The sequence below is a fragment of the Thermococcus sp. genome, assembly GCF_015523185.1.
Classification (GTDB): Archaea; Methanobacteriota_B; Thermococci; order Thermococcales; family Thermococcaceae; genus Thermococcus.
Map to the genome: position 1 here is coordinate 1 of NZ_WAKV01000077.1, position 41,969 is coordinate 41,969.

Sequence of the window (41,969 nt, forward strand, 5' to 3'; positions counted from 1 at the left end):
ATTCGAACCTCTGAGTTTTGTTAGACCCACCAAAGATTTATTAAGGGCCTCGAGAATGCCCTATGGAATTAGGAAAACCTAACGGTGATGAACATGATTGTGCCTTTAATCTCACTCCGTCCGGGCGAGAGGGGAATTGTTGTTGACCTGCGAGGTGGCCCAAACTTCAGGAGCAAACTCTATGCCATGGGCATGGCACCCGGCGCCATCGTCAGGGTCCTTGAGAACTATCCCAGGGGCCCGGTCATAGTTGAGGCTGGCGGGACGAGGCTCGCCCTCGGGAAGGGAATGGCAACAAGAGTCTTTGTAAGAAAGCTCTGAGGTGACGGACATGGCAATGAAGGTCGTTGCCCTTGCCGGAAACCCCAACGTCGGCAAAACAACCATATTCAACGCCCTAACGGGGATGAGACAGCACGTGGGCAACTGGCCAGGCGTTACAGTTGAAAAGAAGGAGGGCGTCTTTGAACATAAGGGCGAGAGGTTTCTGGTCGTTGATTTGCCCGGCACTTACTCTCTCACAGCTCACTCTGTTGATGAGCTTGTCGCAAGGAACTTTCTCCTCAACGGCAACCCGGACGTTGTGGTCAACGTCGTTGATGCCACCTCACTCCTGAGAAACCTCTACCTCACGATGGAAATCTTTGAGATGGGGCTCAAGAACGTAATCATAGCCCTCAACAAGCTCGACCTTGCTGAGAAGAAGGGAATACGGATAGACCCAGTAAAGATGTCAAAGGCTCTGGGTGTTCCTGTCGTCCCGCTGAGCGCCAAGGAAGGAACCGGTATTGAGGAGCTCAAGGATAAAATCTGGGAGATGGCTAGGGGAAAGATAAAAACCAACCCCGTTCTTCCCCGCTACGACCCGGAAGTAGAGAGGGAAATAGAGCACATCTCGAAGTGTCTTTCCAACACGAAGCTCGCCTCAAGGTACCCACTCCGCTGGCTGGCTATTAAGCTCCTCCAGCGCGACGATGATGTTATGAAGCTCGTTTTAAGACACCTCGGCGAGGATAAGCTGAAGGAGATAATGACCCATATCAGCGAAGCTGAGGAACGCTACGGAAGGGCCATGGACCTGATTATAGCCGGCCAGAAGTACGAGTTCATAGACGGCCTGACCCACGAGTTCATGAGCTATGGCAAACCGCAGGAAACCCTTACAGACCAGCTCGACAGAATCCTTGTGCATCCCGTCTACGGCTTCATCGCGATGGCCTTCGTCTTCTACCTGGTCTTCAAGTTCGTCTTCGCCTTTGGAATGCCTCTGCAGGGAATTCTTAACGAGGCCTTTACCAAATTTGGCGAGTGGATTACACCTCATATCGCCAACAAAGCACTCAGGGGGTTAATCGTTGATGGAGTTATAGGTGGCGTCGGTTCTGTCTTGAGCTTTTTCCCACTGGTGTTCTTCCTTTTCCTCGCGCTCTCGTTCCTCGAGGATTTGGGCTATATGGCGAGGGTCGCCGTGCTCATGGAGGGAATCCTCAGGAAGTTCGGTCTGCCAGGGAAAGCGATAATACCCCTAATCCTCGGCCTCGGATGTAACGTTCCGGCGGTGATGGCCTCAAGAACCCTCGACAACGAGAAGGACAGACTGGTCGCGATGTTCGTCAACCCATTCATCCCCTGTTCCGCGCGTTTGAGTGTCATCAGCTTCCTTGTTGGAACTTTCTTTGGGGGAAATGCTCTCGTTGCCGTCGCCATTTACGTCCTGGCCTTCGCTGTTGCCCTGCTCTCGGCGAAGCTTGTAAGCCGGTTTGTTTCTGGCGAGGAGAGTCCCTTCGTGATTGAGCTCCCCGAGTTCCTCCTCCCGAGCTGGAAGAGTTTGCTCCTCCACTCCTGGGAGAGGAGCAAGGAGTTCGTCCAGAAGGCAGGAACTATTATACTAGCCGGTTCCATAGCAATTTGGTACCTCAGCAACTACCCGTTCTCCATCGGAACCGGAAAAAGCTACGCCGAGAGACTCGGCCATCTGGTCGCCCCATATCTGCATCTCATGGGCCTCGACTGGAAGGCGGGTGTGAGCCTAATCTTCGGAATAATCGCCAAAGAAAACGTTATCTCAACATACAGCATACTTTATGGCGGTTTGAGCGGGGAAGCACTCAGAAAGGCTATGATGAATTCAATGAGCCCACTACAGGGCTTCGTTCTGGCAGTTGTCACGACACTTTACATACCGTGCATATCGACTATAGCAACGATAAGGGCCGAGAGCAACTGGAAGTGGGCGCTCGCGGTGACTATCTACATGATAGCCGTTGCATCGCTCATTGGAATTCTCCTCTGGCACCTTGGAAGTGCACTGAGGTTGTGAAGATGGGAAAGATAGAGGAAGTCCTAAGACTTATCGGCGAGGGTAAGCGCTTTCCCGAGGAGATTGCAAGGGAACTGGGGACGACGAAGGAAGAAGTCGAGGGCATACTAGAACTCCTGAAGGCCCTTGGATACATAGAGGAAGTCGAGAAGGGGCCGTCCTGTGAGGCCTGCCCTCTAAAGAAAATCTGCCACGGTAAGTGCATCGTCCCAGAGGTCAAAGTATTAAAACCAAAGTTTGGGCTGGACAGAAATGAGCAATCATGAATGCTTCTTTTCATTCCTTTCCCAGACAGATTCATGAAGCAGGAGGGGTCGAGTTCTTTTTATAACAACGCGAAGATGGGACTTTTGCTGGCTAAGACAGGGAATTCCGGATATTAAGTACGCCATTAGTTCGGGTAGTCACCGGCGGTTAAACGTTTCACTTTCAGTAATATATTTTATGGCCGTAAAATATATAAGAACCCCCGTAGTAGGCTTAAACGGTGAGTACCATGAAAGCAGTAATTCTAGCGGGAGGATTTGGGACAAGGTTAAGGCCACTCTCATCAACGAGGCCAAAGCCTATGATTCCAGTCCTCGGAAAGCCCAACCTCCAGTACATCCTAGAGGCCCTAGAAAAAGTCCCAGAGATAGACGAGGTCATTCTCTCCGTTCACTATATGAGGGGTGAGATAAGAGAGTTCATAGACGAAAAGATGTCCGACTATCCAAAGGACATCAGGTTCGTCAACGACCCCATGCCCCTCGAGACGGGAGGAGCACTTAAGAACGTCGAGGACTATGTCAGCGATGACTTTCTCGTTATCTACGGAGATGTCTTCACAAACTTTGGCTACAGGGAGCTAATAAAGGCTCACGAGGAGAATGAAGGATTGATAACCGTTGCAGTAACAAAGGTCTACGACCCAGAGCGTTTTGGAGTTATCGAAGTCGAGGAGAACGGAAAGGTTCTCCACTTTGAGGAGAAGCCTAAGAGGCCGAAAAGTAACCTCGTCGATGCTGGAATATACATGGTGAACAAAAAGGTTCTAGGGGAGATTCCGAAGGGCAAGGAGGTCTACTTCGAGCGCGAGATTCTTCCAAAGTTCGTCGAGCGCGGTGAGGTCTTTGCATACAGAATGCCAAAGGGAACGTACTGGGTTGACCTAGGAACTCCCGAGGACTTCTTCTACGCCCACCAAATAGCACTTGACGAAATGGCTAGGGAGAACGGCTACTTCCACATAGCTGAGAGCGCTGAAGTTCCTGAAGACGTGGAAATCCAAGGGCCGGTTTACATTGACAAGGGTGTTAAGATTGGCCGGGGCGTTAAGATAAAGGCCTACTCTTACATAGGGCCAAACACGGTAGTAGAAGACAGGGCCTACATCAAGCGCTCAGTCCTCATCGGGAGCGACATAATCAGGGAGAGGGCCGAGTTAAAGGACACGATACTCGGCGAGGGAGTTGTGGTCGGCAGAGATGTCATTATAAAGGAGAACGCCGTTATAGGTGACTACGCCAAAATCTACGACGGACTCGTGATATACGGTGCAAAGGTTCTGCCTTGGAAGAAGATTGAGGAATACGAGGCCTACATCAAGATTAAGCTCGACCCGACGAAGGTCAGGCCGGGACAGTACCCAGACCGCTGTCCGCTTGGCCTTCCGGAGTGTATCTACAAGAAGTTCAAGGCAATAGCCGGTGAAAAACCGCCGTGTGACGAGTGCATCGAAAACCAGTGGCTCTTCTGAGTCTTTCGCTTCCTTACTTTTTCCGGCTCGTGACCCAAAGGAAACAGGGGCAACACCGTTTTAATTTTCCTGAAGTCTTATTGCGACTTGATTTCACTTCCCCAAGCTCGATAAAGGATGCTATGTTTCAATTCTTTCTTATAATCCTTTCCCCAAAGTGGCTTTAAGACTCCCACCAAAAGCCCCGAACTCGAACAATAACAGCCAATCCAAAGCCCGCATATTCAATGCACAAAACCATACAAAAGACTTCCAGAAGCAGGAACAAGCTTTAAACCGAGTTCTCCCTGATTATAAACCGGCTTGCGGAAAAGGATAGTTTTCCACAGGATTTCAAAACATTGGGTTGTTTTGTGGGCTATTCTAATATTTTAAAAAATTTTCGTTTTATTCTACCAGAAAGTTATAAATTTTACACCACCCAAAATGCATTCAAGCCCATCTCCAAGTTTTTTGGAGTTTAACTTTTTTGTTGTCCCGTTTCACTGGGGCCCTCTAGCGTGGTGGCATCCCCATAAGTTTTATATCAAACCATGCATATTTTCTCTCCAACTTAATAACTCACCGTAATGTTTAAAACCCGCAGGCCTTATAAGCGCAGGGAACAACGGCATTCGGTGGTTGAAATGGTGCGCTACATGGTTACTTCCGCTCTTCCCTACGCAAACGGACCGATTCACGCGGGGCACCTTGCTGGAGCTTACCTCCCAGCGGACATCTTCGTGCGCTATCTCAGGCTGAAGGGCGAGGAAGTGCTGTACATATGTGGAACTGATGAGCACGGAACCCCAATAACGTTCCGAGCGCTGAAAGAGGGGAGAAGTCCAAGGGAAATCGTTGACGAGTTCCACGAGCACATCAAGACGACATTTGAAAGGGCAAAGATAAGCTTTGATTTCTTTGGAAGGACTGAACTACCAGTCCACTACAGGCTTAGCCAGGAGTTCTTTTTAAAGGCACTTGAAAACGGCCACCTCATAAAGAAGGTGACCAAACAGGCCTACTGTGAGCATGACAAGATGTTTTTGCCCGATAGGTATGTCATCGGAACCTGCCCCTACTGTGGTGCCGAAAACCAGCGTGGCGACCAGTGTGAGGTCTGTGGAAGGCCCTTAACGCCCGAAATCCTCATAAATCCACGCTGTAACATCTGCGGAAACCCGATAACCTTCAAGGACTCGGCCCACTATTACATCAAAATGAAGGACTTCGAGGAGAGGTTGAGGAAGTGGGTCGAGGGCCAGCACTGGAAGCCCAACGTCAAGAACACAGTCCTTGGATGGATTAACGAGGGGCTTGAGGAGAGGGCAATAACCAGGGACTTGGACTGGGGGATTCCCGTTCCGCTTGATGATGAGGACGTCAAGGGGAAGGTCCTTTACGTCTGGTTTGAAGCGCCTATAGGTTACATCTCCATAACAATCGAGGCCCTTAAGAGGGCCGGAAAAGACGATGAATGGAAGAAGTTCTGGCTTAACCTAGATGGTGAGACGAAGGTTGTACATTTCATCGGCAAGGACAACATACCCTTCCACGCGATATTCTGGCCGGCCTTCCTGATGGCCTACGGCAAATATAGAGACGGGGAAGTTGAGGCGGAGTGGCTCCTTCCCTACGACATTCCAGCGAACGAATACCTCAACCTGGAAGGCAAGAAGTTCTCAACGAGCAGGAACTGGGCTATATGGGTTCATGAGTTTCTCAATGTGTGGCCAGCTGATTACCTCCGCTACTACCTAACTGCCATAATGCCCGAAACGAGGGACAGTGACTTCTCCTTTGAGGACTTCAAGATAAAAATTAATGAGGAACTCGTGAACAACCTCGGGAACTTCGTGCACAGGGCTATGACGTTCGTGAACAGGTATTTCGACGGCGTCGTTCCCGAGAGGGGTGAGCTGAACGAGCTGGATAAGCAGGCCTTTGAGGAAATCGAGAAGGCCTTCAAGGAAGCCGGAGAGCTCATAATGAGCTATCGCTTCAAGGACGCTCTAAAGAGGGTCATGGAGCTGGCCATTTTCGGAAACCGCTACTTCGACCACCAGAGGCCGTGGAAGACCGCCAAGACAGACCGCGAGAGAACGGCCACAACGGTTAACGTCTCCCTTCAGATAGTCAAGGCCCTTGGAATCCTCATTGAACCGTTCCTGCCCGATGCGAGCGAGAAGATATGGCACCTCCTCAACCTTGAGGAAAGGAGGAAATGGGAATTCACAGAGGTTCCAGCTGGCCATCGTGTCAGGAAAGCCTTTCCAATGTTCAGAAAGGTAACCGACGACGAGATAATCTACTTCATCCTGAACTACATAGCCCGTGGCAACCCCGAGAGCGCCAAACTGCTCCTCGAGAAGTACTACAGGCGCGATGATGTGGTGACGGTCGCATACGAGCGCTTCAAGAACGAAGAGGAGGCGAGGGCAATACTTAAGAGCATTTACGGTGAGGAAATCGAGGAATCAGGAAAGAAAAATAAGGAAAAGGAGGCGAAGAAAATGGGCTATGTAAGCTTTGATGACTTCGCGAAGCTCGACCTTCGCGTTGGAAAAATAATCGAGGTCAAGGACCACCCGAACGCCGACAGGCTCTACGTGGTCAAGGTTGACATCGGAGACGAGGTAAGAACCCTGGTTGCCGGATTGAAGAAGTACTATAAGCCGGAGGAGCTCCTCAACAAGACGGTTGTTATAATAGCAAATCTCGAGCCGAAGAAGCTCCGCGGTGTGGAAAGCCAGGGAATGCTCCTCGCGGCTGACGATGGGAAAAACGTTGCCCTGCTAATGCCCGACAAGGAGGTTAAGCTGGGGGCAAGAATCAGGTAAAGATTAGCTCAACCCAGTTCTCCTTTCCCCTTTTATAGACCCTCACGAGTCCCTTCTCTTCGAGGCGTTTGAACATCCTCCAGGCGGTCGTTTTTGGAATCCCCAGAGCCCTCCTAACGTCCGCCTGTCTCGCCTTTCCACCGTGGTCGTAGACGTAGAGAAGTGCGTTTATTTCATCGTCTGTAAGTCCAAGGTTCTCAAGCTTTGCAAGCAACTCCTCCCTTGATACTGGAAGGTTTGTTTTCTGGCTTTTACTCCTTTTCTTGAACAGGAAAGCGCCAACGGAAATCCCTACAACTGCCAGGACTCCAAAGAGGGGGGCATAGTTTTTCCCACTTGCGGGCTGTGAAGTGTTCGAGATGGTAACGGGGGTTTTGGAAGGAGTTTGGGGAGTCGAGGTCAAAGTCGGTGCCGTTGTGCTATTCGTTTGAGTACTTGGGGTAGTCTTGGTCTGAGAGGGGCTTGGCAACTGGGATGTAGATGAAGTTGAGGTCTTTTCTGGGGTTGTAGTAGGAGGTGGGAGTATGTAGGAGACGCTCTGATTTCCGGGGGGCATAGTTATGGAGTCAGAAGTTATCGTCAGCGGGACGGCACTCAGAGCGACCACTATCGCCCCAGGTGGGAGCTTTACAGTTACGGGATAGGGAAAGTTGTAGCTTAAATTCCAGATTTCGCCAGTCTTCGTCGTGAGCGATGCCGTGAAGTAGGTTACGTTGAACTGTGTAGTTGAGTTGAGGAGATAGACGGTTAATGCACTCCCGTTCTTCTCAAAGAGGAGGGGCTTATCATTCTGGTCAAAGACAGACAGCCCTGTAACGTTTGAACTTAAAAGTGGCACGTTTACGACCACCGAATAATTCGGCGGGACAATAACCTCGGTTACCTTAACATATCCGTCAGGGTACACACTAACCGCAACCTTCTCAATGTTCTGTGCCATTACCAAGGGTAGAGTGATGAGTAGGAGTATCACCACAGGAAATTTTTTCACGAATCTCCCTCCCGGGTTATCTCTTTTCTCCCGGCTCTTTTTCAGGAGGTTTTTTGGATGTTGTGTTCGAGGAACTTTCTATGGAGCTTCCCGGGAACGAGGGATGTCCGGGAATTGTGTGGGTGATTTCTCTGAGCTTTCCTTTCCTTTCCATTTCTCTTAATACCCTTGGAACTTCTTTCAAAAGCTTCAGGATTTCATCGGAATTTCCACTTTTTAGAGCTCGGTCCAACTCTGCCCTTAGGAGGAGGAGTTCTGTGGAGTTCGTTTTTTCTATTAATCGGTCGAGTCTTCGAAGTTGTATCTCACCGAAGAACTCTGCCTTTGTTCTCACGGTATTCTGGACGACGTTATTCAGGACATTTTCCAATTTTTCACGGGAGGTATGGAGGAGGGCAATTCTATGGGCTAAATCCTCTGTGTCGTTCTCTCCAAGGGCAGTCCTTACCGCGTTGTAAGCAAAAAGCGTCTGGTTGTAAGCCAGCTCGAGCTCCTTCAGATTTTCTCCTGTAATGTCTCCTGACTCGATTAGTCTTTTTGCGTATTCGAGGGCACTCTGAGCTATTGAAAGCTCGACTCTGGCGTTTGAAAGCAGGCTCCCAGTGTATTCTTTTTGCTGAGGCTGTTGGCATTTGGCCAGCGCAGAGTAGTAAAGCTCCATGGCCTTTAGGGTTTCCTTTATGCTTTCGTTGTAGCTTCCCGCCTTGTAGAGCTCCCAGGCCTTCATCCTAACCGCATCGGCATCGGTGGAATTGCACCCTATCTCTTTGGTGTAGTTTGCCAGCCTGTCAAGTGTTAAAAGCAGGCCTCTGGCCTTGGTAGACGCTGAAATACTCCCGGGACTAACCCCATCGGAGTGGGGTATTAACGAAAGGAGGAGCATACCTGCAATCACGAGTGAAATCTCTCTCACAGCTTATCACCGTTGTATTTTACAACTTCACATATACATTAGGGAAGCGGTGGAACAAAACTCTCGAAACGTTTCTCCAAGTTTCTTTCAATTTCTACTTACTTTGGTGTTGAGAGAAGATAATATAACGTTTTCCCTAACCCCTTAACTCAACCCAGTTCTCTTTCCTTCCCCTGATGATTTTCACGAGTCCCTTCTCTTCGAGGCGTTTGAACATCCTCCAGGCGGTCGTTTTTGGAATCCCCAGCGCGTCTCGTATTTCCGCCTGACTCGCCCTGCCTCCGTGTTCAACCAGGTATTTCAGCGCGAGCTTTTCTTCCTCCTTTAGCCCGTCGCTTTTGAGAACCTCTCTGAGGAAACGGGAGCCCTCAAAAGTGCCTCCGTTGTCGGACCGGTTTTTACCCCTCCACCAGGTGATGATTCCTCCAGCTCCAAGAACGACCCCTCCAAGGCCCAATACAAGTTTAAGTGGACTTTCTTGTCTGTTTTGAACCTGGGGAGGGTTCTCGATGATGTAGGAGACGCTCTGATTTCCGGGGGGCATAGTTATGGACGTTCCACTTATCCTGAGTGGGATGTCACTTAAATCAACAATCATGGAATTTTCTGGGAGGACAACCTCAAATGGAACCCCGGAGGAAAAGTTCAGCGTCCAGACGATTCCATTCTTCGAAGTTAAGTCGGGTGTATAGTAGGAAACCCTGACGAGCTCCGTGCTTCCGGGATATATTAACAGCGTTCCGTTAATTGTCTGGAAATCAATGGGGTTTCCCTCTGAGTCTTCAACAATAACGTCCTGGGCGTGCTCCGGAATAGAAACTATGATTGGAACCGTGCGATTATCGGGTATAATCGAGAGCTCCACTTTAACGTAACCGTCCTCGTAAACGATTAGTTTAACCGTCTCTTGGGCGAGAACGGGGGAAGCAAAGAGGAACACGATGAAAACCACTGCCATGCATTGGAGCCGTTTCATTCCTCCACCTCCAAAATGAAAGGGTTAGGAGTGAGCCTTTATGAAGGCCTCCACCTCTTTGAGGAGGGTAAGCACACTATCAAAGTGTTCTTTGGCCTTCTCTGGGTGTCCTGTGCGAAGCAGACGAATTCCAAGTTTGTACTCGTTCATGGCCGCTTTTAGTTGAACCTCCGCCTTCGAAACATCCACACCTTCTCGCTTGAGTTTCATTAACTCCCTGCCGTCTTGGATAAGCTTCCCGTGGAGTTCCCTGAGCGCTTCAACGTTGTTGCTCCACCAGGAGTGGCCTCTCACCTTAACTTTTTCCCTCCCCAAGACTCTCTGGAAGTTCCTGATAACGTTCCTCTTCTCGATTATTAAGTTGAGTGCCTCGTCCCACCTGCCCTCGTCTGCGAGGGCCCTGACACGGGTGTAGAGCTCAAGGAACGCGCTGTACGTCTGGTTCAGCTTGGGGTTCGGGTTTTCACTCAGGGTTCTGTTGGCGAGCTCAATTGCCCGTTTGCCCCTCTCAAGGAAGCGCTCCACGATTTTCTCAGAGTTCTGGTGGAGCATCTCGGTTCTAAGCTCCCTAAGGGCCTCGTCGAGCCGGGCCTTCTTTTCGAGAGCAACCTTGTAGTCCTCCCTGGCCTTCGTCAGGTTCCCAGAGCGAATGTCCTCCATCACAAGCTTGAACGCATCGAGGGTTTCGTTGTAGAGCCTGCTTGCGCTGGTAACGTTTAGACCCCGCTCCTCCGCAACGGAGATAAGCCTACCTGCGTAGCGGAGGTAAGCCCTCGCTCTCTCCACCTGAGCCCTGAGATGGATGTTTGGACCAATCGCAGGAGTCTTGACATCCATCTCGGAGAGGACGAGCTTGTAGTAGTGCATTGCCATGAGCGCATCAATCATCGAGGCATTGTAGTTACCCTCTTTGAACTCGCTGAGGGCTTTACTGTAGTGCTCCTCTGCCAGCTGGTAATATGTCGAGTCCGTCATGTTCTCAGGAACCCCGGTCTCTACGACCTCGGCCAGCTTTTTGAGGTTGTTTATGAGCTTCTCGGCTACGGCCTTCTCCTGCGGAATCTCGTCTGTGGTCGAACTCGAACCGCTCGCGAGGGCAAAGGGCACGATGCTTCCGAAGAGCAGGGCCACCAATACTACCACGGCCCACTGCTTCACGGCCATCACCGCCACCCACTACTCCCCAGGACTATTTTAGGGTCGTGGTGAAACGCGCGTTTCAAATCGTTCCTTTCTCCTCAAGCTCCTTTGCAAGGAGTGCGACGGTCAGAATACCCTCCAAAATGCTCCCAAAGTTTGGAGTCTCACCAAACTGGGCGAAAAGGGTTCCATAGTTGGGATGCCAAGCATCGACCTGCTTCCTGTCTCTGGCAGTTATAATATAAACCACCCACCCCCTTTCCTCTAGCCAGTCAACGAGCTTCCAGGCATCGGCCATGTTTTCAACTTCGAAACCAAACTTCTCCCGAACTTTCCCGATGAGTTCCTCCATGGAATCACCTCAACCCGCTGATTATCATTCTGATTGCCAGCAAAAGCATGACCACAGCAAAGGCAGTCTTTAGGTTCCTTGCCTTAATCCTTTCGGCGAGTCTCGCACCTATCTGTGCCCCCACAATCAGTCCCGGCACGAGGAGGAGAAGCCAGTGAATGTCCACGTTGCCGAGGTAATAGTGCTTGAGTGCACTGCTCGTTGAAGTGAACACTATCGCAAAGCTTGACGTGGCCACCGCATAGTGCATCGGCATTCCAAGCCAGACAAGGAACGGAACGTTTATGATTCCTCCCCCAACTCCAAGGAGGCCACTCGCTATCCCTGAGAAGAATCCGCCAATTGGAACAAGCCTGTAGTCTATTTTAATCTCACTGGGCCTGGTCTCATTCAGTTCAACGGTTTCCTTTCGGTAAGTCCGGTAAGCTACGAAGAGGAGCGTTACGCCGAAAATGACCTTCAGCTCTCTCGGGGTAACGTACGTCGTCATGACTGCGCCCAGGTATGCCCCAACTATGGCAGGAATCGAGAGCAGAACGCCTGTTTTGTAGTGTATAAGCCCCCTTCTTGAGTAAGCTATAGTGGAGCTCAGTGCCGTGAACACGACCGCCGCACTTGAGGTTCCAACGGCCCGATGAATCCCCACGCCCACAATGTTTAAAACCGGAACTAACACGAAGCCTCCGCCGAGACCGAAGAGGGCAGAGACTATTCCAACCGTGACCCCAACGGCAAAGTAAAGGGCGTAGTTATTCATGGTAGATAGTTTCTCCCCGTTTTTATAAAACTGACGAAAGCCTTTTACTGAATAAGAAACCAGATTCATGGAAGCAAAGGCCATATCCTACTGGTTCATCTTCAGTCTAGGGTTTACACTTACACAGCCGGGAGCTGTAGCCTTTGCACACTGGGACGCTCCCTACGCTTTTACAAAGACCTTTCAGTGTGGCTGAGCTGTTCAGGGGTGTTTCTCGTTCTTGTAACCCTTTATGGCCTAATTCAGTGAAAAGGGGAAGCTGGACCAGGTTCACCCCATTGGGGTGGGAGTTTTGGCAACGCTCACACTCTTCCTCGGCTACTGGGCTGAGGGTTTTATGGGGAGCATATAGGATACGGAAGTTCCAATGCCGTGATGTTCCTAATCGGCAGTTTTATGGGACTTTTTCTGGCTTAATGCTACTCCCCCATGATGATTCCCTATCCCTTTGTTAGCGGGTTAAGGGGGCTTTATCGGACCTACAATAGACCCCTTTTAACGGCGTGGGTTATTTCACTAGCTATCTCACTGGTTCTCAGTGAGCTCTGCCTAAAAGCCAGAAGAAAAGAGCTAAAGAATGGCAAAGCCAAGGCCCTTGAGAATCATCCTCAGGGCTAAAAGGGCCATAACAACGGCGAAGGCCTTTTTTAGGGAAGATGCCCTCATTCTCTTCGCTATTTTCGCCCCAAGCTGTGCGCCGATTATCAACCCGGGAACAAGGAGAACGAGCCACTGAACTTCCACATTGCCCATCGCGTAGTGCTTTAACGCTCCAGCGGTGGCCGTGAATACTATTGCAAAGCTTGACGTGGCCACCGCGTAGTGAATGGGCAGTCCAAGGTACGTAAGGAGAGGCACGTTGATTATACCCCCACCTATTCCGAGTAGCCCACTCGCTATTCCAGCGAAAAAGCCCCCCACCGGAATAAGCCTGTAGTTCACCTTAACGTCTTTGAGTTTAACCTCGCCCGGTTCTGCCGTCTTCTTGCGGTATATTCTCACCGCAACGAGAATTAATGTAAGGCCAAAAATCACCTTCAGCTGAGAGGCACTTATAAAACTCGTGAGCCAAGCACCAATGTATGCTCCGGGGATGGCCGTTGAAGCCAGCAGAAGGCCAGCATTGTAGTGTATCCTCCTCTGCCTGTGGTACGCTATGGCCGAGCTGAGAGAAGTGAAGACAACGGCCGCGCTGGAGGTTCCGACTGCATGATGCATCTCAACGCCGAGGAAGTTCAGGGTTGGCACTATCAGAAAGCCTCCCCCCAGACCGAAGAGCGCCGCGAGGATTCCGATGAAGAGGCCAATGGCGAGGTAGCCAAAGTATCTCAGCATTGAATCACCATTCGAAGGCTACTGCTTCAATCAGCTTTATCAGGGCTTCACTATCTATCCCCTTGAAGCCTTTCGGAAGGCCGAGTCCCTTCTCCTCGCTCCGCTGGTAGTTTATTCCGTTCCTTTCGGCTATCTCAACTACTCTTTCAGGAGTCTTGCCCACGACCGGACCTTTGCCGGGCTCTCCGTTGAGAATTCTGAGCTCGATTATCTCCCCATTGAACTCCGGAACGACTCCAAAGGCGAAGATGTTCCGCCCCGGAACGTCGTGGTCGGTTAAATCGGCTATCGCCTTAACTGAAACCTCGACGAGTGGCCACTCCCCGGGGTTCTCAACTACGAAGGCGAGCCTGTCGGTGAACTCGCCCTCGTCGTCGCCGAACTCGAATACCAGACCACCGCTTTCTTCAAAAACCTCGCCGTAAGGCTCGAGGAGTTCCTTGAGTTTTTCCTTCCAGTCCATGGTAATCACCTTAAAGCATCTTGATCTCTTCCGGTGGGCGGATTTTGAGGACTTCCCTGTTGACCAGAGTATCGGGAACCTCTCCCCGGAGAACTGAGAGGAGGTTCTTTACCGCCTGAAAGCCCATATCCTCCATGGCCTCCTTTGAGAGGCCTGCGTAGTGGGGAGTTAGAACGGTCTCCCACTCGTATTCGAAAAGCTCGTGCTCCTGAACGGGCTCTTTCTCGAAGACATCGGTGGCGTAGCCCTTGAGTTTGCCCTCCTCGATGGCCTTGGTGACGGCGTTCTCATCGACGAGGGTTCCCCTACCAATGTTCACGAGGTATTTGCCTTCGAGGAGCTTCAGCCTCTCCTCGTTGATTACGTGGTAAGTTTCTGGTGTAGCCGGCAGTGCTAAAATAATGATATCGCTCTCCCTTAAGACGTCATCCAGTGGCATGTAAACGGCTCCGACTTCTCTCTCAATATCATGCTTCCTCGAACGCGACCAGTAAAGTATCTCCGTTCCCATCGCCTTCATTCTCTTCGCGATGGCCTTCCCTATCGCACCCATGCCAAGGATTCCTACCTTTTTGCCGTAGACCGTCTCTATCTCCTTGAAACCGCTCCAGACGGTTTTGTGGGAGTCCCACTTCCCGGAGCGAATGAACTTATCCGCGTAGGCTATCTTCCTCAGGAGGGCTATCGTTAAGCCGACCGCGAACTCAGCTACCGCTTCGCTGAGCCATCCAGAAACCTTGGTAACGTAAATTCCCCTCTCCGTTGCTTTCTTCACGTCAACGTGGTCGTAGCCGGCTGAGTGACAACTTATGACCTTGAGCCTCTCGGCCTTTTCTATAACCTCCCCGGGAACGGGGTTCAGTGGGGAAACGATTAGTCCGTCGTATTTTCCTATCATCTCTTTGAGCTCATCGACGCTCGGGTAGAGGACAACATCAACGTCAGCGTATTTCTTGAGCTCCTCAAGCGGTTTGCTCTTCATCTTGAAAAGAACGGCAACCCTTGGTCTCATAACATCACCTTGAGACTTCTATCGAAACGACCCTAATAAGATTTCCGGAGTCTTAAGATTTGATAACAGTCCAAGAAAGCTTAAAAACTCCTTCCTGTTCTCTCTTTAGGTGGTGCTCATGGGGAAGGTAAAGCGCGAAAAGTGGAGCAACGAGTTCAGCGAGTGGTATAACGAACTCCTTGAGACGGCTGGAATAATCGACAAGCGGTATCCTGTCAAGGGTATGAACGTCTGGCTCCCCTACGGTCTTAAGATTATGCGCAATATAGAGGCATTCATAAGGGCCGAAATGGAGAGAACAGGCCACGATGAGGTTCTCTTCCCGGCTCTAATCCCCGAAACGGAGTTCCAGAAGGAGGCCGAGCACATAAAGGGATTTGAAGACGAAGTCTATTGGGTCACACATGCAGGTTTGGACCCCTTGGATGTGAGGCTCATCCTTCGTCCCACGAGCGAGACCGCTATGTACTCCATGTTCTCCCTCTGGATTCGCTCCCACGCTGACCTGCCCTTCAAGGTCTATCAGATAGTGAACGTCTACCGCTACGAGACCAAACACACCAGGCCCCTCATCAGGGTCAGGGAAATCAGCCGCTTTTTCGAGGCCCACACCGCTCACGCTGACTTTGAAGACGCGGAGAGGCAGATTAAGGAGGACCTCGAGATATTCGACCGGCTCGCTAGGTTCCTCGCCCTGCCCTACATCATCTCCAAACGCCCGGAGTGGGACAAGTTCCCCGGTGCCTACTACTCCCTCGGGGCGGAGATAATGATGCCCGACGGCAGAACCCTTCAGATAGGTACGATGCACAACTATAAACAAAACTTCGCCAAGGCCTACGACATAAAATACGAGACTGAAAGCGGAGAGCATGAGTACGTCCACCAGACGACTTTCGGAATGAGTGAGAGGCTTTTAGCGGCGGTTATAGCTGTCCACGGCGACGACAACGGGATGGTTCTCCCACCTACAATTGCCCCTATTCAGGTCGTAATCGTGCCCATCCCGAAGAAAGATGCCAACGTTGATGTCTTCGCGTACGCGAGGGAAATTGCCGAGGAGCTTAGAAAAGCCGGCTTCAGGGTTCACGTTGACGAGCGTGATATAAGACCGGGCAGGAAGTACTACGACTGGGAGCTGAAGGGAGTTCCCCTTAGAATCGAGGTCGGCCCGAGGGACGTTGAAGGGAGGAAGGCAGTTATAGCGAGGCGCGACACAATGGAGAAGTTCACCGTCGAGCGCGACAATATTGTTGAAGACGTCAGGAAGACCCTAGATGAGATTCACGAGAACCTCTACAACAGGGCAAAGAAATTCCTTGAGGGCCACATCAAGCGCGTTGATATGATAGAAGAAGCTAAAGAGGTCTTTGAGGACAGGCGCGGAATAGTCGAGATTCCGTGGTGTGGCGAGGAGGAGTGTGGCCTTAAAATGGAAGAAGAGCTCGATGCAAAGATGCTCGGTGTTCCCTACCCACTTGAGACCGCTAGGGCTCCCGAGGGGAAGAAGTGCCCGGTCTGTGGCAGGGAGGCGAAGTTCATAGCGAGGTTCGCGAGAACCTACTGAACTCTTTTTTCCCTCTATTTCCAAAGTAAATTACCCGGAAGTAAATCACGGTGGGGAGAGGTAACATGATACTCGGAGTCCACGACGGCCACGACGCTGGAGCGGTTCTGATAGACGGAGAGAGAATTTTTGCCGTTAACGAGGAGCGCTTGAACAGAATCAAGAAATACCGCGGTTTTCCGAGGCTGAGCATAAAAAAGGTTCTTGAGATGGCCAGCGCCAGTCCTGAGGACGTCGATGTTATAGCCGTTGCGGGGATTTTCAGGAGACAGAAGCGCCTCCTTGAGCTTGAGGAAAACCTGGGGGCAATCTTTGGTGGGGACTTCAAGAGGAAGGTCTTATTCGTCGAGCACCACCTCGCTCATTCCGCGTCAGCTTACTATACATCAGGCTGGCGCGAGGCACTGGCGGTTAGCATAGACGCGGCGGGAGATGGACTGAGTTCCTCGATTTACATAGCGAGAGACGGTGAGATGGTTAGGATTGCCCAGAGCACTTACCTTGATTCTCTCGGCGATTTCTATGCCTCTGTTACAGAACTGCTCGGCTTCAGGCCAATGCGACACGAGGGCAAGGTTATGAGTTTGGCCGCATACGGAAGGCCTACATACGACTTAAGCGCGATAATCGAGCTGAATGGACTGAGCTTTGACAACCACCTTAAGGTTATCGGCGTCGAAGCTACTAAAAAACTTGCCGAGTTCTTTGGCTATCCCCTTGAGAGCGCAAAGAGAATAGCCGATGAGATGAAGCGCGGAAACCTGAATGGGAAGCTCCAGAGAAAGGCGATAGAAATAGCGGCCAGTACTCAGGCTCACCTTGAAAAGCTGATTGAAGAGCTCGGTCTGAAACTCGAGGACAAAGGAGTTCCGGTGGCGTACGCAGGGGGAGTCGCCCAGAACGTCAAGGCGAACGCAGTTCTTAGAAAAATCGTCGGCGACGACAACCTCTGGGTCTTTCCGGCTATGGACGACGCTGGCTTGGCTTTTGGGGCGGCGGTTTTTGTGAAGGCCCAGATGGAGAGGCTTGAGGGTAGGTGGAGACCATTCAAGCTTGAGCACGTCTACCTCGGGCCGGCTTACAGTAGGGGGGAAGTGGAGGACTTTCTCGAGGAGAATGGCCTCAAATACGAGGAGGTGAGCGACGTTCCGTCGTTTGTTGCAGACGTCTTGGTGGAAGGGAAACTTGTTGGCCTCTTCCAGGGAGCTATGGAATTCGGACCCAGAGCCTTAGGAAACCGCTCGATTTTAGCCGACCCGGGAGATGAGGGCGTCAAGGAAAGGCTCAACGTTGCCCTGAAGAGAGACGTCTTCCAGCCCTTCGCGCCCTCTCTCCTATGGGAGAAAGCAGGAGAATACCTCGAAGACTTAAACGGGACTCCCAACGAGTTCATGACTATGAGCTACGTCGCGAGCGAGGACTTTAGAAAGGAAGCACCTGCAGTTGTGCACGTTGACGGCACGACCCGGCCCCAGGCGGTAAGGGAGGACGTCAACCCCGTGTATTATCGCATAATTAAGGAGTTCCATAAAAAGACAGGGATTGGGGCGGTGCTGAACACGAGCTTCAACATGCACGGCGAACCAATAGTCTGCTCGCCAGAAGATGCCCTAAGGACGTTCAGAAAAGCCGGACTGGACGTTCTGGTAGTCGAGGGCTTTGCGGTGTGGGAAAAGAAGAGAACCTAAAACTCACTCGCAACCTCTATGAGCTTCCTCATGTGAATCTCAACGGTGTCAACGACTTGGGCATTAACATCGCCCGGCTTGACAACCAGTGGCAACTCCGTACAGCCAAGGATAACGCCCTCAACTCCTTCCTCTATGTATTTGTTGATTAGGTTGAGCACCAGGCCTCGCTCCTGAAGTTCTCGGACATCAGTTCCTCCTCGATGTCGAGCTCGTCCATCTTGTCCTCGCCCGGCGTAACGACATCAAATCCTGCTTTTCTGAGTGCGTTCTTGTAGAAGTCCGCCGTCATCGTTGTTTTTGTTCCGAGAAGGAGAACCTTCCTAACGCCCCTTCCTTTCATCTTCTCGATGAGTGCATCTATTATACCCACCATCGGGACATTCACGGCCTTTTTCACGTCGGGAAAGACGATGTGAGGATGTTTGCAGTTAACGCTATAACCTCGGTCCCAGCCCGTTCAGGGGCCTTTGCCGCGTTAATGTGTATCTCCTTCCTCACCTCCCAGCCGTTCGGGTTGTGTATGAACTCCTTGAAGTTTATGGAGTAGATTCTCAGCTCGGGATAAACGTAGGGCTCGAATTTTCCCTGCTTATTTCGAGGTATTTCTTGTAGTAGTAAAGCGTTGATTCCGGGCTCGTTCCGCCGACGAGACCTAGTTTTCTTCATAGTAACCACTATGTGGATAGAAGAGCGGGAATATGAACCATTTGATTAAAAAAACGAAAGATTAAACCGGGCACGAGTTGATAAAGACAATAAAAGTCCCCCGAAGTTCGAATTTCTCTGTCTTCGCCCACGCGCGGAGCTGGAGGTTTATTGAGAATTATTGGCAACACTGAGATGCCAACGGCACCGAGGGCCACGAAACTTCGTCCGTCCGAGGCTCCTCTTGAAAGCTCCCAAAAGAACCCTTGAAACTGTGCCATGAGGATTATCAAAGCTGAGACAAGCTGAAAGAGTGTTACTCCTACGTATGGCAACGGTTCGTTAAAACCCACCATTTAGCACAACCTTGGAGGATAAAGTTGGGAAGAGACCTTAAAAGGCTATCCTCTCTATTTCGTCCCAGAGCCTTTCGGCCAGCTCCCTCTTGTTCATCTTTGGCAGTCTCTTAACACCTTCCCTAGACACGAGCAGAACCTCGTTTTCTTCGCTTCCAAATGCCCTGAGCGTGTTTGCGACAACCAAATCGCTTCCGGCGCGGGCAATCTGTTTCCTTGCCTCTTCAACGAGCTTCTCCTTACCCGTCTCTGCCTTGAAGCCAACCAGAAACACATCGGGCTGGAGCTCCTTAACGCGGTCTATTATCTTTGGCGTCGGTTCAAGCTCAAGCGTTAGAGTTTTTCCGCTCTTTATCTTTGTCTCCGCCCTGTTCTTGACCCTGAAGTCGCTGACGGCCGCGGCCAAGACGACGACGTCGTATTTTTTGGCCTTCAGCTCGTTCTCTATTGCTTCCAGCATTTCCTCTACTGTCTCTACTTCAATCTGGTTCTCGACAAAACTTGGAACGCTTCCCCTCGTTCTGATGAGCGTCACCTCAGCACCGCGAAAATCCGCTTCCTCCGCTATGGCAACACCCATCTTCCCACTGCTCGCGTTGGTTATGTAGCGGATGGGGTCTATGTACTCCCTTGTCGCGCCTGCTGTAACCAAAACGCGCTTACCCTCAAGTGTCTTGGGATGGAGCTTTTTGATGACGCGGTAGACTATCTCGTCTATTGAAGCCACCTTAGCCTTGCCCTCCTCGAAGCGGGGCCCTATGAATTCAACGCCGAGCTTTTTGAGCTTCTCGATGTTCTCAAGCACTATCGGGTGCTCGTACATCGTTGAGTGCATTGCTGGGGCTATCATTACAGGCGTGTGGGCGAAGGCGGTAGTTACGACGGTCGTAACGGGGGTATCGTCTATCCCATTGGCTATCTTTCCGATGGTGTTGGCCGTCGCTGGGCAGACGAGAATCAGGTCGGCCTTGTTCTCGTGTTCCCCGGCGAGTTCAACGTGCTCAATGAAGCCTGTTATTTCAGTCACGACAGGATTACCTGTGGCGAACTCCATGGCGTAGGGGTGAATTATCTTTTGGGCGTTCTCGCTCATGACCGCGTGAACTTCCGCTCCATGTCTTATGAGCTCCCTTGCGAGCTTCACGCATTCAACCGCCGCTATGCTACCAGGAATTGCTAGAATGATTTTCTTGCCGACGAGCTTTCTGCTCTTGGTGGCGTAAATCAGCCTTACGTGATGGAGCATGGGAACCACCGGGGAGGGTTCGAGGGGGTGGTTAAGAAGGTAATGCCTTTAGACTAAAACCAGTTCTTTGTCGGACTTGCTGGGCAGGTTGGTTCTTAGCTGTATGAAGAGCCCTCCGTCAACAATTGAGCTCCTGACCTTCTCCGTTTCGAGAAGGTTGACCTTTCCGATTGTCAGCTTGAGGACGGCATCAACGAGCTCCTGGGGGGCGCCTGCTGAGGTGCCGACGATGATTGTGTCTGGGTAGAACTTGCTGACGTTGTAGAGGAGCAGTATAACGACCGGGTAGGAACCCTCGGAAACGTCCACTCTAAGGAGAAATGCCTCGTGGATGAGCCGGCTTGCTTCTCCCTCATCTACAATCGTAACTTCAACCGGGACATCGACCGTGGAGGCCAGCCTGAGGAGGAAGGTTTGAAGGGCGTTCTTTGAGACTGTGGTTCGAACGATAACGCTCTCTGTGTCCTCGCGGTAGTAGACCCACTGGAGCTTGGAGTCCTCCTTAAGTATAACGTCCATAACACTGTTGAGCCCCTTGAGTGGAATCTCGAACTCCAGTGACATCATGGTTGTTCCCCTCTTAATATTAGTGTAACTTTAATTTGTGTCTGCGTCGATTCTACCCTTTATTAAGTTATTGGAAAGCCTACTAATTATCCCTCATGGATTGCATCTTCTTCAAATTTCTTTATCTCTTCCTCTGTTCCAACCCATACGACTATTGTTGGCTCAACTGTTATCATACCATCTTTTATCATCGGTCTAATCTCACAGATTGCTTTTTCTATCTTGAACCCCCTATCAACGACTTCAATAACTATCGGCAAATCGGTTGAAAGTCTCATCACATCTGCAGAATGAACATGGCTCTTCTTTCCGAAGCCGTATATTCCCCTGTAGACAGTTGCCCCAGCGATACCCATTTCCCTGAGCTTTTCAACAATGGCCTTGTAGAGCGGTCTCCCATTCCAGCGGTCGTTTTCTCCTATATAAATCTTAAGCCTTAGGGTATTCCAGTGCTCAACCTCGACCATGGTCTTTACCTCCGAGCAATTATGAATCCAAAGAACACTAGGCTGAGGGTTACAAAAACGTTTGCCAGAACATTAAGTCCCGCGAGGATGTACTCACCTTCCCGGAAGAGTGAAAATGTCTCGTATGAAAACGTCGAGAACGTGCTTAGGGCGCCACAGAAACCAGTCCCCAAGAAAAGTCTCCATTCTGGAGTAACGTCAATTCCCCAGAAGAGGAGACCATAGAGGTAACCGAGGATAAAGCTCGCTATGGAGTTCACCATTAGGGTTCCTACTGGAAAGTCCCTGTAGGTCGGCAGTATACCTGAGATGTAAAACCTTGCTATGGCTCCAAGTGCTCCTCCCAGTGCTATTAGGGTTATTGGCTTTACATTCATCTTACCACCCCTGTCCCCGCTGGTTTATGTTATGAAAGAACTGTATCCAGCACTTGGAGGGGCTAACTAATTAGACCTATTTAAAATTTTTTGGTTTTGTCCCCAAAAGCATAGGACATGTAATAGTGTATTAACTCTTCGGCCTTTGAAAAGTCCCTCTCTTTCAAGCCAAGCATTTTTCTCAACCTTTTGTTCTCGGCTATCAACCCCGAGAGAGTTATCGCAAGGTTTTGATTGTCCGCGGCAGAGTAATAAGCCCTGAACTTTAGAGGTGACCACTTTCCCTCGAGCTCGTAGAGTTGTTCTTCAAGTTTTTCAATATCTTTTTCAAGCTGGGATATCTCCTCCTCGCTGATGGACTTATCCAAATACCCATTGAGGAGTATTATCCTGAGTGCCTCCTCAACCCGGAAACCGTTTCTTTTACATACTTCCTCTATTTTTTTCCATATATCATCCGGGACGTTAAACGTTACTTTTCTCCACTTTCCCCTTCCACGCACCACTATCTTCATTTTTTCCCACCTATCTGCTTTCTCAGTGTTTCGTTTTCCCGGCTCAGCTCACTTCTAAGTCTAATCATGTACTCCCTGTCCCGTTTTGCCCTCTCCTCAAACTCAAGGAGTTCCCTGTAATGAACTTCCATCTCTTTGAGCTTTTTTGAGAGTTTTTCCTTTTGCTCAAGAAGAATCTCGTATTTAAGAGCTTTTAAAGTTCTTTCAAGTCCTTCAACATCTCTCAGTCTCTTCTCTATTTCCTTTCTGTTTTTTCTGATTCTTTCGAGCTCTTCGCCACTCACCTCAATTTCAATAACCATCTCTTTTCCCTCCTCTTTTCTCTGCATTCCGGTCCAATTTCCCTACCTGCAAAGAACTCGATAGTCTCAGTAAGAGCTCGTTTCTCTTTCTCATTGGGTTTTCTCTCTGACCTGTAGTCAAAGCTCTGGACAAAACTCTCAAGCCTCTTGAAGAGCCCTTCAAGTTTCCTCCTTTGGATTCGTGCTAATTTCTCCTTAAGTTTTTCATCATTAATCCTGCTTAATAAATCTTCATAGTGCCTTCTGCATAATATGGAGGGAGAATTTTCGTATAAGTCAATAAAAGAGGAAAATCTCTCGGAAAAAGATTCAAGAAGAATCTCCTCTTTTTCTGATGAGAGTTTGCATAGGAGACACTCCTCTGTAGCTTGACCACCCCTGAGGTACCACATCAGGACGTCCTTGTAGATTACCGAGATACCGTGTGGACCGAGGAGGGGATTTGAAAGGGCAAGCCGCAGTGTCTTCCATGCGTGCCGTGGGCATAGTCCTAGGCTCTTTTGAAAGGCTTTTCTGACCTCGGGGTCGTTGGGATGTTCGTAGAGTATTGTTTCAATCTCTTCCTTTTCGAACTTTTCAATTAACCTGCAGACAGGACAGCCTTCCTCCTCCAGTGAGTGTTTAATCTCGATTTCAATTATGTCCATGTCCCTCACGGAAGGTATTTTCTCATTGAATCAACCACTGCTAGGGCCCTATAGGTGTTTTGGAAGTTTGAAATACCCAGCTCAAGGCTCCTTCTAAAGCCCCCGTTGGGGTTCTGAATCTGCCTGATAAACCATACGTGCCTTCTGGGGCATGTTGGTGTCTCGTTTTGAAGTTCTAAACCTCTAGTTGCGTAAAACGTTGGCTCGAGGTAAGGTGGAAGGCTGTAGGGAACCTCAGTGAACCCACCCCAGTCGCTACAGAGCTCACAGTTCCTAAAGTGTGGGCTCTTAGGTGGCCTGTAGCCGAGAGTATAAAGAGTAAACAGAGCTTGATACGTCATTGTGGTCGTTGGTTGCTTTACACCATAGCCGTTGCCGTTGCGGAACTTCATGACAAAGGCCCTTATGGCGTCCTTTTCCTCGGAATCAAATTTCACTCCTATTTTCTCAAAAGCCTTTGTAACCCAGTACGTGGCCTCGAGTGGTGTCGCCGTTCCAAACTCCTCACTTCCACCGAGACCGACGGCGAACTTGCCTTCCGCTGGGTTGTATTTGGTGAATACTATATCGCTCTTCTCCCTCGCAAGGTCTTTGGCACCGAGGATGGCGAGGCCTTCGAGGGCCATTGCTATTGCCACTACAGCAGTCTGGGGCTGTATGGACTTAGACAGGAATTCTATTGTTTTCTCCGGTTCTGGAAACTCAAGTCCAAGAAGGTCATAGATTTTGACAGCGTAGTAAGTATCGTTCACGTTGGTATCTTCAAGAACACTGACGAAGCAGTAACCACCATCCTCATGACGTCTTTCTTCTACGTAACGGATGGCCTTATTAACGTCAACGTATCTACCAATTTCATACAGCTTCGAGCCCATTCTCTCACCTCCCGTAGAGAACAGGCGTCATCAGCCCTTTCGGGCAGTTCGGACTCGAAGCCCAGGGCGGACGCCATCGCCCTATATTCACTTGGAGTGGTGCTTTAAAAGTTTCGTGGTTCAACGCTCTAAGAACCCTTATAAATCCAGTCCACACTAACCCGAGCGAGGGTCGGCAATGGAGTTCATAGGTTTCACCTATGTCACAAACTTCTTGGGGAAAACACTGAGGGATGCCATGTTTGAAGTTATCGATAGTGCTAATAGACTCTTTGAAGACTGGAGATTACCAATCAGGTTTCTATACCTCGATAAGCTCACACTTGAACCGGGATATCTGATAAACGTCAGAACCTCCGAGGGTGGGGTAAAACTTTATCCCTTGGAGGTTGTTATTGACTTTCTTGATTACCGTCTCAAGGTTGAGATGGAAAAGAAGAACGGTTTAACAATGGATAAAATTCTCGGTCTAGTCAGCTTTCCGCTTGCTTCTAGAAACAGATACTTCGACATATACGAGAGTTTCCTTGGCTTCCAAACAGAAAGAGTTGGCAGAAGGATAATGGTGCTCTCCATGAGACCCTTTGAATCAGATGTCCTGAGAATGACGCTAAGAACCCTTGAGAGCCCCAATGTTGACGATGAAGTTAAAAGTTTAGCCCCCAAAATCCTCCATAGGGAACTTGAAACATTTAAAGCTCGTCTCCTAAAGGGCATTCTCCACGAAGTTGGCCATGCCTTCGGCCTTGAGCACTGCTCAAACGCCTGCGTTATGAACCCCCCTGCAACGATTGAAGAGTGGGATTTGAGACCAGCGAACTTCTGCAGACCATGTATGGAAAAACTGAAAGAAAACCTCAAGACTTCCCGTTTTATTCCCCGATGAGCTCCTTGGCAACCTTTAGAACCCTCTCGGCGTGCCCCTTCGCCCTAACGTTGCGCTTTTCCCACACGATTTTACCATCGGGGTTTACGATGAAGGTGCTCCTAATTACACCCTCGTACTCCCTTCCATAGCGCTTCTTCTTGCCCCACGCACCGAGGGCTTTTATAAGCTCCACCCCAGGGTCACTTAGAAGTTTGACCTTAAGGCCATGTTTCTCCTTGAAACGCCTGTGGCTTTCGACGGAGTCCTTGGAAACGCCGATTACCTGAAAACCGAGTTTCTCAAATTCAGGCAAGAGCTCTGTGAACTCCTTCGCCTCTGTCGTACAGCCGGGTGTGTTGTCCTTTGGGTAGACGTAGAGAACCGTCCACTTGCCCTTCAACATATCTCCAACCCGAACTTTCTCACCGTTTTCATCGAAGACCTCAATATCCAAGTACGTCATGACAATCACCGAAGCGTTTAGGAAGCCCTAATTAATAAACCTTCCTCAGGAAACGTTTTTTAGAGACATAACATAGTTTTTTCTTAGGTGGTACCATGAGACTTCCGGGGCAGAAAACTAAGATTATAGCAACGCTCGGTCCGGCATCTTTAAACGAAAAAACTATTTCAGCGATGGTTCGTTCTGGAATGAGTGTTGCGAGGCTGAATTTTGCGCATGGTAGCCTCAAACAACACGAGAAGGCAGTAAAGCTCGTTAGGAAAGTCTCTGAGAAGCTCGACAGGCCCGTTGCAATACTTGGCGATTTACCCGGCGTCAAGATTCGCGTTGGGGAAATCGAAGGAGGTTCAGTAAACCTGAGGCGCTGGCAGACGATAACGCTGACGACGAGGGACGTTATTGGAAACGAGGCGGTAATTCCGGTCGAGTTCAAGGACTTCCCGAAGCTGGTCTCAAAGGGCGACGTAATTTACCTCAGCGATGGCTTCATAGCGCTTCGCGTTGAAGAAGTCCGCGGTCAGGACGTTATATGTAAGGTTCTCGTTGGTGGAACCCTCTTCTCCCACAAGGGGATAAACGTTCCAAAGGCAAGGCTTGCAATCGAGGCCGTGACTGAGAAGGACTTGGAGTTCGTGGAGTTTGCCCTTGAGGTTGGTATTGACGCCGTTGGCATAAGCTTCGTTGGTTCGGCCTACGATGTCCTCAAGGTGAGACGCTTCGTTGATTCTCATCACGGGCATCTTTTCCTGATTGCAAAAATAGAGCGTCCCGATGCGGTTAGGAACTTTGACGAAATCTTGAATGCTTCTGATGGGGTAATGATTGCTAGAGGAGACTTGGGCGTCGAAATGCCGATAGAAAAGCTCCCTATTCTCCAGAAGAAGCTTATAAGAAGAGCTAACTGTGCTGGAAAGCCCGTAATTACAGCTACCCAGATGCTCGAAAGCATGACTCACGAGAAACTTCCCACTAGGGCCGAGGTCACTGACGTGGCGAATGCAATCCTCGACGGAACAGATGCGGTCATGCTTTCGGAAGAAACTGCCGTCGGGAAGTATCCCGTTGATGCCGTTAAGATGATGGCCAAAATAGCAAAGACAACGGAGACCTACAGGGACAGCCTGTGGACTAGCAGGACGGTTGAGTGGAAGATGAACGAGTGGAAGGGACGGAGGCCTACGAAGGGAACAATCAAAGACGCGATAGCGAGGAGCATCATAGAGGCCCTGAACTCGATTGACATCAAGTACATTCTCACCCCTACGAGAACAGGCCAGACTGCCAGATTAATAGCAAGGTTCAAGCCAAGGCAGTGGGTTCTGGCTTTTGTCACAAATGAGTGGGTTGCAAATACCCTCATGTTCTCTTACGGAGTCTATCCATTCAAAGTCGAAGAACCGAGCGAGGAGGAGATAATACGCATCATCACCGGGCTGGGACTGGTAAACGAGGGGGACACAGTTCTCCTGACCAAGGGAACACCCATTGGAAGAACGGCTGGAACGAACACCATTAGGATTTTCAACGTCTGATTTCTTTTTCAATACTTTAGCCTCGGGTTGTACTCAAGGAGCATTAGCCCGTTCTTGAAAATTCTGATAGTTCCGCTCTCAGAAAGGCTTATGGCCATCGCTTTTGTCAGCTTGGTTATCCCAGCGGCCGCTATGTGCCTACTTCCTAAACCGGGGGGAAGCATTAGGTCTATGACCTTTGGTTCGACTTCAAGGTATCTACCGGCGGAAACTATCCTCCCATCCTCCCTTATGAGAAAAGCCCCGTCCAGCTGGGCGAACTCCTTGATTATCTCCTTGCTGTCCCTGTCGAGAACGTTAATCTTGTGGCCTTTGAAGGGGTTTGGAATCAGCTGGTGAGAGTGCTTTAAAACCCTCCTCGTGTCGCCGATAACGAATATCGTTCCGACGGGCGTTCCCTCCCTGCCTTCAACGCTGAGCTCAATAGCTATTTCAAGCATCCTTTGAAGAACGTTCTGGTTCTGGGCAAAGAAACTCTTCATGGCTGAGATACCTTTTTTGACGGTTCTAATTCCAATTGAATCCTCGGTAACGTAGACAAAGGAATCTCCCTCTTTCAGAATGTTGTGTTCGAGGAGAAACGCTGAAATCAGGTTCAGGATGTTGTTGAGGTCAAGGTTCTGAGGAATCGAGACCTTCTTAATTTTCTCGTCATCGACATCAAAGGAGGAGCCAACTATGACAATAGGCAAATCTGTCTTTGGAAGTTCTTTCTCTTTTACATCTTCCATTATGACAAGGGCCTTGGCGTTTAGTTTCTTGGCAATGTCCATAGCACTCCCAATGAGAACGGGATGTATCTTCATTGTACCTCAACGTTTTTCCTCTGGAAAGGTATAAAAAGATAGCGGGGAAAATAGTGCGGTGGTAACATGAGGATTGTGATTGCAATAACCGGCGCCAGCGGTGCCGTTTACGGTGTGAGGCTCCTTAAAGTTCTTCGCGAGCTCGGGCATGAGGTAATTTTTCTCGCGACAGAGACGGGGATAAAGGTCGCCCGCCACGAACTTGGCATTGAGCTCAAGCCGGATTATTCGGAGGACAACCTTTTCGCTCCAACAGCTTCCGGCTCATATCCCTTTGATGCAATGGTGGTAGCCCCCTGCTCGATGAAGACGCTTTCTTCAATAGCAAACGGCTACGCAGACAACCTGATTACCAGAACGGCAGATGTGGCGTTGAAGGAGAGAAGAAAGCTAGTGCTCCTAATTAGAGAGACCCCCCTGAACCTAATTCACATCGAGAACATGCTACGAGTTACTAGGGCAGGTGCAATTGTAATGCCCGCTTCCCCTGGATTTTACACAAGGCCAAAAACTGTGGATGATATAATAAACTTTATAATCGGCAAAATCTTAGACATTTTGGAAATAGATAACAATATTTATCAGCGCTGGGGGATTCCCCATGGTACAGTTAGATGACTTGGATAGGGCCATACTCAGGCTCCTCAAAGAGGATGCCCGTCTTACCATTTCTGAGATAGCGGAAAGGTTAAATCGGCCTGAATCAACGATACACTTCAGAATCAAGAAACTCCTCGAGAAGGGAGTAATCGAGAGATACACAATTATCCTAGGTAATTCCCTTCGTCCCAGAGCCGTCGCTCTGATTTACATTCAGGCTGAGACCCCAATCATCGAGGATTTCCTTGAGAAATACATCAGCTACATAACCAAAACACTCTCGATTCTCCCGAACGTCCTTGCGGTTGCTAGGAGCGGTAAGGACAGTGTTATAGCTCTCGTAGGCGAGGAGAACGAGGACAAGCTCAACAGGTTCATTGACGAGACGATAAGGGTACTTCCAACCCTAAAGCGCGTGGACGTGATTCCAATCAGCGATTTTGTCAAGGGTGAAGACCTCGTTGGTTTCCTTGTGGGGGTCTGAGATGGAGGTTGAGGTAAAGTTCAGGGTTGACTTCGAGAAAACCAAACTAAAACTCGAGTCCCTTGGGGCTTTTTTCGTTGGAGAAGAGCTCCAAGAGGATGTTTATTTCTCACTTCCACTCCCAAAGCTCCTTCGCGTCAGGAAAATCGAAAACCTCGAGAAGTCCTTTTTAACGTACAAAGAAATCAAGGACCCCGGCAGGAACGAGGAGTTCGACGAGCTTGAGGTCGAGGTTTCTGACTTCCACACGACCGTTGAAATCCTCAGAAGGCTTGGCTATATGGAAGACGTCACCGTTAGGAAACGCCGTCTGGTTTACAGGCTTGACGGCGTTACCTTTGAGCTCAACGACGTTGAAGGCCTCGGCGGTTTTCTGGACATAGAGGTTATTTCCGAGGACGTTGGAGAAGCGAAAAGGAAAATCTGGGAAGTCGCGAAAAGGCTTGGACTGAGCGAAGAAGACGTTGAGCCGAGGCTCTACCAAGAGTTAATCCGGGAAAAAGAAAGAAAGTAATCAACGTTACTTGGCCGTGGCAACTATCTTGACTATGTCGTTGAACTGGAGTTCGTAATCTTCCCCAACGCGCCTCTTCGTTTTGGCGTTCACCGCGTAGAGGAACGTCTTTCCAAGGTCCGTGTGGACTTTGTAGGCCAAATCCCTCGGCGTTGAGCCCTTTGGGAGGAGGTAGACGTGGGGCAAAACGTTCCCGAACTGGTCGGTCAGTTTGTTCTCGTCCTGGACAGGATAAACCGGAATCAGGTTGAGCAACTCAAACACGGCCCTGTTTATGCCCTCCTGAACGCCCGTTGAACCGAACCTGTTGAGGACCTTCTCCCTGATAAGCTCCAGGGCTTTTTCCTGCCTGGGGTTCATCTTCTTGAGAACCCTGAAGTCAGAACTTCCGGGTATGTAGTCTATGAATCCAGCTTTTGCGGCCTTTCTTAAGGTGAGCTCCGCGGCGGCACTCGTCGGGACGACTATGTAGCCTCGCTTTTCACCTTCTCTTATGAGCCTCTTGATTTCTTTATCGCTCGCTGCGTCGGCCTTGTTTGCTGCGATTATTATGGGCTTGTTAATTTTGCGCAACTCGCGAACAAAGGCCATTAAATCCTCGTCGCTCCACTTGGTGGGGTCACTTGAAAGCCCAACCCTATGTATGGCCTCCCAGACGTCTTCCTCGCCCACGCCTATTCCCGATAAGTGGTCTGCTATCGCCTGCTCCAGTTTCATGTGCTGGAGTTTAATCCTCTTTGCGAACTTTTCCCAGCCCTTCCTGAGTATTCCGAATATCCAGTAGTCTATCTCCATTTCGAGGAACTCAATGTCCTCCACCGGGTCGTGGTAGTCAGTCGGCTGGCCCTCTGCATCCGTCTTTCCTGTGGCGTCTATGACGTGGATTAGTGCCGAGGCCATTCGCAAATCATCGAGAAACTTGTTACCTAAACCTCTCCCCTCGTGCGCCCCCGGGACGAGACCGGCAACGTCAATTATCTTGATGGGAATCAGGGCCTTTCCGTTCCTGTACTCGTAGTTCTGGGGGTTTGGCTTACAGCCGAGTTCTTTACAGGGGTGCTCCGTTATGGCGTAGGTAACGCCGACGTTCGCATCTATCGTCGTGAAAGGATAGTTCGCTATGTCAACGTCAACGAGAGTTGCCGCTGAGAAGAAAGTTGACTTTCCAACGTTTGGCTTTCCAACGACGCCTATCTCCATCTCTCCCACCGGGCTAAGTTTGTGGAAGGGTTTTAAGGACTTTTGGATTAGTATCTTTGGTGGTACCATGAGAGTTGCTGTACCTTCAGATGAAGGCTTCGACGGAAACGCCGTTCCATTTGAAAAGGCTAAGAGCTTTGCCATTGCTGAAGTTGGTCCCGATGGCATCAAGGAGATAAAGGTTTTGAAGCCCGAGGAAAATATAGGAGATGAACTCAAGAAAGAAGGAGTCGAGCTTGTTCTGGCCCCCGAAGTTTCAAAAGAGATAACACTGAGGCTCGCGCGGATGGGAATAACAGTTCTAACAGGATTCAGTGGAAAAGTAAAGGATGTAATGATGACGGCACTTAAAAGCACAGTAAGGGACTCCCTTAAAGCCGGCCTTACAATGGCCAAAATTGGAAAGAAGATGATAGACCGGAGGTTTTAGCGTTCATCGAAAGAGATTTCACAGAGTTCACTCGGGGATGTTATCAAGCTCTAAGCTCTTCCAGTCCGAGGGCAAGCCTAACGGATTTCTCAGCTATAACATCCATCGGGTCTATCAGAGGGACGCTCAGGTCCTCTGGCTTTAGGGCGACACTCACCTCAGTACAGCCGGCTATTATCCCCTCAGCCTTCTTTTCGAGCTTCTTGGCAACGCTGAGAATCAACTTCCTGCCCAATTCGAGGTTCCCGGCCTTGACGCCCTCATAAATGCCCTTCATGACGAGTTTCTGGTCATCTTCATTTGGGACAATTGCCTCAATCCCCCTCTTTTCAAGCGCCCTGTGGTAAACGCGCCCCTTTATCGTTCCTTCCGTTGCCAGCAGTCCGACTTTCCTTAGACCCATCTCCTTTATTCTCTCGGCCGTCTCCTCGACCATACTAACAAGGGGAATCCTAATTGCCCGCTGTATGTCCTCTGCAAAGTAATGTGCCGTGTTGCAGGGCATTATTATAAAGTCTGCACCGCATTCTTCGAGTTTTCTGGCTGTGTTTATGAGTTCTGGCCTCGGGTCCTCTCCATGCCCAAGTATAAAGGCCGTCCTGTCGGGTATTTTTGGGTTGTTATAGATGATTATCCTCGGGTGATCTTGGTCCCTCTTGGCCGGTGTTTTTTCAACGATTCTCCGGAATAGCTCCGCCGTTGCGAGAGGTCCCATACCACCGAGGATTCCTATAATTTTTTCACCCATGTTATCACCCGGATTAAGTTTAGACAAAAACTTTTTAAGTTTCATAACCATGACGAATATTATCATGTCTATATAAGACATGTCTGGGTGAGGAATATGCTGAACTACAAGCGCGTAACCCCAAGGAGAATCCCCGATATAAATGAAAGAAAAGCCTACATGGTTGGAGGAGGAATAGCATCATTAGCGGCGGCGGTTTTCCTTATAAGGGACGCCAGAATGCCTGGAAAAAACATCTACATAATCGAAAAAACTCCGGTCAACGGTGGCTGTCTTGATGGTTCTGGAGACCCTGAAAAGGGTTATTTACTCAGGGGTGGCAGGATGTTTGAAGAGCACTATGAGGCAACATGGGATTTACTCGGAAGTATTCCCTCTCTCGACGACCCCGAGAAAACAATCCTAGATGAAGTCGTGGAGTTCAACAGGGAGTACGTTGGTTCGTCAAAATGTCGTCTCGTTGGGACCCCAGGTAAAAAGGTCGATTTCAGCAAATACGGTTTGACTCTCAGGCACCTGAATGAGCTTAATGAACTTATATTAACCCCTGAGGAAAAACTTAGCGGTGTAACAATAGAGCAGTGGTTCTCCAAGGACTTCTTTGAGACGAACTTCTGGTACTTCTGGGCGACTATGTTTGCGTTCCAGCCCTGGCACAGCGTTGCGGAAATGAGACGTTACATGCTCCGCTTCATGCATAAGGTTCCCGGCCTGAACAGAATAGAGGGCATCCTCAGAACTCCTTACAACCAGTACGACTCAATAATACTTCCAATACAAAAATGGCTTGAGGAAAGAGGTGTTAATTTCATAATGGGGACAAGAGTGGTTGATGTTGAGATAGAGGAGAAAAACGGAAAGAAATACGTTACAAAGCTCTACACCAAAGGACAACACGAGGGTTCAATTGAGGTCGGAGAAAAGGATTTAGTATTCATAACCCTTGGTTCGATGGTTGACAACTCAACTTACGGCGACCTTGACCATCCGCCCGTTCTCAACAGGGGTGAGGGCGACAGCTGGAAGCTATGGAAAAAACTCGTCGAAAAAGACCCTTCTCTGGGAAATCCAGACGTTTTCGCAGGCGACATAGACAGAACAAAGTGGGAATCCTTTACAATAACCTTCAGGGGAAACACCTTCATTAAAATGCTTGAGGAATTTACTGGTAACAGGACAGGAACAGGTGGACTGGTTACCTTCAAGGACTCCTCCTGGCTGATGTCTATTGTAGCATTTAGACAACCTCACTTTAGAAACCAGCCCAAAGACGTTACTGTCATCTGGGGATACGGTCTTTTCGTTGATAGGGAAGGAGACTACATTAAAAAACCCATGAGTCAGGCGACTGGGAGGGAAATATTCCTCGAACTGCTTTATCACCTTGGATGGCTCGACAAAAAGGACGAGCTCATGGAGACAGTCATAAACGTCCGCACGGCCATGATGCCCTACATTACGGCCCACTTCATGCCAAGGAGACCAGGGGACAGGCCTCCCGTTATTCCGGAGAACTACGCCAACTTGGCCCTAATGGGGCAGTATGTTGAGATACCCGGAGAGTGTGTCTTCACGGTCGAGTACTCCGTCAAATCCGCCATGATTGGTGTTTATGGCCTCTTGGACTTGGGCAGAGAGGTTCCACCGGCGTACACACCGTATCAAGAGGTTCCTGTGCTACTAAAAGCCGTTGAGACACTCGTTGATGAAGATAAAAAAGAACTGTTGAAGTACACGATGGGCCTCTACTTGGCTGGGAAGCTCTGACGTTTTATTTTTCTTATTCTTTTAGCCATACGGAGTCGTCGCCGTGGTAGTTCAGCTTCACCACGAAGAGCCTGAACGGCTCATCCAGCTCGTTGATTACCCAGTGGACGGTTTTTGGCTTTACCAGAAAGATGTCGCCGGGTTTCGCGAGGTATTCCGTCTCGCCTATTCCGAGCCTCGCCTCTCCAGACATTATATAGAACAGCTCGTACTGGTGCTCGTGATAGTGCTTCTTGACCGTCTGTCCCGGCTTGACCTCGACTATCTGGGCGTAAGTGTCTTCCGGCAGCTCGCCCTCGAAGAGTGGGAGCTTCCTGTAAGTCCCCCTGTCTATGAGGTTTTTGATTTTGGCTTTCATAGGTGGGGATTTGAGGCGGTAGGATAAAAAGGTTGCTAATGGCTCTGTCTGAGCTAGGGAACGTCCAAGGAGGCCACGAAGAGACAGGAAGAGAATTATTGTCCAGGGCCTGATGTTCCAGACGAAGGTTATCAGAGCCGGTCCAAGGAGGATGGATACAGCAACTGCCATCAGGCCAGTTCTGGGGGCGCTCATTCGTTTTATAAGTACAGAAGATAAAGATAAGGAGAGATGCCGAGGACTACAAAGAACCCTATCCACGGGTTCACTGTGGCGGATATTTGTGACACTCGGTTTCATATTTAGCTTCCACAGCATTTTCATTCTGTTTTTCCTTCTCTTGTCGCACAAACGCAAGAAAGGCCGTTGTGAGGGCTCCGCCGACCCCCGCCAGTAGGAAGCTCTCCCACGCCGGGAACGCCATTGCTCTTGCAAAAGCCGCCATGATGAACTCCCAGAGCGTTCCAAGAAGCACCCCCGTGATAATAGAGTGTCCGGAGTTCTTTGCAAACTGAATCAGAGCAACTGGAACCCCATAAATCAGTACTGCCACAGTAGAGGCCACTGCCGCTGCAACTTGGAGGGGGTAGATGTCTTTTAGGTGAATAAAATAGCCCGCGAAGAGGAACAGCAAAACAAGTGAGTGGAATTTTGAAGCCTTCATCTCTCTGCCTCCTTTAGGGGCCTGGTGTTATAGGAACACATCTCGTGCCGGTCTCTAAACAATGGTCAACACAAAGTGGACATGCAGCTGCTACACACCCTATACAGACAGCCCTAGATTAACGTGAGAGTAGTCAACGTCCCAGAGTTTTGCCAGCTTCCAGAAGTCCCTGCTCGTTGCCAGCTTGAAGAACACGTGAACTTTTGACCAGTTTTCCTGAACCCTGCTTACAGGCTTCACAACTGCAAACGGGTTCACGCAGCCCTTAACTTCCAGGTACTTAGGGTAGCTTACCACGTAGGCACCGTACGCCCCGATGAGGAGCAAGACCACGAGTATGGCCAGTAACGCACGCCTCCTCATCGACCCCCCAGTGGGTTTTGCTTATGTTATCTCCGTTCATAGTATATAACACTTTCGCTTGAAAGATGAAGAGATTGATCGGTTTTAACCTCTTAACTACTGAAGTATGTAACACCTGGGTTTTCTCATTTCGATCCACATCGAAGCCCTCAAAAGACTTTTATAGGTCGCTTTCGAGTCGTCAGCGAACATGCGTAAACGGTGGTGGCCATGGAGGCACTTGAAAGGGCCCTTAAATGGGCTGAGGAAAACCTGAAGGCTGAATACATAGAGCTCCGATATGAAGACCTTAAGAAGACAACGCTCGGCCTCAAGGACGGCGTCTTCACGAGCTTTACCGGCAAACTCCACAGGGGAGTCGCGATAAGGGTTTTGGCGAATGGTGCCTGGGGCTTCGCCTCGACGAGCGACCTTTCAAATCTTGAGAAAAAGATTGAGGAAGCCTACAAACTGGCCAGAGCGGCCGCTGAGACCAAGAAGGAGAGGATAGAGCTGGCGGAGATAAAACCAGTCGAGGACTTCGTGAAGAGCAAGATGCGCGTTAAACCTCGCGATGTGGACATCGAGGAGAAGGTTGCCCACCTCAGGGAGCTTGAGAAACTCCTGAAAGAGGACAAGGCCGTTAAGAGCGTCCAGATACGCTACGAGGATGGAGGTGGCAGAAAGCTCCTACTGACCAACGAGGGGACGAGAATAGAGTGGGACTACAACTACCTCTACCAGGGGACCTACGTCACGGGAAAGGCCGATGGAAAGTTAGCTATGGCGAGGGACAGCATTGGAGCGGTTGACCACGGATGGGAGCTTATGACCGAGATAGAGCCGAACGAGAAAGTCAAGGAGCGCCTTCTCAGAAAGATGCACAGCCAGCTGAAGGGCGTTGCCCCAAAGCGCGGTGAGTGGCCGATTGTTGCGGGCCCGATAGTCGTTGGAATCATCGCCCACGAGGCACTCGGCCACCTCGCCGAGGCGGACTTGACGATAAACTCGCCCTTCAAGGACCTCATAGGAAAGCAGATAGCCCCCGAATACGTAACCATGAGCGAGCGCATCGTTGAGGGAGGCTTTGGAAACGACAAGTATGACGACGAGGGTGTTCCCGTTAAGGACATCCACATAATCGAGAATGGAATCCTTAAGGAGATAATGCTCAACCGCGAGTACGCCCACAAGTGGGGCATGGAACCCAACGGTCACGCTAGAGCCGAGAGCTACCGCTACCCGCCGATAATCAGGATGCGCAATACTGTCTTCGAGCCCGGCGACCACTCCTTTGAGGAGCTCATCGAGGACATCAAGTTCGGCTACTACGTCGTCGACTTCAGGGGTGGGCAGGCCCAACTCAACTCAGCCTTTCAGGTCGGAATCCAGGAGGGTTATGTGATTAGAAACGGCGAGATAGCCGAGCCGATAAGGGACACCTCGATTACCGGTGTTGCCATCGAGGCCCTCAAGAAGATTTCGGCAGTTGGAAATGACTTCGGTCTTGAGGTCGGCTTCTGCGGAAAAGGACAGATTGCATTTGTAAGCTCCGGTGGTCCGCACATGAAGTTCGACGGAGGAATCCTTATTGGGTGAGGTGATTGCCATGGAGAACCTCCTTCGTCACGCCGAGAAATTTTTTGATGAGGTCGAGATTGCCGTTTACCGCTCAAGGGAAGTTTCTGTAAACGTTGAGCTCAACGAGATTTCGATGGCATCAACAAGAAGCGGTGCTGTAACGATAATCCGCGGAATAAAGGACAAGCGCCTCGGTTTGGCCATAGTGGACAGCGATGAGCCCCAGAGGGTTAGGGAGGCCATAGAACAGGCTTCCAAGATGGCCGAGCTCAACAGCAGGGACGAGAAGTGGGTTTCCCTTCCCGAACCCGGCAAGTATAGAGAAAAGCCAGAGCCCAACTACGAGCTTAAGGAGGCCTCTCCTGACATACTCGTCGAGAAGCTCGTTAAGGCGATTGCCCTCGCCCGCGAGAAGGACAAGAACGCTGTGGTAGCTGGAGGGGCAGGTGGAGTTTCCTGGGAGGAGAGGAGAATACTAAACTCCCATGGTGTAGACGTTTTCCAGGAGGGAGGGGCATCTTACATGTACGTAGAACTCGTTGGACGGAAGGAAGGCGTGGTAACGCCCGGAATCTTTGACTTTGACGCAAGGAGGGATTTAAACCTCGACGTCGAGGGAATCGTCGAGAGAGCCATTCAAAAGGTCAAGTGGGCCTACAGCGTCAAGGCTAGCAGAAACGAGGAAGTGCCCGTAATCCTCGGTCCCTGGGCGATAGCGGGCCTCTTCAGCTACGCTCTCCTTCCGGCCTTCAGCGGTGAGCGCTTAGTTAAGGAAACCACACCCCTTGTCGGAAAGGTCGGGGAGAAGATAGCGAGTGACGTTTTGACAATCTACGACGACCCGTTTCACCCTCTCTCCCTAGAGCCGGTTATAGCAGACGGCGAAGGCGTTCCGACGAGGAAGAACGTCCTCATCGAGAACGGAACCTTCAGGAGCTTCGTATGGGACAACTACTGGGCGAAGGTTTACGGGACTGAGAGCACGGGAAACGGGAAGAGAGATTTGAGGAGTGGAGGCATAAACATCGGCTTCCACAACGTCGTCATGGAGAACGGGAAGCGCTCGCTGGAGGATTTAATAGGCGAAATCGAGCGCGGTTACCTCGTTGACGGCTTCCAGGGGGCACATTCGAGCAATCCGGACAACGGAAACTTTGCCGTGACCGCTAATCCTGCCTTCCTTATAGAAAACGGAGAAGTCGTTGGTTCCAGCGTTTTCCTCATCGCAGGAAACGTTTACGAGCTTCTCAAACAAGCGAGCGAAGTTACAAAGGAGCAGACAGTAATGCCCTTCATGAACACCATGACGACGCCCTACATAAAGTTCGAGAACGTGAAGATAGTGGGGAAGTGATTTTTCCTTTTTCCCTGTTTTCTCAACCGAACATCCCCTTTAAAGAGGAATGTTTTATGCAGAAAACATTTCTGGAATCACCCCACTCTAAAGTCGATGGCAATGTTGAACTGCCTCGGCGCGTAGGGGCGCACCTTCCTCTGGTCGAGGAACTCGACTGAAAGGCCCAGCTCTTTCGCCACTGCCATTATTTTCGCTTCATGCTCCGAAAACAGGTTCTCCTCCGGGCCAAAGCCGTAGTAGTGGATTACTCCGCCCGGTTTGACGCTCAGCAGGGCTTCTCTCAAAAAGTGGTCAGCGAACTTGGGGAGGTTCATTATAACGCGGTCTGCCTTTATCTTTCCTGCAACCTTCCTCACGTCGCCCAAAATGGGAATCACGTTGTTTGTTTTGTTGAGGCGAACGTTCTCCTCGAGGTAGCGAACGGCCCAGGGGTTTAAGTCAACGGCGAAGACGAGCCCGGCTTTCTTCGCAAGGAGAATAGAGTAGGGACCAACACCCGCGAACATATCGAAAACTACCTCTCCGGGCCGGGTTTTTCTGAAAATCCTCATCCTCTCGGTGGCGAGCCTTGGGGAGAAGTAAACCTTGGCCACGTCGAGCTTCAGCCTTATCCCGTTCTCGCGGTGGACTGTCTCTGTCCTTTTCTTGCCCGCAAGGTGGATGAGCTCCCTCACGCGGTATTCCCCTTCGACCTTGCTCCCCTTGGCGAATACTGCCCTTATGTGTCTGTGAACTTTCAGGATGGCTTCTCCGATGGCCCTTCCATAGGGCATCAGCTCTTCAGGGAGTTCGATTATAGTGATGTCGCCAATGATGTCGAAGGAACTCGGGAGGAGCGGTTTGACTTCTTCGGGAACATCAACAACCTCGCGGTAGCTGTGAGGCCTCTTCTCCAGCCTTTCAAACTCTGCCTCAATGAGCTCAAAACCATCAACAGGCTCTGTAACCGGGAAGAGGACAAACTCTCCCTTCCGTTTTATGGAGTACCCTTTTGCTAGGACACCGAGTTCGAGGAGCCTTCTTCTGGTCTTTTCGGCCTCTTTCTTGTGGACTTTTACGGCGAGCATCTCCAGACGTTAGGTTGAGGTTTTTACTTAAAAAGTTTTCAACTAACAAACCATAGCTTTAAAGCAAGTTTGAAAACCAAGTCGATTCTTGTCCCAATTACGTATGGATACCGGGGAATTGTCTGGATTATTGGACTGAACAATATCGAAAAAATCCCCCCTACTAATATAGATAACCAAAACTTTTTAGACGATTGAATTTTTTGGGCACCATATATTGAGACAACAACTAAAAGAGGTCCCAAAAGCCATTGGTAATGATCTCCTATTGATAACATTGCCCAATAATTGCTCAAAGCTAGTTCTAAAAATGGAATTAAAATTAACACTAACCTTTCCCCTGCAAGAATGGGGAGAAACCCTGTGGTAGTAAACATTGCTAGTATCAAAAATCCAACAAATTTCCATAAAATTTCCCCATTGTATCTTGAAGAGAATCTAAAAACCGAAAAATGGGGAATTACAACAAACACACTCAAGGCAATCCATAAAATGCCGATAAGGGAATACAAAATTGCCCATCTAAGCTTCTTTGAGCCCTTGTTAGTAGTTACCATCATAAGTCCAAGTGATAATGGAAACAAACCTGCATCTTCTCTCGCAAGGAGAACTATGAGAGACGAGAAAAATGCCTTTTTGTAGTCCCCTTTTTCGAGATAATACATGGTCAAAGTAATGAACGGAACTGCAAGCGATACAGCGTGAAAATCAAAACGAATAATACCCAGAATAAAGGGACTAAACATATACAGAAGCATTATAGAAAATGCTTTTCGCTCATCTCTCAATAGTTCTTCTGCTAACTTAAAGATAGGTATAGCCCCCACAGTAATGGCTAAAGTCTGGGTTATTACTAGAAGATCAATAGAAGGCCAGAATTTGTAGAATAGCAAAAGGAAAAAGAGAATCGGAGAATTGTGTATACCAAAATGGCTAGTTTTTTCAATTGAGTTATAGAAAAATCCTGTTCCCCTCAAGACTGAAGAGAAACTTTCATTAAAAATAAGTAAATCCGTGGGCTTTATCTGATACAGTAACATTATGTGTGCCCTAAAAATAGCATACATACTCATTACAACGAAATATACAACCAAAACTACAGGAACAAACTTATGTTCTACTTTGCTCATGTTCCCTCCCTTGTAACAGACTTAATGGAATCAATATTAGAACGAACTTAGAATTATGGTGCCCCGGCCGGGATTTGAACCCGGGGCGCGGGCTCGAAAGGCCCGCATGTTTGACCGGGCTACACCACCGGGGCTCGATATTAGGGAAGGAGGAGGCTTTAAAAATCTTTCGTCTCTCTGAGCAAACTTTTTAACTACTCTCCCAAGGGTCAACCGATGGCCATGAAAACCCTTGCAGATGTCTTCAGGGAGGCACTTAGGGAGAGGGGTATAGATAGCATTGGGACACTCTCGAAGAGGTTCCGGAAATCAAAGAACAAGCTCCAGGACATGGCAATAGAAATAGTCCACGGAAAGGGCGCGGTTTTTCGAATCCCAGAAAAGACCGCGGTTGCTTGGGATTTGAACGGAAACAGGGTTGAAGGTTCACACTACGCCTACGCTCCCCTCTGCATGAAGGACAGGTTTGAGATGGTTCTTTCACCAGAGGAACTTCGCTCAAAACTCCCAGGCTGGCCATACTTCATAGTTGACCTCCAGCTCTGGCACAGACATACTCAAAAGGAAAAGAGCAAAATCTGCCTTCAGATTAACCAGTGCTACGGCTTGCTAAGGGACTACTTCACCGGAAAAGAGCTCGCAGTTACGTGGGCCAACGAGGAGTTCAAGAGAATGTTCAACGGCCCGCTGGGGAGGATAACTGTTCACGAGGGTCCGACAGCCGAGTTTCTACGGAGGAAAGGCGTAGATGAAGTCGTGCTCCTTGACCCTTGGGCGGATGAGGTTTTGAGCGAGAGAGACTTCGACGTTAGGGCGTTCGTAATAGGCGGAATAGTGGACACTGGGGGAGAGAAAAAGCTGACCCCCAAGATTGGAGAAGAGCTGGAGAGGGCAGGAATAAGGGTTCGCCGGAGGAAAATCGTTCTCAAAGGCGACGTCATCGGTGTCCCGGACAGGATAAACAGAGTTCTTGGAATAATTCTGAAAATGATTGTAGAAGGCAAGCCGATGGACCTAGCCGTCTACGAGATGCAGGAGCCTTTACACGCGCGCTGGCGTTTAAGAAAAGAACTGCCAAAAAAGGCAATCCGCTATAGGGTTGATGGAAAGGACTTCCGGGTCGTCGAGAAGGAGCTCTTCGATGAATACTCTCAGTGGCTCAAAATCCGCTGGGAGGACTTCGTGAAGGTGCTTAGAGAGCTCGACCTCGTAGCCCTAGAGAGGAGGAAGATACATCGCCTAAACAAGCTCTCAAACCCAAGAATAATCAGGGGAAAGCTTTACAGGGTTATTCTCCTTAAAAAAGCGGCGATGCTCTGCTACAATTGTTGATGAATGAACCACAGGACATTTAAACTCTCCCCGCGATACGGATGTGGGGATTGCCATGGGAGTCAGTGCTTTGATACTCTTTAAGAACTACAACATAGGCACTCAGCAGGTCATGGGGGGTTCGCCCTGTGAGGTCATACCAAGGATTTACTCCAAGTTTAGACGGGCCCACTGCCCCGAGCAAGCTATACTGAACATAATCAGGGAAAACGGAAACGTCGTATTCGGCGAGGGCGACAACAAGATGTTCACGGGCTATGATTTTGTTTACAAGGTATGGTACACGGGAAAGACCCTCTTTATAGAAGATGAAGACGTTCTCGAAGACGACATGATTCAGGAGGTTCTCGACAAGCTGAAAGAAGAGTTTGGAGACATTGAGATAGAAGTCATCAAAGAAAAGGATGCGACGCTTTTTGAGATACTACTTAAATGACTTTTTTAAATTTTAAAAAATGAAATTAAAGATAATACAGCAGGTAAACGAGCGCCACACCTAGTGCAAGCAGGATGTAGGCAACGTAGACGCTGTCCGAACCCCTCATTATTCCGTGCCTGAACCATTCTGAGAAATTCAGGTAGGCCTTTGAGAGCCTGTTGTAGACAAGGTTTATCCTCTCGCGCCAGTAAAGGCGCCCATTCTCCTCTCTCGTCC

The 41,969-nt window shown here is 49.7% G+C and carries 45 protein-coding genes, 1 tRNA gene, 1 pseudogene and 1 riboswitch; of the genes and pseudogenes, 18 read left to right on the plus strand and 29 right to left on the minus strand.

Annotated elements, in window-relative coordinates:
- Positions 1 to 93 precede the first annotated feature (93 nt).
- From F7B33_RS08850 to metG, 5 genes are all read left to right on the plus strand, one after another.
- Positions 94 to 321, plus strand: coding sequence for a ferrous iron transport protein A (locus tag F7B33_RS08850; RefSeq protein ID WP_297062362.1), 228 nt, complete (start codon positions 94 to 96; stop codon positions 319 to 321).
- Positions 322 to 331: 10 nt separating this feature from the next.
- Positions 332 to 2,320, plus strand: a complete 1,989-nt coding sequence (gene feoB, locus F7B33_RS08855) for a ferrous iron transport protein B (RefSeq protein WP_297062357.1) — start codon at positions 332 to 334, stop codon at positions 2,318 to 2,320.
- A 2-nt stretch (positions 2,321 to 2,322) separates the two neighbouring features.
- A complete protein-coding gene (locus F7B33_RS08860) occupies positions 2,323 to 2,586 on the plus strand; it encodes a DNA-binding protein (RefSeq protein WP_297062358.1) in 264 nt (87 codons plus the stop codon).
- 230 nt (positions 2,587 to 2,816) lie between these two features.
- Entirely contained in the window at positions 2,817 to 4,058 is a 1,242-nt protein-coding gene (locus F7B33_RS08865; protein WP_297074213.1) for an NDP-sugar synthase, read from the plus strand.
- A 626-nt stretch (positions 4,059 to 4,684) separates the two neighbouring features.
- Complete coding sequence (gene metG / locus F7B33_RS08870; protein WP_297074214.1) at positions 4,685 to 6,877, plus strand: methionine--tRNA ligase; 2,193 nt, start codon at positions 4,685 to 4,687, stop codon at positions 6,875 to 6,877.
- Here metG and F7B33_RS08875 read toward each other — a convergent pair.
- The 9 genes from F7B33_RS08875 to F7B33_RS08915 all read right to left on the minus strand — a co-directional run bounded on the left by F7B33_RS08875 (position 6,870) and on the right by F7B33_RS08915 (position 14,816).
- Positions 6,870 to 7,868 carry a MarR family transcriptional regulator gene (locus F7B33_RS08875; RefSeq protein WP_297074191.1) on the minus strand — a complete coding sequence of 333 codons (999 nt, stop codon included), beginning with the start codon at positions 7,866 to 7,868 and terminating at the stop codon, positions 6,870 to 6,872. The two genes, metG and F7B33_RS08875, sit on opposite strands and share 8 nt — an antisense overlap.
- 16 nt (positions 7,869 to 7,884) lie before the next feature.
- Complete coding sequence (locus F7B33_RS08880) at positions 7,885 to 8,781, minus strand: hypothetical protein (protein WP_297063484.1); 897 nt, start codon at positions 8,779 to 8,781, stop codon at positions 7,885 to 7,887.
- A gap of 136 nt (positions 8,782 to 8,917) precedes the next feature.
- Complete coding sequence (locus F7B33_RS08885) at positions 8,918 to 9,757, minus strand: helix-turn-helix domain-containing protein (RefSeq protein WP_297063481.1); 840 nt, start codon at positions 9,755 to 9,757, stop codon at positions 8,918 to 8,920.
- Positions 9,758 to 9,781: 24 nt separating this feature from the next.
- Positions 9,782 to 10,921 carry a hypothetical protein gene (locus F7B33_RS08890; RefSeq protein ID WP_297074192.1) on the minus strand — a complete coding sequence of 380 codons (1,140 nt, stop codon included), beginning with the start codon at positions 10,919 to 10,921 and terminating at the stop codon, positions 9,782 to 9,784.
- Between the two features lie 55 nt (positions 10,922 to 10,976).
- Positions 10,977 to 11,249: a hypothetical protein gene (locus tag F7B33_RS08895; protein ID WP_297063477.1), complete on the minus strand. Its 273-nt coding sequence runs from the start codon at positions 11,247 to 11,249 to the stop codon at positions 10,977 to 10,979.
- A 4-nt stretch (positions 11,250 to 11,253) separates the two neighbouring features.
- Positions 11,254 to 12,006 carry a sulfite exporter TauE/SafE family protein gene (locus F7B33_RS08900; protein WP_297074193.1) on the minus strand — a complete coding sequence of 251 codons (753 nt, stop codon included), beginning with the start codon at positions 12,004 to 12,006 and terminating at the stop codon, positions 11,254 to 11,256.
- A 570-nt stretch (positions 12,007 to 12,576) separates the two neighbouring features.
- Positions 12,577 to 13,341 (minus strand): sulfite exporter TauE/SafE family protein, encoded by a 765-nt coding sequence (locus F7B33_RS08905; protein ID WP_297074195.1) that lies wholly within the window; start codon positions 13,339 to 13,341, stop codon positions 12,577 to 12,579.
- Between the two features lie 4 nt (positions 13,342 to 13,345).
- Entirely contained in the window at positions 13,346 to 13,804 is a 459-nt protein-coding gene (locus F7B33_RS08910) for a hypothetical protein (RefSeq protein ID WP_297074196.1), read from the minus strand.
- A gap of 10 nt (positions 13,805 to 13,814) precedes the next feature.
- Positions 13,815 to 14,816 (minus strand): 2-hydroxyacid dehydrogenase, encoded by a 1,002-nt coding sequence (locus F7B33_RS08915; RefSeq protein WP_297074198.1) that lies wholly within the window; start codon positions 14,814 to 14,816, stop codon positions 13,815 to 13,817.
- Positions 14,817 to 14,934: 118 nt separating this feature from the next.
- On the opposite strand from F7B33_RS08915, the gene proS reads away from it, so the two are divergent.
- Both proS and F7B33_RS08925 read left to right on the plus strand, forming a co-directional pair.
- Positions 14,935 to 16,383 (plus strand): proline--tRNA ligase, encoded by a 1,449-nt coding sequence (proS, locus tag F7B33_RS08920; RefSeq protein WP_297063492.1) that lies wholly within the window; start codon positions 14,935 to 14,937, stop codon positions 16,381 to 16,383.
- Between the two features lie 65 nt (positions 16,384 to 16,448).
- Positions 16,449 to 18,071 carry a carbamoyltransferase gene (locus F7B33_RS08925; protein WP_297074199.1) on the plus strand — a complete coding sequence of 541 codons (1,623 nt, stop codon included), beginning with the start codon at positions 16,449 to 16,451 and terminating at the stop codon, positions 18,069 to 18,071.
- Here the strand turns inward: F7B33_RS08925 and F7B33_RS08930 are convergent.
- The 9 genes and pseudogenes from F7B33_RS08930 to F7B33_RS08970 form a co-directional block, all read right to left on the minus strand.
- Positions 18,068 to 18,736: pseudogene (locus F7B33_RS08930) on the minus strand (amino acid racemase); the annotation flags it as partial. The gene F7B33_RS08925 and the pseudogene F7B33_RS08930 overlap by 4 nt on opposite strands.
- A gap of 376 nt (positions 18,737 to 19,112) precedes the next feature.
- Positions 19,113 to 20,321: a bifunctional phosphopantothenoylcysteine decarboxylase/phosphopantothenate--cysteine ligase CoaBC gene (gene coaBC / locus F7B33_RS08935; RefSeq protein WP_297074215.1), complete on the minus strand. Its 1,209-nt coding sequence runs from the start codon at positions 20,319 to 20,321 to the stop codon at positions 19,113 to 19,115.
- Positions 20,322 to 20,369: 48 nt separating this feature from the next.
- Entirely contained in the window at positions 20,370 to 20,888 is a 519-nt protein-coding gene (locus tag F7B33_RS08940) for a hypothetical protein (RefSeq protein ID WP_297074200.1), read from the minus strand.
- 86 nt (positions 20,889 to 20,974) lie between these two features.
- The gene (locus F7B33_RS08945) at positions 20,975 to 21,355 is read right to left on the minus strand and encodes a DUF190 domain-containing protein (protein ID WP_297063708.1); all 381 of its coding nucleotides are present in this window, start codon (positions 21,353 to 21,355) and stop codon (positions 20,975 to 20,977) included.
- Between the two features lie 5 nt (positions 21,356 to 21,360).
- A complete protein-coding gene (crcB, locus tag F7B33_RS08950) occupies positions 21,361 to 21,732 on the minus strand; it encodes a fluoride efflux transporter CrcB (protein WP_297063710.1) in 372 nt (123 codons plus the stop codon).
- Positions 21,733 to 21,812: 80 nt separating this feature from the next.
- Positions 21,813 to 22,247, minus strand: coding sequence for a hypothetical protein (locus F7B33_RS08955; RefSeq protein ID WP_297063712.1), 435 nt, complete (start codon positions 22,245 to 22,247; stop codon positions 21,813 to 21,815).
- On the minus strand, positions 22,244 to 22,549 hold the full coding sequence (locus F7B33_RS08960) for a hypothetical protein (RefSeq protein WP_297063714.1): 306 nt from the start codon (positions 22,547 to 22,549) through the stop codon (positions 22,244 to 22,246). The genes F7B33_RS08955 and F7B33_RS08960 overlap by 4 nt, the downstream gene beginning before the upstream one ends.
- Entirely contained in the window at positions 22,528 to 23,196 is a 669-nt protein-coding gene (locus F7B33_RS08965; RefSeq protein WP_297063716.1) for a DUF6062 family protein, read from the minus strand. Before F7B33_RS08965 ends, F7B33_RS08960 begins: the two co-directional genes overlap by 22 nt.
- A gap of 5 nt (positions 23,197 to 23,201) precedes the next feature.
- Positions 23,202 to 24,071 (minus strand): prenyltransferase/squalene oxidase repeat-containing protein, encoded by an 870-nt coding sequence (locus F7B33_RS08970; RefSeq protein WP_297063718.1) that lies wholly within the window; start codon positions 24,069 to 24,071, stop codon positions 23,202 to 23,204.
- 14 nt (positions 24,072 to 24,085) lie between these two features.
- Positions 24,086 to 24,161, minus strand: a riboswitch (Fluoride riboswitch).
- An 88-nt stretch (positions 24,162 to 24,249) separates the two neighbouring features.
- Between F7B33_RS08970 and F7B33_RS08975 the strand changes: the two genes are divergently transcribed.
- On the plus strand, positions 24,250 to 24,957 hold the full coding sequence (locus F7B33_RS08975; protein ID WP_297063719.1) for a peptidase M54: 708 nt from the start codon (positions 24,250 to 24,252) through the stop codon (positions 24,955 to 24,957).
- On the opposite strand, the gene F7B33_RS08980 is transcribed toward F7B33_RS08975, so the two are convergent.
- Positions 24,944 to 25,402 carry a peroxiredoxin gene (locus F7B33_RS08980; RefSeq protein WP_297063749.1) on the minus strand — a complete coding sequence of 153 codons (459 nt, stop codon included), beginning with the start codon at positions 25,400 to 25,402 and terminating at the stop codon, positions 24,944 to 24,946. The genes F7B33_RS08975 and F7B33_RS08980 overlap by 14 nt on opposite strands.
- A gap of 95 nt (positions 25,403 to 25,497) precedes the next feature.
- Between F7B33_RS08980 and pyk the strand changes: the two genes are divergently transcribed.
- On the plus strand, positions 25,498 to 26,934 hold the full coding sequence (gene pyk, locus F7B33_RS08985; RefSeq protein WP_297063721.1) for a pyruvate kinase: 1,437 nt from the start codon (positions 25,498 to 25,500) through the stop codon (positions 26,932 to 26,934).
- A gap of 8 nt (positions 26,935 to 26,942) precedes the next feature.
- Here pyk and F7B33_RS08990 read toward each other — a convergent pair whose 3' ends face one another.
- Complete coding sequence (locus F7B33_RS08990) at positions 26,943 to 27,740, minus strand: diadenylate cyclase (RefSeq protein ID WP_297063723.1); 798 nt, start codon at positions 27,738 to 27,740, stop codon at positions 26,943 to 26,945.
- A 66-nt stretch (positions 27,741 to 27,806) separates the two neighbouring features.
- On the opposite strand from F7B33_RS08990, the gene F7B33_RS08995 reads away from it, so the two are divergent.
- Genes F7B33_RS08995 through cyaB form a run of 3 tightly spaced genes read left to right on the plus strand, consistent with a single transcriptional unit; the run spans position 27,807 to position 29,338 of the window.
- The gene (locus F7B33_RS08995; protein ID WP_297063725.1) at positions 27,807 to 28,358 is read left to right on the plus strand and encodes a UbiX family flavin prenyltransferase; all 552 of its coding nucleotides are present in this window, start codon (positions 27,807 to 27,809) and stop codon (positions 28,356 to 28,358) included.
- Positions 28,342 to 28,824, plus strand: coding sequence for an Lrp/AsnC family transcriptional regulator (locus F7B33_RS09000; protein ID WP_297063727.1), 483 nt, complete (start codon positions 28,342 to 28,344; stop codon positions 28,822 to 28,824). Before F7B33_RS08995 ends, F7B33_RS09000 begins: the two co-directional genes overlap by 17 nt.
- 1 nt (position 28,825) lies before the next feature.
- Positions 28,826 to 29,338 (plus strand): class IV adenylate cyclase, encoded by a 513-nt coding sequence (gene cyaB, locus F7B33_RS09005; RefSeq protein ID WP_297074202.1) that lies wholly within the window; start codon positions 28,826 to 28,828, stop codon positions 29,336 to 29,338.
- Positions 29,339 to 29,344: 6 nt separating this feature from the next.
- On the opposite strand, the gene F7B33_RS09010 is transcribed toward cyaB, so the two are convergent.
- Positions 29,345 to 30,538: a redox-regulated ATPase YchF gene (locus F7B33_RS09010; RefSeq protein ID WP_297074216.1), complete on the minus strand. Its 1,194-nt coding sequence runs from the start codon at positions 30,536 to 30,538 to the stop codon at positions 29,345 to 29,347.
- 67 nt (positions 30,539 to 30,605) lie between these two features.
- Between F7B33_RS09010 and F7B33_RS09015 the strand changes: the two genes are divergently transcribed.
- Complete coding sequence (locus F7B33_RS09015) at positions 30,606 to 30,968, plus strand: NifB/NifX family molybdenum-iron cluster-binding protein (protein WP_297074203.1); 363 nt, start codon at positions 30,606 to 30,608, stop codon at positions 30,966 to 30,968.
- Between the two features lie 43 nt (positions 30,969 to 31,011).
- Here F7B33_RS09015 and F7B33_RS09020 read toward each other — a convergent pair whose 3' ends face one another.
- The gene (locus F7B33_RS09020; RefSeq protein ID WP_297074204.1) at positions 31,012 to 31,716 is read right to left on the minus strand and encodes an aspartate racemase; all 705 of its coding nucleotides are present in this window, start codon (positions 31,714 to 31,716) and stop codon (positions 31,012 to 31,014) included.
- A gap of 96 nt (positions 31,717 to 31,812) precedes the next feature.
- Here F7B33_RS09020 and F7B33_RS09025 point away from each other — a divergent pair, with 96 nt between their 5' ends.
- Entirely contained in the window at positions 31,813 to 33,483 is a 1,671-nt protein-coding gene (locus F7B33_RS09025; protein WP_297063734.1) for an oleate hydratase, read from the plus strand.
- 13 nt (positions 33,484 to 33,496) lie between these two features.
- On the opposite strand, the gene F7B33_RS09030 is transcribed toward F7B33_RS09025, so the two are convergent.
- The 3 genes from F7B33_RS09030 to F7B33_RS09040 form a co-directional block, all read right to left on the minus strand.
- On the minus strand, positions 33,497 to 33,841 hold the full coding sequence (locus tag F7B33_RS09030; protein WP_297063753.1) for a cupin domain-containing protein: 345 nt from the start codon (positions 33,839 to 33,841) through the stop codon (positions 33,497 to 33,499).
- A gap of 265 nt (positions 33,842 to 34,106) precedes the next feature.
- Positions 34,107 to 34,505: a hypothetical protein gene (locus tag F7B33_RS09035; protein WP_297074206.1), complete on the minus strand. Its 399-nt coding sequence runs from the start codon at positions 34,503 to 34,505 to the stop codon at positions 34,107 to 34,109.
- 99 nt (positions 34,506 to 34,604) lie between these two features.
- Positions 34,605 to 34,868 carry a hypothetical protein gene (locus F7B33_RS09040; RefSeq protein ID WP_297074207.1) on the minus strand — a complete coding sequence of 88 codons (264 nt, stop codon included), beginning with the start codon at positions 34,866 to 34,868 and terminating at the stop codon, positions 34,605 to 34,607.
- A 210-nt stretch (positions 34,869 to 35,078) separates the two neighbouring features.
- On the opposite strand from F7B33_RS09040, the gene F7B33_RS09045 reads away from it, so the two are divergent.
- Positions 35,079 to 36,446 (plus strand): TldD/PmbA family protein, encoded by a 1,368-nt coding sequence (locus F7B33_RS09045; RefSeq protein ID WP_297063755.1) that lies wholly within the window; start codon positions 35,079 to 35,081, stop codon positions 36,444 to 36,446.
- Between the two features lie 10 nt (positions 36,447 to 36,456).
- Positions 36,457 to 37,782: a TldD/PmbA family protein gene (locus F7B33_RS09050; protein ID WP_297074209.1), complete on the plus strand. Its 1,326-nt coding sequence runs from the start codon at positions 36,457 to 36,459 to the stop codon at positions 37,780 to 37,782.
- Between the two features lie 77 nt (positions 37,783 to 37,859).
- Here the strand turns inward: F7B33_RS09050 and F7B33_RS09055 are convergent, their stop codons facing one another.
- The 3 genes from F7B33_RS09055 to F7B33_RS09065 all read right to left on the minus strand — a co-directional run bounded on the left by F7B33_RS09055 (position 37,860) and on the right by F7B33_RS09065 (position 40,116).
- Positions 37,860 to 38,852: a class I SAM-dependent methyltransferase family protein gene (locus F7B33_RS09055; RefSeq protein WP_297074210.1), complete on the minus strand. Its 993-nt coding sequence runs from the start codon at positions 38,850 to 38,852 to the stop codon at positions 37,860 to 37,862.
- A 38-nt stretch (positions 38,853 to 38,890) separates the two neighbouring features.
- Positions 38,891 to 39,982, minus strand: a complete 1,092-nt coding sequence (locus F7B33_RS09060) for a DUF2079 domain-containing protein (protein WP_297063743.1) — start codon at positions 39,980 to 39,982, stop codon at positions 38,891 to 38,893.
- Positions 39,983 to 40,038: 56 nt separating this feature from the next.
- Positions 40,039 to 40,116 (minus strand) — tRNA-Glu (locus tag F7B33_RS09065).
- Between the two features lie 88 nt (positions 40,117 to 40,204).
- Between F7B33_RS09065 and trm10 the strand changes: the two genes are divergently transcribed.
- Together trm10 and F7B33_RS09075 are read left to right on the plus strand one after the other, a co-directional pair.
- Positions 40,205 to 41,314 (plus strand): tRNA (guanine(9)-/adenine(9)-N1)-methyltransferase, encoded by a 1,110-nt coding sequence (trm10, locus tag F7B33_RS09070; protein ID WP_297074217.1) that lies wholly within the window; start codon positions 40,205 to 40,207, stop codon positions 41,312 to 41,314.
- A gap of 55 nt (positions 41,315 to 41,369) precedes the next feature.
- Complete coding sequence (locus F7B33_RS09075; protein WP_297074211.1) at positions 41,370 to 41,750, plus strand: hypothetical protein; 381 nt, start codon at positions 41,370 to 41,372, stop codon at positions 41,748 to 41,750.
- Positions 41,751 to 41,775: 25 nt separating this feature from the next.
- Here F7B33_RS09075 and F7B33_RS09080 read toward each other — a convergent pair.
- Positions 41,776 to 41,969 (minus strand): hypothetical protein (locus tag F7B33_RS09080; protein ID WP_297074212.1); only part of this gene is annotated, 194 nt, incomplete at its 5' end.

Coding starts and splice junctions, on each gene's coding strand:
- F7B33_RS08860 (WP_297062358.1), top strand. CDS start 2,323: ATGGGAAAGATAGAGGAAGTCCTAAGACTTATCGGCGAGGGTAAGCGC.
- metG (WP_297074214.1), top strand. CDS start 4,685: ATGGTGCGCTACATGGTTACTTCCGCTCTTCCCTACGCAAACGGACCG.
- F7B33_RS09015 (WP_297074203.1), top strand. CDS start 30,606: ATGAGAGTTGCTGTACCTTCAGATGAAGGCTTCGACGGAAACGCCGTT.
- F7B33_RS08955 (WP_297063712.1), bottom strand. CDS start 22,247: ATGAAGATAGTGGTGCGTGGAAGGGGAAAGTGGAGAAAAGTAACGTTT.
- F7B33_RS08945 (WP_297063708.1), bottom strand. CDS start 21,355: ATGGTCGAGGTTGAGCACTGGAATACCCTAAGGCTTAAGATTTATATA.
- cyaB (WP_297074202.1), top strand. CDS start 28,826: ATGGAGGTTGAGGTAAAGTTCAGGGTTGACTTCGAGAAAACCAAACTA.
- F7B33_RS09030 (WP_297063753.1), bottom strand. CDS start 33,841: ATGAAAGCCAAAATCAAAAACCTCATAGACAGGGGGACTTACAGGAAG.
- F7B33_RS08960 (WP_297063714.1), bottom strand. CDS start 22,549: ATGGTTATTGAAATTGAGGTGAGTGGCGAAGAGCTCGAAAGAATCAGA.
- F7B33_RS08980 (WP_297063749.1), bottom strand. CDS start 25,402: ATGACGTACTTGGATATTGAGGTCTTCGATGAAAACGGTGAGAAAGTT.
- F7B33_RS08890 (WP_297074192.1), bottom strand. CDS start 10,921: ATGGCCGTGAAGCAGTGGGCCGTGGTAGTATTGGTGGCCCTGCTCTTC.
- F7B33_RS09000 (WP_297063727.1), top strand. CDS start 28,342: ATGGTACAGTTAGATGACTTGGATAGGGCCATACTCAGGCTCCTCAAA.
- F7B33_RS09050 (WP_297074209.1), top strand. CDS start 36,457: ATGGAGAACCTCCTTCGTCACGCCGAGAAATTTTTTGATGAGGTCGAG.
- F7B33_RS08990 (WP_297063723.1), bottom strand. CDS start 27,740: ATGAAGATACATCCCGTTCTCATTGGGAGTGCTATGGACATTGCCAAG.
- F7B33_RS09010 (WP_297074216.1), bottom strand. CDS start 30,538: ATGGAGATAGGCGTCGTTGGAAAGCCAAACGTTGGAAAGTCAACTTTC.
- F7B33_RS08940 (WP_297074200.1), bottom strand. CDS start 20,888: ATGATGTCACTGGAGTTCGAGATTCCACTCAAGGGGCTCAACAGTGTT.
- F7B33_RS08995 (WP_297063725.1), top strand. CDS start 27,807: ATGAGGATTGTGATTGCAATAACCGGCGCCAGCGGTGCCGTTTACGGT.
- F7B33_RS08900 (WP_297074193.1), bottom strand. CDS start 12,006: ATGAATAACTACGCCCTTTACTTTGCCGTTGGGGTCACGGTTGGAATA.
- feoB (WP_297062357.1), top strand. CDS start 332: ATGGCAATGAAGGTCGTTGCCCTTGCCGGAAACCCCAACGTCGGCAAA.
- F7B33_RS09060 (WP_297063743.1), bottom strand. CDS start 39,982: ATGAGCAAAGTAGAACATAAGTTTGTTCCTGTAGTTTTGGTTGTATAT.
- proS (WP_297063492.1), top strand. CDS start 14,935: ATGGGGAAGGTAAAGCGCGAAAAGTGGAGCAACGAGTTCAGCGAGTGG.
- F7B33_RS08970 (WP_297063718.1), bottom strand. CDS start 24,071: ATGGGCTCGAAGCTGTATGAAATTGGTAGATACGTTGACGTTAATAAG.
- trm10 (WP_297074217.1), top strand. CDS start 40,205: ATGAAAACCCTTGCAGATGTCTTCAGGGAGGCACTTAGGGAGAGGGGT.
- F7B33_RS08895 (WP_297063477.1), bottom strand. CDS start 11,249: ATGGAGGAACTCATCGGGAAAGTTCGGGAGAAGTTTGGTTTCGAAGTT.
- F7B33_RS09025 (WP_297063734.1), top strand. CDS start 31,813: ATGCTGAACTACAAGCGCGTAACCCCAAGGAGAATCCCCGATATAAAT.
- F7B33_RS08910 (WP_297074196.1), bottom strand. CDS start 13,804: ATGGACTGGAAGGAAAAACTCAAGGAACTCCTCGAGCCTTACGGCGAG.
- F7B33_RS08915 (WP_297074198.1), bottom strand. CDS start 14,816: ATGAGACCAAGGGTTGCCGTTCTTTTCAAGATGAAGAGCAAACCGCTT.
- F7B33_RS08905 (WP_297074195.1), bottom strand. CDS start 13,341: ATGCTGAGATACTTTGGCTACCTCGCCATTGGCCTCTTCATCGGAATC.
- F7B33_RS08975 (WP_297063719.1), top strand. CDS start 24,250: ATGGAGTTCATAGGTTTCACCTATGTCACAAACTTCTTGGGGAAAACA.
- F7B33_RS08850 (WP_297062362.1), top strand. CDS start 94: ATGATTGTGCCTTTAATCTCACTCCGTCCGGGCGAGAGGGGAATTGTT.
- F7B33_RS09040 (WP_297074207.1), bottom strand. CDS start 34,868: ATGAGGAGGCGTGCGTTACTGGCCATACTCGTGGTCTTGCTCCTCATC.
- crcB (WP_297063710.1), bottom strand. CDS start 21,732: ATGAATGTAAAGCCAATAACCCTAATAGCACTGGGAGGAGCACTTGGA.
- F7B33_RS08965 (WP_297063716.1), bottom strand. CDS start 23,196: ATGGACATAATTGAAATCGAGATTAAACACTCACTGGAGGAGGAAGGC.
- F7B33_RS09075 (WP_297074211.1), top strand. CDS start 41,370: ATGGGAGTCAGTGCTTTGATACTCTTTAAGAACTACAACATAGGCACT.
- F7B33_RS09055 (WP_297074210.1), bottom strand. CDS start 38,852: ATGCTCGCCGTAAAAGTCCACAAGAAAGAGGCCGAAAAGACCAGAAGA.
- F7B33_RS08885 (WP_297063481.1), bottom strand. CDS start 9,757: ATGAAACGGCTCCAATGCATGGCAGTGGTTTTCATCGTGTTCCTCTTT.
- F7B33_RS08865 (WP_297074213.1), top strand. CDS start 2,817: ATGAAAGCAGTAATTCTAGCGGGAGGATTTGGGACAAGGTTAAGGCCA.
- F7B33_RS09045 (WP_297063755.1), top strand. CDS start 35,079: ATGGAGGCACTTGAAAGGGCCCTTAAATGGGCTGAGGAAAACCTGAAG.
- F7B33_RS09020 (WP_297074204.1), bottom strand. CDS start 31,716: ATGGGTGAAAAAATTATAGGAATCCTCGGTGGTATGGGACCTCTCGCA.
- F7B33_RS08925 (WP_297074199.1), top strand. CDS start 16,449: ATGATACTCGGAGTCCACGACGGCCACGACGCTGGAGCGGTTCTGATA.
- coaBC (WP_297074215.1), bottom strand. CDS start 20,321: ATGCTCCATCACGTAAGGCTGATTTACGCCACCAAGAGCAGAAAGCTC.
- F7B33_RS09035 (WP_297074206.1), bottom strand. CDS start 34,505: ATGAAGGCTTCAAAATTCCACTCACTTGTTTTGCTGTTCCTCTTCGCG.
- pyk (WP_297063721.1), top strand. CDS start 25,498: ATGAGACTTCCGGGGCAGAAAACTAAGATTATAGCAACGCTCGGTCCG.